The sequence below is a fragment of the Streptomyces sp. NPDC048461 genome (genome assembly GCF_055587105.1).
Genome location: NZ_JBVJGW010000015.1, coordinates 1 through 57671 on the forward strand (window position 1 = coordinate 1; position 57671 = coordinate 57671).

The 57671-nt window shown below is 73.3% G+C and carries 35 protein-coding genes (1 of these 35 running past the window's edge); 23 read left to right on the forward strand and 12 right to left on the reverse strand.

What is annotated here, in order from left to right:
* Positions 1-145 precede the first annotated feature (145 nt).
* On the reverse strand, positions 146-994 hold the full coding sequence (locus tag ACZ6S8_RS24580; RefSeq protein WP_469459088.1) for an AfsR/SARP family transcriptional regulator: 849 nt from the start codon (positions 992-994) through the stop codon (positions 146-148).
* Positions 995-1459: 465 nt separating this feature from the next.
* On the opposite strand from ACZ6S8_RS24580, the gene ACZ6S8_RS24585 reads away from it, so the two are divergent.
* Positions 1460-3013 (forward strand): M28 family peptidase, encoded by a 1554-nt coding sequence (locus ACZ6S8_RS24585; RefSeq protein ID WP_469459090.1) that lies wholly within the window; start codon positions 1460-1462, stop codon positions 3011-3013.
* A gap of 73 nt (positions 3014-3086) precedes the next feature.
* On the opposite strand, the gene ACZ6S8_RS24590 is transcribed toward ACZ6S8_RS24585, so the two are convergent.
* Positions 3087-4037, reverse strand: coding sequence for an AraC family transcriptional regulator (locus tag ACZ6S8_RS24590; protein WP_469459092.1), 951 nt, complete (start codon positions 4035-4037; stop codon positions 3087-3089).
* Between the two features lie 116 nt (positions 4038-4153).
* On the opposite strand from ACZ6S8_RS24590, the gene ACZ6S8_RS24595 reads away from it, so the two are divergent.
* From ACZ6S8_RS24595 to ACZ6S8_RS24610, 4 genes are all read left to right on the forward strand, one after another.
* The gene (locus ACZ6S8_RS24595) at positions 4154-5029 is read left to right on the forward strand and encodes an NAD(P)H-binding protein (protein WP_469459093.1); all 876 of its coding nucleotides are present in this window, start codon (positions 4154-4156) and stop codon (positions 5027-5029) included.
* Positions 5030-5216: 187 nt separating this feature from the next.
* On the forward strand, positions 5217-6431 hold the full coding sequence (locus ACZ6S8_RS24600; RefSeq protein ID WP_469459095.1) for an FAD-dependent monooxygenase: 1215 nt from the start codon (positions 5217-5219) through the stop codon (positions 6429-6431).
* Positions 6432-6574: 143 nt separating this feature from the next.
* Positions 6575-7030 (forward strand): tellurite resistance TerB family protein, encoded by a 456-nt coding sequence (locus tag ACZ6S8_RS24605; protein ID WP_469459097.1) that lies wholly within the window; start codon positions 6575-6577, stop codon positions 7028-7030.
* Between the two features lie 110 nt (positions 7031-7140).
* Positions 7141-7401, forward strand: a complete 261-nt coding sequence (locus tag ACZ6S8_RS24610; RefSeq protein WP_469459098.1) for a GlsB/YeaQ/YmgE family stress response membrane protein — start codon at positions 7141-7143, stop codon at positions 7399-7401.
* Between the two features lie 151 nt (positions 7402-7552).
* Here the strand turns inward: ACZ6S8_RS24610 and ACZ6S8_RS24615 are convergent, their stop codons facing one another.
* The 3 genes from ACZ6S8_RS24615 to ACZ6S8_RS24625 all read right to left on the reverse strand — a co-directional run bounded on the left by ACZ6S8_RS24615 (position 7553) and on the right by ACZ6S8_RS24625 (position 9277).
* Entirely contained in the window at positions 7553-7984 is a 432-nt protein-coding gene (locus ACZ6S8_RS24615) for a nuclear transport factor 2 family protein (protein ID WP_469459100.1), read from the reverse strand.
* Positions 7985-8075: 91 nt separating this feature from the next.
* On the reverse strand, positions 8076-8783 hold the full coding sequence (locus tag ACZ6S8_RS24620) for a helix-turn-helix transcriptional regulator (protein WP_469459102.1): 708 nt from the start codon (positions 8781-8783) through the stop codon (positions 8076-8078).
* 89 nt (positions 8784-8872) lie between these two features.
* The gene (locus ACZ6S8_RS24625) at positions 8873-9277 is read right to left on the reverse strand and encodes an FKBP-type peptidyl-prolyl cis-trans isomerase (protein WP_469459104.1); all 405 of its coding nucleotides are present in this window, start codon (positions 9275-9277) and stop codon (positions 8873-8875) included.
* A 304-nt stretch (positions 9278-9581) separates the two neighbouring features.
* Here ACZ6S8_RS24625 and ACZ6S8_RS24630 point away from each other — a divergent pair, with 304 nt between their 5' ends.
* Genes ACZ6S8_RS24630 through ACZ6S8_RS24640 form a run of 3 tightly spaced genes read left to right on the forward strand, consistent with a single transcriptional unit; the run spans position 9582 to position 12803 of the window.
* Entirely contained in the window at positions 9582-10850 is a 1269-nt protein-coding gene (locus tag ACZ6S8_RS24630) for a glycosyltransferase 87 family protein (RefSeq protein ID WP_469459105.1), read from the forward strand.
* A complete protein-coding gene (locus ACZ6S8_RS24635; RefSeq protein ID WP_469459107.1) occupies positions 10847-11590 on the forward strand; it encodes an FkbM family methyltransferase in 744 nt (247 codons plus the stop codon). Before ACZ6S8_RS24630 ends, ACZ6S8_RS24635 begins: the two co-directional genes overlap by 4 nt.
* A 58-nt stretch (positions 11591-11648) precedes the next feature.
* Positions 11649-12803 (forward strand): glycosyltransferase family 4 protein, encoded by a 1155-nt coding sequence (locus ACZ6S8_RS24640; protein ID WP_469459109.1) that lies wholly within the window; start codon positions 11649-11651, stop codon positions 12801-12803.
* A gap of 10 nt (positions 12804-12813) precedes the next feature.
* Here ACZ6S8_RS24640 and ACZ6S8_RS24645 read toward each other — a convergent pair whose 3' ends face one another.
* Together ACZ6S8_RS24645 and ACZ6S8_RS24650 are read right to left on the reverse strand one after the other, a co-directional pair.
* Positions 12814-13482: a LuxR C-terminal-related transcriptional regulator gene (locus tag ACZ6S8_RS24645; RefSeq protein ID WP_469459111.1), complete on the reverse strand. Its 669-nt coding sequence runs from the start codon at positions 13480-13482 to the stop codon at positions 12814-12816.
* Positions 13470-14747: a sensor histidine kinase gene (locus ACZ6S8_RS24650; RefSeq protein WP_469459112.1), complete on the reverse strand. Its 1278-nt coding sequence runs from the start codon at positions 14745-14747 to the stop codon at positions 13470-13472. Before ACZ6S8_RS24650 ends, ACZ6S8_RS24645 begins: the two co-directional genes overlap by 13 nt.
* Positions 14748-14923: 176 nt before the next feature.
* Between ACZ6S8_RS24650 and ACZ6S8_RS24655 the strand changes: the two genes are divergently transcribed.
* The 13 genes from ACZ6S8_RS24655 (at position 14924) to ACZ6S8_RS24715 (ending at position 49829) form a co-directional block, all read left to right on the forward strand.
* On the forward strand, positions 14924-15670 hold the full coding sequence (locus tag ACZ6S8_RS24655; RefSeq protein ID WP_469459114.1) for an ABC transporter ATP-binding protein: 747 nt from the start codon (positions 14924-14926) through the stop codon (positions 15668-15670).
* Entirely contained in the window at positions 15670-17655 is a 1986-nt protein-coding gene (locus tag ACZ6S8_RS24660; RefSeq protein ID WP_469459116.1) for an FtsX-like permease family protein, read from the forward strand. Before ACZ6S8_RS24655 ends, ACZ6S8_RS24660 begins: the two co-directional genes overlap by 1 nt.
* A 154-nt stretch (positions 17656-17809) precedes the next feature.
* Positions 17810-18481 (forward strand): response regulator transcription factor, encoded by a 672-nt coding sequence (locus tag ACZ6S8_RS24665; protein ID WP_469459118.1) that lies wholly within the window; start codon positions 17810-17812, stop codon positions 18479-18481.
* A gap of 21 nt (positions 18482-18502) precedes the next feature.
* On the forward strand, positions 18503-19921 hold the full coding sequence (locus ACZ6S8_RS24670; RefSeq protein WP_469459119.1) for a sensor histidine kinase: 1419 nt from the start codon (positions 18503-18505) through the stop codon (positions 19919-19921).
* Between the two features lie 159 nt (positions 19922-20080).
* A complete protein-coding gene (locus tag ACZ6S8_RS24675; RefSeq protein WP_469459122.1) occupies positions 20081-21409 on the forward strand; it encodes a serine hydrolase domain-containing protein in 1329 nt (442 codons plus the stop codon).
* The gene (locus tag ACZ6S8_RS24680; protein WP_469459124.1) at positions 21354-31832 is read left to right on the forward strand and encodes an amino acid adenylation domain-containing protein; all 10479 of its coding nucleotides are present in this window, start codon (positions 21354-21356) and stop codon (positions 31830-31832) included. Before ACZ6S8_RS24675 ends, ACZ6S8_RS24680 begins: the two co-directional genes overlap by 56 nt.
* 85 nt (positions 31833-31917) lie before the next feature.
* On the forward strand, positions 31918-32124 hold the full coding sequence (locus tag ACZ6S8_RS24685) for an MbtH family protein (RefSeq protein WP_469459126.1): 207 nt from the start codon (positions 31918-31920) through the stop codon (positions 32122-32124).
* 52 nt (positions 32125-32176) lie between these two features.
* Positions 32177-44632, forward strand: coding sequence for an amino acid adenylation domain-containing protein (locus ACZ6S8_RS24690; protein ID WP_469459128.1), 12456 nt, complete (start codon positions 32177-32179; stop codon positions 44630-44632).
* 20 nt (positions 44633-44652) lie between these two features.
* On the forward strand, positions 44653-45633 hold the full coding sequence (locus ACZ6S8_RS24695) for a TauD/TfdA family dioxygenase (protein WP_469459130.1): 981 nt from the start codon (positions 44653-44655) through the stop codon (positions 45631-45633).
* Positions 45634-45722: 89 nt separating this feature from the next.
* Positions 45723-47018, forward strand: coding sequence for an MFS transporter (locus tag ACZ6S8_RS24700; protein ID WP_469459384.1), 1296 nt, complete (start codon positions 45723-45725; stop codon positions 47016-47018).
* A complete protein-coding gene (locus ACZ6S8_RS24705) occupies positions 47015-48193 on the forward strand; it encodes a cytochrome P450 (protein WP_469459132.1) in 1179 nt (392 codons plus the stop codon). The genes ACZ6S8_RS24700 and ACZ6S8_RS24705 overlap by 4 nt, the downstream gene beginning before the upstream one ends.
* A 51-nt stretch (positions 48194-48244) precedes the next feature.
* Positions 48245-49060, forward strand: a complete 816-nt coding sequence (locus ACZ6S8_RS24710) for an ArsR/SmtB family transcription factor (RefSeq protein ID WP_469459134.1) — start codon at positions 48245-48247, stop codon at positions 49058-49060.
* Between the two features lie 16 nt (positions 49061-49076).
* Positions 49077-49829, forward strand: a complete 753-nt coding sequence (locus ACZ6S8_RS24715; protein ID WP_469459136.1) for a thioesterase II family protein — start codon at positions 49077-49079, stop codon at positions 49827-49829.
* Positions 49830-49939: 110 nt separating this feature from the next.
* Here the strand turns inward: ACZ6S8_RS24715 and ACZ6S8_RS24720 are convergent, their stop codons facing one another.
* Both ACZ6S8_RS24720 and ACZ6S8_RS24725 read right to left on the reverse strand, forming a co-directional pair.
* Entirely contained in the window at positions 49940-51265 is a 1326-nt protein-coding gene (locus ACZ6S8_RS24720; RefSeq protein WP_469459138.1) for an SWIM zinc finger family protein, read from the reverse strand.
* Positions 51262-54339 (reverse strand): DEAD/DEAH box helicase, encoded by a 3078-nt coding sequence (locus ACZ6S8_RS24725; protein ID WP_469459140.1) that lies wholly within the window; start codon positions 54337-54339, stop codon positions 51262-51264. The genes ACZ6S8_RS24720 and ACZ6S8_RS24725 overlap by 4 nt, the downstream gene beginning before the upstream one ends.
* A 182-nt stretch (positions 54340-54521) precedes the next feature.
* Here ACZ6S8_RS24725 and ACZ6S8_RS24730 point away from each other — a divergent pair, with 182 nt between their 5' ends.
* On the forward strand, positions 54522-54704 hold the full coding sequence (locus ACZ6S8_RS24730; protein ID WP_469459142.1) for a hypothetical protein: 183 nt from the start codon (positions 54522-54524) through the stop codon (positions 54702-54704).
* A gap of 109 nt (positions 54705-54813) precedes the next feature.
* Here the strand turns inward: ACZ6S8_RS24730 and ACZ6S8_RS24735 are convergent, their stop codons facing one another.
* Together ACZ6S8_RS24735 and ACZ6S8_RS24740 are read right to left on the reverse strand one after the other, a co-directional pair.
* Complete coding sequence (locus ACZ6S8_RS24735) at positions 54814-55212, reverse strand: hypothetical protein (RefSeq protein WP_469459144.1); 399 nt, start codon at positions 55210-55212, stop codon at positions 54814-54816.
* 207 nt (positions 55213-55419) lie between these two features.
* Positions 55420-56208: a hypothetical protein gene (locus ACZ6S8_RS24740; RefSeq protein WP_469459146.1), complete on the reverse strand. Its 789-nt coding sequence runs from the start codon at positions 56206-56208 to the stop codon at positions 55420-55422.
* 135 nt (positions 56209-56343) lie between these two features.
* Between ACZ6S8_RS24740 and ACZ6S8_RS24745 the strand changes: the two genes are divergently transcribed.
* Complete coding sequence (locus ACZ6S8_RS24745; protein ID WP_469459148.1) at positions 56344-57258, forward strand: oxygenase MpaB family protein; 915 nt, start codon at positions 56344-56346, stop codon at positions 57256-57258.
* A gap of 91 nt (positions 57259-57349) precedes the next feature.
* On the opposite strand, the gene ACZ6S8_RS24750 is transcribed toward ACZ6S8_RS24745, so the two are convergent.
* Positions 57350-57671, reverse strand: partial view of a class I SAM-dependent methyltransferase gene (locus ACZ6S8_RS24750; RefSeq protein ID WP_469459150.1) — the 3' portion only. 278 nt of this gene lie beyond the right edge of the window; 322 of the gene's 600 nt are visible here — the last part of the coding sequence; its start codon lies beyond the right edge, outside the window; it ends in the stop codon at positions 57350-57352.

Below are 57671 nucleotides of genomic sequence, written 5' to 3' on the forward strand. Positions count from 1 at the left end.
CCACCCCCCCCCCCCCCCCCCCCCCGGGACCCCCCCCCCCCCCCGCGGCCCCCCCCCCCCGCCCGCCCCCCCGGGGGGGGGGGGGGCCCCGCCCGGCCCCCCCCCCCCGCCCCCGGGCCCGTGCGCAGGTGGCCGCCGCGGGGTGTCAGCCGGCGGGCGCGGCCGGCCGGAGCACCACCGCGGGGCGGCAGCGGTCGTGCCGGGCGTTGTCCGGCCGGGCCCCGCTCAGCAGGGTCTGCTGCGCCGTGCGCAGGCCCGGTCCCGGTTCGATGCCGGTCTCCTCCACGACGGTGCGCCGGGCGCGGGCGTAGGCGTTCAGTGCTTCGGCGCGGCGCCCCGCCGTGGCCAGGGCGAGCATCAGCTGTTCGTGGAAGTCCTCGCGGAGGGGGTGGCGTGCGCAGAGTTCCTCGAGCTCGCCGACGACCTCGCGCGCCCGGCCCGTGCAGATGTCCGCGCCGATCCGGTCGTGCACCAGGGCCAGTCGTTCCTCCTCCAGGCGCACCGTGTAGTGCGCGGGAAGGGACGTCTGACCGAGGTCTCCGGGAGAGGTGCCCCGCCAGAGGGTCAGGGCTTGGTGAAACGATTTTGCCGAGGAGGTGCAGTCTCCCGCGGCGCGCTGGTCCCGCCCGAGGACGGCCAGCGCACGGAACCGGTCGAGGTCCAGATCGCCCGGTCGCACGCGCAGCAGATAGCCGTTCCCGGCGGTGAGCAGCAGCGGATGCCGCCGCGCGTCGCCGCCGCCGCGGCTGTGCGCGGGGTCCAGGACGCGCCGGAGGCCCGACACGTACATCTGGACGGCGGCCACGGCCGACGGCGGCGGCCGGTCGTCCCACAGCTCGCCGATCAGCGTGCAGATCGGGAAGCGCCGGTTCGCGTGGAGGAGCAGCAGGGTGAGCAGGGCGCGCCGCTTGAGGGACGTGGGCGTGCAGAGCACCCCCGCCCGGTGGACCTCCAGGGGGCCCAGGATCCGGTACGTCGGCCCGTCCGCCGGCACCGGTTCGTGCTCCGCGTCCCCGGGCGCGGCCGGCAGGCCGGGGGCGGTCCCCGTACAGCCGGGTAAGGAAGGGTCTGCCGAGGATCTTTCGGTTCTGGCCAGCATGATCTGACACCCCCGCGTAACCGGCGCGCCCTCGGGCGCGCTGTCCTGTCGGTCGGCACGCGGTAGGGCCTACCGGCGCTCACGACATGGATACGGGATCGATGGAGAGAGTGTCATGGGCTCGAACAAGCCAAGTTCGCCATCGGTGAGCCGGGACCGGCGCGTCGTCCCCTCTTACCGCTCCCGCTCAAACTCAGCCAAACATCCGGTCACCCGGACCGACTCGGGACTTCACCTTGGCAGGGGGCCGCCACGGGGTTAGCGTGCCTCGATCTCCTCCCGCCGAGCGCGTTCTTCCCGACCGTCGACACGTCGACCGATCCGCCGACAGATCCGCCGAACTGCTGTGAGAGGACCTCCATGCCCGCACGTCGCATCGCGGCGGCGACGGCCACCCTGGCCGCCGCGGTACTCGTTTCCCCCCTCCTGCTCGCCGGGACCGCCACCGCGGGAGCCGACGGCCCGGGCCGGGCCGGCAAGGGCGACGCGCTGGCGGCGAAGCTCGTCAGGGAGTCGACGGCCAAGGACGCCCTCCGCCACCTGAAGACCTTCCAGGCGCTGGCCGACTACAACGGCGGTACCCGTGTGGCGAGTTCCCGGGGGCACGAACAGTCGGCCGCCTACGTGGAAGCCGTGCTCAGGGGCGCCGGCTACCGGGTCTCCCGGCAGGCGTTCGACTTCGTCTACACCGACGACATCGCCGAGACCCTCACCGTGCTCTCGCCCGCGCCGCGCGACGTCACGGTCCAGCTGATGGCCTTCACCGCCAAGAGCCCCGAGGGCGGGGTGACCGCGGACGTGGCCGTCGTCCCGGTCGACACCGACGCCACCCACGGCTGCGAGCCCGCCGACTTCACCGCGGGCGCCTTCACCGGCCGGATCGCCCTGATCAAGCGCGGCGGCTGCTCCTTCGCCGTCAAGCAGGCCAACGCCCACGCCGCCGGCGCACTCGGCGCCGTCGTCTACAACAACACCACGGGAAAGATCAACGGCACCATCGGCGACGCGGCCCTCGCGAAGATCCCCACCGGCGGGATCAGCCAGGAGGACGGCGAGGCACTGGCCGCCGAGGCCGCCGCCGGCCCGGTCACGGTCACCCTCGACATCCACGAACTGCGCGAGAACCGCCGGACGTTCAACGTGCTCGCGGAGACCCGCGGCGGCGACGCGGCCGACACCGTCCTGCTCGGCTCCCACCTGGACTCGCTCCACGACAGCCCGGGCATCAACGACAACGGCTCGGGCTCGGCCGGCATCCTCCAGGTCGCGGTCAGGCTGGCCACGTCCCAGGACACGATCAAGAACAAGGTCAGGTTCGCCTGGTGGTCGGCCGAGGAGTTCGGCGTGCTGGGCTCGCAGGCGTACCTCGCCTCCCTGCCGGAGGAGCAGAAGGGGCAGCTCAGGCTCTACCTGAACTTCGACACGATCGCCTCCCCGAACGGCGCCTACTTCGTCAACGACGGCGACGACTCGGACGGCGTCGGAGCCGGCCCCGGCCCCGAGGGCTCCGCCCGGCTGGAGAAGGGCATCACGGACTTCCTGGACTCCAAGGGGATCCCGCACGAGGGCACCGACTTCACCGGACTCTCGGACTACGCCCCGTTCATCGCGGCCGGCATCCCGTCCGGCGGCACCTTCACCGGAGCCGACGGCATCAAGACCGAGCCCCAGGCCGCCCGGTTCGGCGGCCGGGCCGGTGTCGCGTACGACGTGAACCACCACACGGCCGGCGACGACATCACCAACATCGACCTGCGGGCGCTCGACGTCAACATCGACGTCATCGCCGATGCGGTCGGCCACTACGCGCACGACCTCGGCCCGCTCGCCCGGCCCGCGGGCGCGGCGCGAACGGACGGTGCCCGGAGCGGCGCTCCCGGCCCGCATGCCGGCCGGGGGCCCGTGACGGGGTAGCGGTCCTCCGCTCCCGTCCTCCCTGCGCGCGGAGACGTGCGCGGAGACGTGCGCGGAGACGTGGGCGGGGTCCTCAGGCGGGCGTCCGGGCCAGGGCGCGGTGCTCCGTGGGGCGGATCCCGAGGGTGCGTTTGAAGGCGACGCTGAGGGCGTAGGCGTTGGAGTAGCCGACCTGGCGGGAGACCGCGTCGACGGTGGCATCGGTGGAGGCCAGCAGATCGGCGGCGCGGCAGACCCGCCATTCGGCGAGGTAGGCCATCGGGGACCGGCCGACGGCGTCACTGAACCGGCGGGCGAACCGGGCCCGGGACACCCCCGTCTCCGCCGCCAGGGACGCGACCGTCCACGCGCGCGCCGGGTCTCCGTGGATCAGCTTCAGGGCCAGGCCGGCCACGGGGTCGCGGTGGGCCCGGTACCAGGCGGGGGCCTCGGCCTGGGGCAGCTCGAACCACTCGCGCAGGCTCGTGAGGAGCAGCAGGTCCAGCAGCCGGTCCAGGATGACCTGCCGGCCCGGGGCGTCCTTGCGCTGCTCCTGCTCGATCATGGTGAGCGGAAGACAGCCGTCCGGCACGGCGGGCACCAGGGCCAGCCGCGGCAGGGCGGTGAGGATCCGCTCGGAGACGGTGCCGCGCACCGGGTAGGCGGCCCTGAGCAGGACCGTGCCGGGCCCGTCCCCGTCGGAGGGCCCGGGCCCGCACATCGGCAGATCGTCCCCGGCGACGGGTGACCCGTCGGGCGTGGTGCACCACGCGTCGCCGCCCACGAGTGCGAACGGCTCCGTGTCCGGGGCGTCCGCGACGGTGTACGGCGCGGGGCCCGTCACGATCGCCACGTCGCCCGTGCGCAGCGCAACCGCTTCCCCGCCGTCCGGGGTCAGCCAGGCCTCGCCCCCGAGCATCGTGATCAGGGAGAGCGGGGGCCCGTCGAGGAACCGCAGGGACCACGGCGGGTTCACGACCGACTGGTCGAAGAGCGCCCCCTGGGCGCGGACGTCCTGGAGCAGCCCCGAGAGCGCGTCATCCATACCGCCGGAGCGTACCGGAAGCACCGCCGCGGGCCGGGGGAGGACGAGACGCACAGACATCGAAGGGAGATGATCAGCCATCGCCCGTCCACTCTCCGTCCGATGTACTGGGAGGCATGAACACCACCACCGACCCCAACGACACCATCGAATCCACCGAGACCACCGGCACCTCCCGCGTCCTCGTCCTGGGCGGCACCGGCAAGACCGGCCGCCGCGTCGCCGCGGAGCTCCGCCGGCGCGGCCAGGTGCCCGCCGTTGCCTCCCGCCGGGGTGCGGTCCGCTTCGACTGGGCGGACCGCTCGACCTGGCAGCCCGCCCTGACCGGCATCCACGCCGTGTACGTGGTCGACTCCCAGGGCCCCGACGCGCCCGCCGAGGTCGCCGGCTTCGCCGCTCTCGCCGCCGGCGAAGGGGTCCGCCGGCTGGTCCTGCTGTCGGCACGCGTCTGGGGCGAACTGACCGGCGCCGACCGCCTCGCCACGGAAGACGCCGTACGGGCATCGGGCCTGGAGTGGACGATCCTGCGCCCCGCCTGGTTCGCGCAGAACTTCACCGAGTTCGAATTCTTCGGATCCCTGCTGGGCGCCGGAGGCGAACTGCGCCTGCCCGCCGGCGAGGGCCGGGAGGCGTTCGTCGACCTGGACGACCTCGCCGAGGTGGCCGCCGCGGCCCTGACCGAGGACGGGCACGCGGGCCGGACGTACGTCCTCTCGGGCGCCCGCTCGCTGACCTTCGGGGACGCGGTCGCCGAGATCGCACGTGCAGCGGACCGGCCGCTGCGCTTCGTCCCGGTCACCGAGGACGCCTACCGTGCGGAGCTCGCCGAGGCCGGCCACCCCGGCGCCGTCGTGGACGAGATGATCACGGTGCTCCGCCACGTCCGCGAGCAGCGGGGCGCCGAGCCGACGGACGGCGTGCGCGAAGCGCTGGGCCGCGCACCGCGCGACTTCACGGACTACGTCCGCCGCACCGACTTCTCCACCCGTTAGCCGGGCGCTTCGGCGGGCCCGGCCGGGGTATCCGTACAGGGTCGTCCCGTGCTTCCCACGCTTCCCGTGCTCCACCTGATCCACGTGCCTCCCACGCTTCACGGCAGCGGGGGCAGGGGCGGGGGCGGCGCCGGGGCGAGCCGGGGCGACCCCGCGCCTGATCGCACCGCTTCGTCGAAGGGCCGCCATGCGGACACCCACCGTTCTGATCTCCGGCGCGAGCATCGCCGGACCCGCGCTGGCCTACTGGCTCGCCGCGTACGGGTGGCGGCCCACCGTCGTCGAACGCTTCGACGCGCTCCGCGAGGACGGCCAGAACATCGACGTGCGCGGCGCGGGCCGCGAGGTCGCCCGCCGCATGGGCATCGAGGACGCCGTCCGCGCCGCCTCGACCGGGGAGACCGGTACCGAGTTCGTCGACGCCGCGGGCACCCCGCTCGCCCGCTTCGCAGCCGGAACGTCCGACTCCGGCGGCGCGACGGCCGAGCTGGAGATCCTGCGGGGCCAGTTGTCCCGCATCCTCGTCGACCGCACCCGCGACGCGACCGAGTACGTCTTCGGCAACCGGATCACGGCCCTCGACGAGGAGGAGGACGGGGTCACGGTCACCTTCGCCGACGGAACGCGGCGCGTCTTCGACCTGGTGGTCGTCGCCGAAGGCCTCCGCTCCCGCACCCGATCGCTGATCTTCCCCGACACCGGCTCCGACGCCGTGCGCGAACTCGGCTTCTACACCGCCTACCTCACCATCCCCCGTACGGCCGAGGACACCGACCTCTGGCGCTGGCACAGCGCCGGCCGGGGCCGCAGCGTCACCCTGCGCCCGGACAACCTCGGCACCATCCGGGCCACGCTCGCCTTCCTGTCCGACGTCCGCGGCCTCGACGAGATCGGCCGGGACGGCATCGTCACGGTCCTGCGCCGCACCTTCGCCGACGTCGGATGGGCGGCGCCCCGCGTGCTCGCCGCCCTCGACGACGCCCCGCTCTACTTCGACGCCGTGGGCCAGGCCCGGATGCCGTCCTGGAGCAGCGGACGGGCGGTCCTCCTCGGTGACGCGGCCTACTGCGCGTCCCCGATCAGCGGCATGGGTACGAGCCTCGCGCTGACCGGCGCCTACGTCCTCGCGGGCGAGCTCGCCGCCCACCCGTACCGCACCGCGTTCGCCCGGTACGAGGCGCTCATGCGCCCCTACGTCGACCAGGCCCAGAAACTCCCGCCCGGCACCCCCCGCATCGCCAACCCCCGCGGCCGCGCCGGGCTCGCCGCGATGAACACCGTGCTGAAGGTGGCCGGCAGCCCGGCCGCCGCACGCCTGGGCGGCCTGGCCTCCAGGCTGTTCACCCCGCCCGCCGACGCCATCGACCTGCCGTCCTACCCGCCCCACCACCCCGCCGGCTGACCGCGGAGGGGGTGCGCCGTCCAGCGCCCCGGCATCCCCGGCGGACCGCGCGGACGCGCCTGCTGGTAACTTCTACAGCATTGTAGAAATTGGTGGTTCCGGGCTCCGGCCCGGAGCCACCACCCGACGCATACGGAGTGGGCATGGCCCTGTGGGACCGGTTCAAGGAATCCGCATCGACGATGCAGACCCAGCTGATGGCGAAGAAGAACGACCTCAAGAGCGGTGCGTTCCGCGACGCGAGCATGGCGATGTGCGCACTGGTCGCCGCGGCCGACGGCACGGTCGACGCGTCCGAACGGGCCCGCGTGGCCCAGCTGATCGCCACCAACGAGGTGCTGCAGAACTTCGACGCCCTCGACCTCCAGCGGCGCTTCGACGCGAACCTCGACACCCTCGCGGCCGACTTCGACTTCGGCCGGGTCGCGGTCCTCCAGGAGGTCGCCAAGGCGAAGAAGAAGCCCGCCGAGGCCCGTGCGGTCGTCCAGATCGGGATCGTCATCGGCGGCGCGGACGGCGACTTCGACAAGACCGAGCAGGCCGTCGTCCGGGAGGCCTGCTACACGCTGGGTCTGCCGCCCCACGAGTTCGACCTCTGACCGCTGGACACCCTCTAGGCGGGACACCCCCGAGCCCGAACAGCGCGCCGGGCGTAAGGGCAGCGGCCGGCGGGCATCAAGCCCGGTAACCGACCCTGGAGGGAACGGGCGTGGAAATCTCCGGAATCATCAGCGCGATCTTCATCGGCATCGTCATCGGTGTGCTCGGCCGCCTGGCCCTGCCGGGTCGCCAGCACACCGGCATCCTGTGGACCATCGCCATCGGCATCGCCGCCGCACTCGTCGGCACCGTCATCGCCTCGGCGTTCGGTGTCGCGGACACCGGGGGCGTCGACTGGATCGAGTGGGTCATCCAGATCGCCCTCGCCGCCGCGGGAGTCGCGGCCTTCGAACGCGTCAAGGGCCGCTGAGCCCGACCCCGCTCCCCGATCTCGACCCGCTCCCCGATCTCGACCCCGACCCCGACCCCGGCCCCGGCCCCGGCCCCGGCCCCGGCCCCGGATCCGGGGCCGGGGTCCCGGTACGGCGGCACGGGCCGGGAAACGGTCCTGCCCGCAGCGGTCAGGCGGCGAAGCGGCGGTTGCCGGTGAGCGACCACACCGCGGAGATCCGGCCGTCCGTGACCGCGAACATGTCGATGCCGCTCTTGACGATGATGTCGCCGTCGCCGGCGGCGTGGCTCTCGATCCACCGGCAGGCCATCTCGCCGCGCTCGGAGTCGATCAGCGGCGCGGCGTCGGCGGCGAACGTCAGGCCGGTGAGGGCCTGGCTGTTGTTCGAGATGAACGCCGTCAGCTCGTCCTGCCCGAACGTCTTGGCGGAGCCGGTGCCGTCGAAGTCGTCCGCGAAGTGCAGCCGGAAGTCGGGGGAGAGGATCTGCGCCGCGGGGGCGATGTCTCCGTTCCAGAGCGCCGTCCAGCCCTCCACGAGCCGGGTTCCGGCCTCCCGGGTCAGCGGCGCGGAGTCGGTGGCGGGGATCGTCGTCACAGACATGGTTGCCTTCCGTGGTTCGGGTTCGTGGTCACCCAGACTCCGGGCCGAGGGCGACAACCCCCTGTCGGTGTTTAACCCTCCCGACGGCGGCTCAAGCGAAACCATAGAGTTCGTCGAGTGCGACGAAAGCGCTTCCCAAGGACTCCAGTTCGGACAGGTCCCCCGGACGCGGCTCCACCGTTTCCTCCAGGGCCCGTGCCGCGCGGATGCGGTCGAGGCGGAACCCCCGCACCACGGAGTGCTGCCGGCACCAGCCGATCAGGTACCAGTGCTCGCCTCCGAGGAAACCCAGGGGTTCGACGGTGCGCTCGGTGAGTTCGTCCTTCGCGTCGGCGTACCGCAGGTGCAGCAGACGCCGGTTCGAGAGCGCCTCGCGCAGGGTGTGCGGGACCGCTGACGGCCGGGCGGGCTTCACGGCGAGCCGCACGCGGGCGGCGAGCTCGCGCGCGGCCTGGAGTTCGCGCTGCGGCATGACGGCGAGCACCTTGTGCAGCGCCGAGCGGGCGTCCGCGTCGAACGGCGTCCCCGACAGCCCGTGCAGGGCGACGGCCAGCGCCGCCGCCTCGGCCGGCGTGACGGCCAGGGGCGGCAGCGTGTGCTCCTTGTCCACCACGTACCCACCGCTGCGCCCCGGTTCGGCGTACAGCGGGACACCGGACTGCTGCAGGGCGCTGAGGTCGCGCTCGATCGTGCGGGCGCTGACACCGAAGCGCTCGGCGAGCCACCGGGCGCTGCGCGGCCGGGGCGAGACCGCACGCAGCTCCTCCACGAGGGCGTACAGACGCTCGGTACGGTTCACAGCCAGGACCGTAGCCGATCCCCGGGACCGCACGACGGTGGTTCCGCCCCGAGAGCCGGGACATCCGGACCTGTGGGCGGCCGGGGCCATCAGGCTTTGCTCCACCCGGCCGTGCTGGAGAACGAGTCGAGCAGGTCCACCACGAAGATCAGGGTCGAGCCCGCCGGGATCAACGGCGAGGGCGACTGCTTCCCGTAGCCGAGACGCGGGGGAACGATGATCTCGCGGCGGCCGCCGACCCTCATCCCCCTCACCCCCCGGTCCCACCCCTTGATGACCTTGCCGCTGCCCAGGGCGAACTTGTACGGCAGGCCCCGGTCCCAGGAGGCGTCGAACTCCTTCCCGGACTCGAAGGTCACCCCGACGTAGTGGACCCTGACCACCATGCCCGACGTCACCTCGACCCCGTCCCCGACGACCAGGTCCCGGACGGTCAGTTCGGTGGGAGCGTCACCCTCGGGAACACGGACCTCGGGCTTCGTCGGTTCACTCATCGCCGCCTCATCACTCTTCGCTCTTCGTCGGAAGCCCGCGCACGGACCTGCCGGACCCGCGGACCCTCCGTCCGGCACGGGATCACGCTACCGAGTCGGCGGGGGTGGCCGGTCCTGCGGCGGCGGGGACTGACCGTCACGCCGCCGCGCGGAGTGCGCACGTGCTGCGTCGCCCGATGCCCTCCGGCCGCTCTCCGCCGGCCCTCCGTCCCTCCTCCGGCGCGCAGTTGGTAGGGAAAACCCGACCACGAGGTCTCGACCTGGCCGTCATGACGGTGCCCCGGCGCGCCGCTGGAATGGACGGGTGCTCACTCATCTGGTTCGTCAGCCACGGAACACCAGGGCCCTGTGGAGCGGGGGATGGCTCCTCGCCGCCGTATGGGCCGCCGGATTCCCGCTCGTCTCCACGCTGGAGACCCACCGCTTCTGGGGCGTCAGCGCCGGCGTCGGCTACCTGAGCGCGGCCGCGGTCACCCTGTGGGGACCGCGGGGCGCCCGGAAGGCCTCGGTCGTCCTGGCTCTCGCCGGCGCCGTCGCCGTACCGTTCCTGTACCTCCTGGCGACGGGCGGCGCGCAGAGCGAGGTCGCGGTGATCGAGCGCTCGGGCGCGCTCCTGATGCACCGGGCCACCCCGTACCTGGCCGATCCCCGCACGGTCTTCGAGGTCACCCCGTACCTGCCCGGGATGGCGGTCTTCGGCCTGCCCCGTGCGCTGTTCGGGACCGAGGGCCTGCTGCCCCGGCTGCTGGGTGACGCCCGACTGTGGTGTGCGGCCGCCTTCTTCGCCTGTCTGTGGGGCGGGCGCCGGGTGCTGCGGCTGCCCGCCGGCCGCGGTCCCGCCTCCGACGGCACGCCCCTGCCGTACGGGACGGCGCTGGGCGCGCTCACCGCTTCGCCGGTCGTGGCGCTGCCCCTGTGCGTCAGCGGGGTCGATCTGCCGCTGGTGGGCCTGCTCGTACTGGCCCTGGCATGCGCCGTGCGCCGGCGTCCGGCCGCCGCGGGTCTCGTGCTCGCCGCCGCGTGCTCCCTGAAGTGGACGGCGTGGCCCGCCGTCGCCGTCGCCGTGTCCGTGCTCGCCTGCACCGCAGGGCGCCGGGCCGCCCTGCGCTGCGCCGGGATCTCCGTGGCCGGCACGGTCCTGCTGCTGCTCCCGAGCGCGCTGCTCTCGCCGGGCCCCATGGTCGAGCAGGTGCTGGCCTTCCCCACCGGGCGCGGCGAGCTGCGCACGCCGGCGAGCAGTCCGCTGCCGGGCCGGCTGCTCGCCGACCTGGGGCCCGCCGGGTGGTACGCGGCCGTCGGTCTGCTGCTCGTCGGCGGGCTCGCCGTGGGCCTGTCCCTCGTGCTGCGGCCCCCCGCGGACCTGGTGGCGGCCGCCGACCGGCTGGCCGCGGGCTTCTGCGTGGCCTTCCTGCTGGCCCCCGCGGGGCGGTTCGGGTACCTCGCCCTCCCGGTGGTGCTGGTGGTCTGGGCGCGGCTCGTCCGCGGCGGGCGGCGGCGGGCCCCGGCGGCCAGTCTCCTCGTACGGGGCGCCCGGCCGGTTCGCCCCGAGCTGTCGACGGGGGGTGTGCGGTGATCGGCCCGGTCCGCTCGCGGCGTACGGGCGCGGTCGCCGCCGCGCTGCGCTGGAGCGCGCCCAGGCTGACGTGCGTGGAGGACGAGGTCGCCGGGCTGGGAGAGCTGGTGCGGCCCGGCGCCGTCTGCGTGGACGTCGGCGCCGAGTACGGGCTGTACACCTGGGTGCTGTCGGCGCTGGCGGGCCCGACCGGCCAGGTGCACAGCGTCGAGCCGCTGCCCGGGCCGGCGCGCTGGCTGCGCACGGCCTCCCGGGTGCTCGGATCGGACAACGTGACCGTCCACCGGACGGCCCTGGCCGCCCGGGCGGGGCACGGGACGCTCAGCCTGCCCCGGCGCCGCGGACTGCCGGTGCACGGCCGGGCCTACCTCACGCGGGACGCCGACGGACCGGGCCCGAACGCCGAGTTCCGCACCTCCCGCCCGGTGTCCACACCGGTCCGCACCCTCGACCAACTGGCCCGGGAACAGGGCCTGGAGCGGGTCGAGTTCGTCAAGGCCGATGTTGAGGGCGCCGAGCTCGCCGTCCTGCGCGGCGGCGCGCGGACCCTGCGGCGCGACCGGCCCGCACTCCTGCTGGAGATCGAGGACCGGCACCTGGAGAAGTACGGATCGCGGCCCGCCGACCTCGTCCGGCACCTGGGGGAGTACGGCTACGCGGCCCACCGCTGGAGGCAGGGCCGCTGGGCAGCCGCGCCGCGGATCACCACCGACTGCCGGAACTACCTCTTCACCGCCTGAACCTCCCGCTCCCCCTCCTTTCCGTTCCTTCCCCTCACGTGAGGCATCGACGACCCCCATGGGCACCACACTGATCGTCACCAACGACTTCCCGCCCCGCCAAGGCGGCATCGAGACCTTCGTCCACGCGATGGCGACCCGCGTCCCGGACGACGACGTCGTCGTCTACACATCGAGCGAACAGGGCGCGGAGGCGTACGACGCCACCCTGCCCTTCCCGGTGATACGAGACCGCGCCCACATGCTGCTTCCCACGCCCCGCGTCACCCGCCGCACCCTGCAGATCGCGCGGGCGTACGGCTGCGACCGGGTCTGGTTCGGAGCGGCGGCGCCGCTCGCCGCGATGGCGCCCGCCCTGCGCAAGGGCGGGATCAGGCGGATGGTCGCGGCGACGCACGGACACGAGATCTGGTGGGCGCGCACCCCGGTGGCCCGGCGGCTCATGCGCAGGATCGGCGACCACGTCGACGTCGTCACCTACCTCGGCGAGTACACGCGCCGCCGCATCGCACCGGCGCTCGGGCCCGGGGCCCGGCTGGAGCGACTGGTACCGGGCGTGGACGCGGCCGAGTTCCGGCCCGAGGAGAGTGCCGCGCGCGCCGTGCGCGAGCGGCACGGCCTCGGTGACCGGCCGGTCGTGCTGTGCGTCTCGCGGCTGGTACCCCGCAAGGGCCAGGACGTGCTGATCCGGGCGATGCCGCTGATCCGGCGGTCCGTCCCGGACGCGGCGCTGGTGATAGTGGGACAGGGACCGCACGAGGACCGGCTGCGCGACCTCGCCCGGCGGCACGCCGGCGGCGACGTGGTGTTCGCCGGGGGCCGGGACCACGCGTCGACCGCCGGCTACTACGCGGCCGCCGACGTGTTCGCGATGCCCTGCCGGACCCGCAAGGCCGGCATGGAGGCCGAGGGGCTCGGCATCGTCTTCCTGGAGGCCGCGGCCAGCGGGCTTCCCGTCGTCGTGGGCGACTCGGGCGGTGCGCCCGACACGGTGCTCGCCGGAGTGACGGGCGCCGTCGTCGACGGACGGGACGTACGGGCCGTCGCCGGCTCGGTGGTCCGCACCCTGCTCTCCCCCGAACGGGCCGAGATGGGCGAGGCCGGCCGGCGGTGGGTGGAGAAGCAGTGGTCCTGGGAGGCGTCGGCCCGCAGGCTCACCCGCCTCCTCACCCCTGAGGGGGACCGGGTCGGCACACCGGGACGGTCCGACTGACGCGTCCGTCTCAGGGCCCGGGGTCCTCGCCCCGCAGATGGGCGAGGACGGCCAGCACCCGCCGGTTGCCCTCGGTCGGATCGAGGTCCAGCTTCATGAAGATGTTGCTGGAGTGCTTGACCACCGAAGCCTCGGTGATGGAGAGCCGCTGGGCGATGGACTGGTTGTTGAGTCCTTCCGCCATCCGGCCCAGCACCTCCCGCTCCCGCGGCGTGAGCCGCTCCAGCGGTTTCCCGGCGCTCTGCTGCAGGAGCAGCACCCGGACCACCTCCGGGTCGATGACCGTCCGGCCGTCCGCGACCCGGTCCAGGGCGTCGAGGAACTCCGACACCTCGCCGACCCGGTCCTTGAGCAGGTAGCCCAGCCCTCCCGCGACCGAGGAGCCGCCGCTGAACAGCTGGGTGGCGTACGCCGTGGCGACGTACTGGGAGAGGACCAGCACCGGCAGGCCCTCGTACCGGGACCGCAGGTCGAGGGCGGCCCTGAGGCCCTCGTCGTGGAAGTCCGGAGGCATCCGCACATCGGTGATGACCACGTCGGGACGGTGCTCGTCCACCGCGCGGGACAGCTCCCCGGCATCGCCCACGGCGGCGACCACCTCGTGGCCGACCCGGGACAGCAGCTCGACCAGTCCGGCGCGCAACAGCACCGAGTCCTCGGCCAGTACTAGGCGGAGCACGGAACCTCCACACGGAGCTGGGTGGGTCCGCCGACCGGACTGGTCACGATGAGCCTGCCTTTCAGAATGGCCACGCGGTCGGCCAGACCCTGAAGTCCGGCCCCGGCCGTGGGATCGGCGCCGCCGTGCCCGTCGTCGGTGATCAGCAGGACGAGACGGTCGCCCTTGAGCCGCCCGACGACGGCGACCTGGTCGGCGCCGCTGTGCTTGGAGGCGTTGGTCAGGGCCTCGGTGATGGTGAAGTACGCCATCGTCTCCACGGACGTGGGCATCCGGTGCGGCAGATCGATGTCGACGGTCACCGGGATGGGATTGCGCAGGGCGAGCTCGGCGACGGCGGCGGGCAGCCCGTGGTCGGTGAGCACCTGGGGGTGGATGCCGCGCACGAGTCCACGCAGCTCCGCCAGGGCCTGGCGGGCCTCCCCGCGCGCCCGCGCGATGAAGGGCGAGGCCGGCGAGTCCTGCCCGCGCAGCTCCAGTTCGGCGAGGCCCAGGGTCATGCTCAGCGCGACGAGCTGCTGTTGGGCGCCGTCGTGCAGATCGCGCTCGATGCGCCGCCGCTCGGCCTCGAACGCGTCGATCAACCGGGCCCTGGAGCGGGTGAGTTCGATGACCCGGCTGCTGAGGTCCTCCTCGCGCGCCGAGAGCAGGAACTGCGCGACCCGCACCTGCGCCCCGGCGAGCAGGCCGCCCGCGTACGTGCACACCAGCAATCCGACCAGCCCGGCGCCGGTGCCCGGAAGCGCGGCCACCGGGTCGGAGATCGCCTGACCCGGAACCAGCATCACCGTGTCGGGGGAGATGGCCCACACGATGACCGGCGCCACCGTCAGCATCAGCGAGAGTCCGAGGAGCGCCGTGAAACCGATCCCGGTGGCGGTGAACACCACCCCGTACACGAGGGCGTACGCGAGCTCCCGCCACGTCGCCCGCTCCCGCAGCCGGGTCCGCAGCCAGGGCAGGGCGCCGGTGCCGGGCAGCGAGCCGTGCGGGTCGAGCAGGGCCTCCGGTTCCACGATGCGCAGGCGCCGCCGTTCCAGGGCGGCGACCGGGATGCCGTAGACGGCGGCGCCCATGAGCACGACGAGGCCGACGCCCACCACCGACAGCCCCACGCCGACGAAGAGCAGCGCGGCGAGACCGAGCAGGACCAGGAAGCCCAGCACCGTCCCGCTGAGGAGGAACGCCCAGGCGCGCAGCGGCCAGACGGAGAGGGGGAAGCGCAGGGGCCGCCGTCGCAGGGCTTCCCAGACGGCGACGGTCATGGTGCGGATTCTCCTGGTGGTCGGGTCGGATGCCGCTGCGCGGTCGCGCCGGATCATCCCGGTCCTGATCCGACCCTACCCTCCGCGGCGAAGGCCCGATGGTAGGGAAAACCCTCCCCCCGGGACTCCGTGCAGGGCCACTGCGTCCCGTGGGGGTCCTCTGCTGAACTGGGGTCATGTCACTGCTCACCGACATCCAGCTGCCAGCCGTCCACCTCGCCTCCGTTTCCAAGAGCTACCCCAGCGCCGCGGGACCCGTCCCCGTGCTCCACGAGGTCAGCGTCGGCTTCCCGGCCCGCGCCCTCACCGCGGTCATGGGTCCCTCCGGCTCGGGCAAGACCACCCTGCTGCACTGCGCGGCCGGGCTGGACCGGCCCGACAGCGGCAGGGTCTTCCTCGGCGACACGGATCTCGCGGCGTGCAGCGAACGGCAGTTGACGGAGGTGCGGCGCAGCCGCATCGGCTTCGTCTTCCAGCAGTTCAACCTGCTGCCGATGCTCACGGCGTACGAGAACGTGGCGCTGCCGCTCCGGCTCCAGGGCGGGCGCGTCAAGCGCGCCCAGGTCATGGAGGCGCTGCGCCAGGTGGGCCTGGAGGACAAGGCCGGACGGCGCCCGGCGCAGCTCTCCGGCGGACAGCAGCAGCGGGTGGCCATCGCCCGCACCCTGGTCGCCGAACCGGAGATCGTCTTCGCGGACGAGCCCACCGGCTCGCTCGACCGCCAGAGCGGACGGCAGATCATGGCCCTGTTGCGGGACACGGTCGACCGGGCGGGCCGTACGGTTGCCATGGTCACGCACGATCCGGCGGCCGCCGCCTGTGCGGACCGGGTGATCTTCCTCTCGGACGGCAGGGTCGTGGGGCGGCTCGACCACCCGACGGCCGAAGCGGTCGCCCGGCAGCTGAGCCTGTGGGAGCGCTGATGTGGCGCATCTCGCTCCAGTCGGTACGGCACTACCGCGCACTGTTCGCCGGTTCCTTCGTCGCGCTCGCCCTCGGTGTGGCGCTGATCGGAGTGTGTGCGTCCGCGCTGGCCGCCACCTGGGCGGTGGAGCAGCCGGAGCGCACCGCCGCGGCGTCCGTGACGCTCACCGACGGCACGGGCGCGGCCCGCACCCTCTCCAGCGGTGAGCTGGACATGGGCGGTGTGCAGAGCGTGCTGGCGATCGCCGGAGTGGTCTCCGCGTTCGTGACGGTCTTCGTCATCGCCGGTACGTGCGCGTTCAGCATCGCCCTGCGCCGCCGCGACATGGGGCTGCTCCGGCTCGTCGGAGCCGGCGGCCCGCAGGTGCGCCGCATGGTGATGGGCGAGTCCCTCGCGGTCGCCGTACCCGCCGCACTGGTGGGCTGCGTGGTCGCGGCCGTGGCCGCCCCCCACGCCGTGGACGCCCTGAACGGCACGGGCTTGTCGCCGGTCGATTTGCGACCGGGACCGGTCTTCTGGCCCCTCGTCCTCGCGGCGGGAAGCGGCCTGTTCATCGCCGTGGCAGGGGTGCTCGCCGCGTCGAAGCGCGCGGCCCGGGTGCGGCCCACGGAAGCGCTGCGCGAAGCCGACCTGGACTCGCACACGATGACCGCCGGCCGTGCGGTGACGGGCGTACTGACGCTCGCGGGCGGAGCGGTGATGGTCTGGCTCGCGCCCGGCGCGGGCGCCGAGGCGGCGACCCCGCTGGCGCTGTTCGGGACCATGGCACTGGCCGTCGCGGCCACCCTGCTGGGCCCCTTGTACCTTCCGGCGCTGCTGCGGATCGTCTCGCTGCCCCTGCGCTGGGCCGACCCGGTCGCCGGGCGGCTCGCGGCGGAGGCGGCCGGCACCTCGCGGCGGCGTACGGCATCGCTGGTGGGGCCGGTACTGGCGATCGTGGCGATCGTCGGGGTGTTCACCACCGTCATGTCCACGACCGGCGCCGCCACCGAGGCCGACGACCGGGCCCGCACGACCGCGCAACTCGTCGTGGAGGCCTCCGGGGAGGACGGTCTGACCGCGGACGAACTGGCCGCGCTGCGTGCCGACGAGCGGGTGGCGGCGGTGTCCGCCCTCGCGCCGGTGGAGATCGCGGTGGCCGGACCGCACTCCGTGTGGAAGGACCAGGCGGCCGTCGCCGACCCGGTCGCGCTCGCGCGCGCCCACCGGATCAGCGCCGCCGAGGGGGCCGTCGGGCCGCTGCGGCCCGGTGAGGTGGCGGTGTCCAAGGAGTTCGCCGACTGGTACGGCCACCACGCGGGCGGTGAGGTCACCTACGGGACGTTCGGCGGGAAGCCGGTCCGCGCCCGGGTGTCCGCGGTGCTGGACGGCGGGTCCGCGGTACCCCACGTGCTGCTGTCCGCCGAATCCGCCGGCGCGGCGGCCGCACCGGAGCGGGCGTACGTCGTACTGGACCCGGCGGCGGCCGGTTCCGCGGAGGCCGTCGCCGGGGAGCTGGCCCAACGGCTGGGCCCGGACCGGGTGAAGGTCACGCCGACCGGCCTGTGGTTCGACGGAGCCGCCACCGACCAGGACCGGCTCAACCGGCTGGTGCTGCTGGTCCTGACCGGACCCGCGTCGCTGTACGCGCTGATCGCCGTGGCGAGCACGCTGGTGATGGCGTACAGCCGACGCGGCCGGGAGATCGCGAGCATGCGCATGATCGGAGTGAGCTCGGGGCAGCTGCGCAGGATGGCGCTGTGGGAGACCCTCGGTACCACCCTGGTCGGGATCGGCGTCGCGGCCGTGGTGGTCGCACTCGGCGCCCGGGCCTACCGCGGGGCGCTGACGGTCTTCGGCGGCGAGGTTCCGCTGAGTGTTCCGTGGGCCCTGCTGGGGTCCCTGGCGGGCGCCTGTCTGCTGGTGGGGGTGACCGTGAGCCTGTCGGCCGTCGGGAGGCAGGTGCGGCACGGCGGAGTGGCCGCTGTCACTTCGCGTGAGTGAACAGGGAGGGCGGGTGGCGGCAGGGCGGCTCGCGTAGCGTTGCCCGCCCGGCCGCCCCTATGCTGGGCGCCCCCAGACGTACAGGTCTGGTTCAAGGGCACCGTTCGCCGGCCGGGACCGTCGAACGGCACGATCCTCACGAGCAGGAGTCTTCATGCGCGTCGCGATCGCCGAGGATTCCGCGCTCCTGCGAGCAGGAATAGTGCGGCTGCTGGCGGACGAGGGAATAGAAGTCGTCGCCTCCATGGGCGACACCACCAATGTGCTCAGCGTCGTCGAGAGTTTGCGTCCCCACGTGGTGATTCTCGATGTCCGCATGCCGCCCACCTACACCGACGAGGGCATCCGCGCGGCCATCGAGATCCAGCGCCGCTGCGCGGACACGGCGGTCCTGCTCCTGTCCCAGTACGTCGAGCCCACGTACGCGGAAGAACTCGTCCGCAACGCCACCGGCGGTACCGGATATCTGCTCAAGCAGCGCGTCGGGGACTTCGACGAGTTCCTCTCGGCGCTCCAGCGAGTCCGGCGCGGCGAAACGGTTCTGGACTCCGACATCTTCAAGCAGTTCATCGGCAGTCCGCGGGAGAAGCGCGCCACCGACCTGTTGACGCCGCGTGAACGCCAGGTACTGGAACTCATGGCGACCGGCCTCACGAACAGCGGAATCGTCAACCGGCTCGGAATCTCCGAACGGGCCGTCGAAAAGCACGTCACTTCCATCCTGGGCAAGCTGAAGATCCCGAACACGGGGGAGAACCACCGGCGCGTGCTGGCGGTACTCGACTATCTGCGCGGAATCGAACGGCTGCAAGACAGCGCTGAATGAAATGTAGCTGAATGAAATGTAGTGGTTCGTAGCACCGTGAAACTGCCGAATCCATATCGCGTCGCGGCCGGCCTCATCTACCTCTCCGTCGGCAGCCTCGTCGGCCTGCTCGTCGCCCCGCTCGTCCTGATCTCCCTGGCGCTGCGCGCCGTTTCCTGGCTGCTGCTGGTCGGGCTGCCGACGTCGTTCGCCCTGTGCCTCCGGGGCGCCGCCCGGCTGTCCCGCCTGTCCGGCCTGGTCCGGCCGGCCGGGGCGGACGCGGAGCCGGAGCGGCCGCCGGGGCAGGGCCAGGTGCTGCGCGAAGCCCTGCGGGAGGTCCCCGCTCGGATGGCCGCCCTGCGCGACGGCCTCTCCTTCAGCCTGCCCCTGCTGCGTGCGGTCGCCGATCTGGAGCGGCTGCTGGCCCACTCCGTGGCGGGGGACTCCGGCGCGGGGGAGCCGCTGCACCCGGCGCCGCCGCTGCGCGAGGAGGGCCGCCGCGCCACCGAGTCGGCCAGCTGGGACGACATCGGCTATCTGGGCCTGCTGCTGCTCGGCACGGTCTGGCTGCTCCCGTTCGCGGCCCTGACGATTCCCGTCGTCGCCTTCGTCGTGGCGCTGCCCTTCGGCGCGCCCGAGCAACTGGCCTTCGGCCCGGGCAACACCATCCTGGTCGCGGAGCCCGGCACGCGCGTGCTGGTCGGGCTCGCCGCCCTGCTCGCCTTCACCGCGCTGCTCGCGCTGCTGTTCTGGATGGGCAAGCTCCGGGCACGCATGGTGCGCGGAATACTCAGCCGCATCGACGAGGCGGAGGCGCAGCGCCGGGAACAGGCGGCGGAGCGCCAGCGCATCGCGGCCCTGCGCGTCAACGACGCCGACTACCGCCGGCTGGAGCGGGATCTGCACGACGGGGCCCAGGCCCGGCTGGCCGTTCTGCTGATGAACCTTTCGCACGCGAAGAGCCGCAGGGCCGACGACGCCGCCTATCTCGCGAAGCTGGTCGACGAAACCCATCAGGAGATACGGACGGCGCTCGACGAGATACGCGACCTCGTCCGGGGAATCCAGCCGCCCATACTCAGCGACCGGGGCCTCGACGCGGCCGTCACGGCCTTGACCGAGCGGTTCCACGTACCCGTCAGCGTGTCCAGCAACCTGGACCGGAGGCCGGACGTGGGCGTGGAATCGACGGCCTATTACATCGTTGCCGAATGCCTCGCCAATACGGTCAAGCACGCGTCGGCGACCCGCATTCAGGTGAGCCTGGAGCAGTACGACAGCCACCTCGTCGTCTCCGTGTCGGACGACGGCACCGGAGGGGCCTCCCTGAGCTCCGGAACCGGCCTGCGGGGCCTCGAGGACCGGGCCGCCGCGTTGAGCGGATGGCTGGAGGTCGCGAGTCCGCCGGGTGGCCCCACCCGGGTCAAGGCCACCTTGCCCTGGCCCAAGAACACCGTCTGACCTGCGTGTTTTCCTCACATCGAAAGCCCTTGCCCTTCCTCGATCGAGTGACCGAGGATGTGGGGGTACGGGTAGCCGCACCCCATGGGGTGCGGCTACCCGTACCGAAGGCGCTCAATGACGGGGGAGACAATGGAAGGGCACTTTCCGGCCGATCGATTGCGTGAACTCGCACACGGCCACGTGGTACCGGGCGCGCAGCTCGCCGTCCACCAAGCGGGCCGTAGCTGGTCAGAGGCCGTCGGAGTGGTGCACTCCGGCACGGCGGAGCCGGTGACGGCCGCCACGGCCTTCGCCTACGGCTCCGTGACCAAGGCGTTCACCGCGACGGTCGTGGGCCAGCTCGTATCCGAAGGCGAACTGGACCTGGACGATCCGGTGGGCGAATACCTGGCGGAGTTCGACGGCGCGGCCGACGAATCGATGTCCGCCATCACCTTGCGGCATCTGCTGAGCCACACCGCCGGACTCGTCGCGGACCACGAGCTCGACAATGTCGAGGAGTCCTCGCTCGCGCGCTATTCGTCGAGCGTCGCGGCCACGGCTCCGCTGCACGAACCCGGTGTCTGCTTCTCGTACTCGAATTCCGGATACAACATCCTGGGCCGGGTCGTGGAGTCGGTCACCGACATGAAGTGGCAGGAAGCGGTGGACCATCTGCTGCTCCGCCCGCTCGGCATCGAGCCGTCGTTCCTGGCCGGCGGGAAATCCGCCGCCCGGGAGTCCGCCACCTGCCACGTCGTCCGGCCCGGGCAGGGGACGGCGCAGCCCGTCGGGCTGTTCCTCCCGCACAGTTGGGCTCCGGCCGGCGGGCTCGCCGGCAGCGCGGGCGACCTCCTCGCCTTTGCCCGGCTGCACTTGGGAACCCACCCCGCCGCCGGGGAGCTGCTGGACGCGGACCTGCGTGCCGCGATGCACACCCGCGTACCCGCCGCCGAAGCCTTCGGCATGGCCGACGGCTGGGGACTGGGGCTGGCCCACTACTCCTCCCCGGAGGGCGACTGGCTGGGGCACGACGGCACCGTCGACGGCGGAACGGCCCACGTCCGCTTCCACCGGCCGACCGGGACCGCCGTGGCCCTGACCACCAACTCCACGGCCGGCACCCTGATGTGGGCCGACGTCGTGGACGAGCTGCGCGCGCTGGGCGTGCCCGTCGGCGACTACCGGCCGCACGTCCCCGCCGCCGCGGCGGCGGGCACCCCGTCCGCCGGCACGCCCGGCAACCTGCTGGGGGAGTACCGCAACGGGGACACCCGCTTCTCCGTCCGCCGGGACGACACCGAGGGCGGGACGGGTCTGCGCCTGTCCGACGGCACCGGCCTGGTGGCCGCCATGACCCTGCACGACCAGCTCGTGTTCACCGCCCGGCGCCTGGACGCCGACGAAGCCCCGTACACGGGCCGGTTCGTCATCGATCCCGCCACCGGCGGTGCGGCCCTCATGCAGCTCGGCGGACGCTCCGCCCGGCGCGCGGCCGCTGCCTGACGCCCCTCACGACCCGCAGGCTTCCGCGCGCTCCCTCGCGCGTCCCCACCCCCACCGCGCGGCCGGTACCACCGCCGCGACGGCATCACCACGAGCCGCGGCGGCGGCGCCCCGACCCCGGGCCCGCCCGCCGCCCCTCGTTCCCGCTCCGCATCCCCTTGCCGGCTTCCGGGCTGCCCCCACGGCATCTCCACGTCCCGAAGCCACCCCTTTCTGGAGGTACAACGTGGCTCGCGCCGACGTGTCGGAAAACCAGGGTCTCCACCACCGGGTGGAGCGCTGGCGGAACCGGCTGGAGGGTGTCGCCCCCCTCGAACTGCCGGCCGACCGACCGCGCCCGGTCATCCGCTCGACCGCCACCGCGGCCTGCGAGAGGGAACTTCCCGAAGCCGCCGCGGCCGCTCTGACCGGGCTCGCGGCGGACGCCGGGGCCACGCCGTCGGCGGTACTGGCCGCCGCCGTCACCGCGGTGCTCACCCGCTACTCGGGGCAGGAGGACATCGCGTTCGGTGTCGTATCGCCGCGCACCGGGCACACCGTGGTCCTGCGGACCGCGGTCGACGCGACGGCCGCCTTCGAGGAGTTGCTGCGCAACGTGGTCCGCGGCGAACGCGAAGCACTCGCCGACGACGGCCTGTCGCTGGCGGACCTCGTGGAAGCGCTCGCTCCCCAGCGGGACACCAGTACCACGCCCTTCATCCAGGCCATGGTCGCCGCGACGGACGAACTCGACGAACAGCACGGACAGTTCGACCCGCTCGACCTGTCGGTCGAGGTCTCCCTGGCCGAGCGCCGCATCCGCGTGCGCCACAGCACCGCCCTCTTCGACGGGAGCACCGCGAACCGTCTCGCCGGTCATCTCGCCGTCCTTCTGGCCGGGGCCGGCGCCGACCCCTCCCGACCGGTGTCCGCCCTGCCGATGATCACCGGTGCCGAGTTCGAGCAGGTGGTGCGGGACTGGAACGACACGTCACGGCAGGTTCCGACCGCCTCCTTCCCGGAACTCTTCGCCGCCCGGGCCGAGGCCCGCCCCGATGCCATCGCCGTCATCGACGAGGACGGCCCGGTCAGCTACCGCGAGCTGGACCGCAGGGCCAACCGGATCGCCCACCGGCTCATCGGACTCGGCGCCGGACGGGACCAGCTGATCGGCCTGTGCGTGGAGCGCGGCGCCGCCATGGCCGCGGGGCTGCTCGGCATCATGAAGGCGGGTGCGGCCTACCTGCCGCTGGACCCCGCCTACCCGGCCGACCGGCTCGCCTACATGCTGGAGGACTCCGGCACCCGGATCGTCGTCACCCAGAGCCAACTGCGCGACCGGCTGCCCGCCACCGCGGCCGCCCTCCTCGACCTCACCGCGGACCGGGCCGTCCTGGAGGCGGCCTCCGCCACCGCCCCGGACGTGACCCCGGCCCCCGAGGACCTCGCCTACGCCATCTACACCTCGGGCTCCACCGGCCGCCCCAAGGGCGTACTGGTCTCCCACGCAGGCATCGGGAACCTCGCCGCCGTCCAGGCCGAGGCCTTCGACGTCACGCCCGACAGCCGCGTCCTGCAGTTCGCGTCCGCCAGTTTCGACGCGGCGTTCTGGGAAGTCTGCATGGGCCTGCTGACGGGCGCAGCACTGGTGATGGGCACCAAGGAGACCCTCGCCCCGGGCGAGCCGCTCGCGGCCTACGCCGCCGAACACGGTGTCACCCACGCCACCTTGACCCCGGCGACCGTCGCCGTCCTGCCCGACGGCCGGGGCCTGCCCGCCGACGCGACGCTGATCGTCGCCGGCGAGGCGAGCACGGGAGACCTGGTGGACCGCTGGTCCCGCGGCCGCCGGATGGTGAACGCCTACGGTCCGACCGAGAGCACCGTCTGCGCGACCATGAGCGCCCCGCTCAGCGGCGCCACCGTACCGCCGATCGGCACCCCGATCGCCAACTTCCGGATCTACGTCCTCGACGAGGCCCTGGAGCCGGTCCCCGCGGGAGTCCGGGGCGAGCTGTACATCGCGGGCATCGGCCTCGCCCGCGGCTACCACGGCCGCCCCGGCCTCACGGCCGAGCGGTTCACCGCCAACCCGTACGGCGCCCCGGGCGAGCGCATGTACCGCTCCGGCGACATCGCCCGCTGGAAGGCCGACGGGACCCTGGAGTACCTGGGCCGGGCCGACGACCAGGTCAAGGTCCGCGGCTTCCGCATCGAGCTGGGCGAGATCGAGAGCGCGCTGGCGCTCCACCCGGACACCGCCCAGGTCGTGGTCCTCACCCGCAACACCAACCTGCTGGCCTACGTCTCGCCCGCCGCCGGACGCCGCCCGGCCCCCGGTGACCTGCGCGCCCACCTGGCCGCCACCCTGCCCGACCACATGGTCCCCTCGGCCATCGTCGTCCTCGACACCCTCCCGCTGACCCCGAACGGCAAGGTGGACCGCAAGGCCCTGCCCGACCCCGGCGCGGCCACCGCCGACACCGACCGGGCCCTGCCGCGCAACCCGGTCGAGGAGACCATCGCGGGCGTCTGGTCCGAGGTCCTGGGCCTCGGCGACATCGGGGTGCACGACGACTTCTTCGCCCTGGGCGGCAACTCGATCCTCTCCGTCCGCGCCGTCTCACGGATGCGCCAGGCCCTCGGCATCAAGCTGTCCCCCCGCGTCCTGTTCGACACCCCCACCATCGCCCTGCTCGCCGCCTCCGTCGCCCCCGAGGAGTCCTTCGAGGATGCGCCGATCCCCACGGCCCCCCGCGACGGCGCACTGCCGATGTCCTTCGGCCAGCAGCGCCTCTGGTTCCTGGAGGACTTCGACCCCGGCAGCGCCGAGTACCACACCGCCGTGGGCCTCCGCCTGACCGGCGTGATCGACCCCGGGGCCCTGCGCGCCGCGGCCCTCGACCTGACGGCCCGCCACGAGTCGCTGCGCACCACCTTCGGCGCCGTGGGCGGCCGCGGAGTCCAGGTCGTCCGGCCCGAGTCGGCGCCGCAGTGGACGACCGCCGACCTCACGCGGACCGCCGGGGAACAGCGCGAGGCCCGGCTGCGGGAGCTGGTGCGCGCCGAGACCGCCCGCCCCTACGACCTCCAGGCGGGCCCCCTGGTCCGCATCCTCCTCGTACGGCTCGCCGACGACGAGCACGTGTGCGTGATCGGCATGCACCACATCGCCACCGACGGCTGGTCCACCGGCATCGTGACCCGCGAACTCGGCGAGCTCTACACGTCCCGCGTCCAGGGACGCCCGGCGGACCTCCCCGAACCCGCCGTCCAGTACCCCGACTTCGCCGCCTGGCAGCGCGGCCGGCTGGAGGACGGCGGCCTGCTGGACAAGCAGCTCGGCTGGTGGCGGGAGCGCCTCGACGGCATCACCCCGCTGGAGCTGCCCACCGACCGTCCCCGGCCGGCCGTGCGCTCCTCCGCCGGAGCGGTCCACGGGTTCCGGATACCCGCCGCCACCGCCACCGCCCTGAAGGAGCTCGCCCGGGAACACGGCGCGACCCTCTTCATGGCCCTGACCGCGGCCGTCAAGACCGTCTTCGCCCGCTACAGCGGCCAGCAGGACATCGCCGTCGGCACCGCCTCCGCAGGCCGCGGCCACCGGGACCTGGAACACCTCGTCGGCTTCCTCGTCAACACGGTCGTGCTCCGCTCCCGCATCGAACCCGACGCCTCCTTCGAGCAGCTCCTGGGCCAGGTCAAGGAGACCGTCCTCGACGCCTTCGCCCACGAGGACGTCCCCTTCGAACGCCTCGCCACCGCACTGCGCACCGAGCGCGACACCAGCCGCACACCGATCGTCCAGGCCATGGTCGTCCTGCAGAACGCCCCGGACGGCGCGCTGCGCCTGCCGGGCGTCCGCGTCGCCGACTACCCGGTGCACCGCGAGGCCGCGCCCTTCGACCTGACCGTCGAGTTCTTCGAGACCGGCGACGGCATCGACGCCCGGGTCGGCTACAGCACCGCCCTGTTCGACGAGGCCACCCTCGCCCGGTTCGGCGGCCACCTCAACACCCTGCTGCTCGCCGTCGTGGCCGCGCCCGACCGGGCCCTGTCCGCGCTGCCCCTGCTGACCGAGGACGAGTTCAGGCAGGCGGTACGGGACGGGCAGGGCCCCCGGTCGGCCGCCCTGGAGGGCACCTTCCCCCAGCTCGTCGAGGCCCAGGCGCGCCGCCGACCCGACGCACCGGCCGTGGAGGACGCGCACACCGTGCTCGGCTACCGCGAGCTCGACGAGCGTGCCAACCGCCTCGCCCACCACCTGATCGCCCACGGCGCCGGGCCGGGGGAGTTCGTCGGCCTGTGCGTCGAGCGCGGGGCCGAGATGATCGTCGGTCTCCTGGGCATCATGAAGTCGGGCGCCGCCTATCTGCCGCTCGACCCCAACTACCCGGCCGACCGGCTCGACTTCATGCTCCGCGACTCCGGTGCCCGGATCGTCGTCACCCGCACCGAGCTGCTGCCCGGGCTGCCGCGGACCGACGCCGTCGTCGTGGACCTCGCGGCGGACCGCGACCTGCTCGCCGGCCGGCCCCCGACCGTCCCGCAGGTGGCGCTGCACCCCGGGGACCTGGCGTACGTCATCTACACCTCGGGCTCGACCGGAACCCCCAAGGGGGTCCTGGTGCCCCACAGCGGCATCGGCAACCTGGCCGCCGCGGAGATCGACCGGCTGGAGGTGACCGAGGACAGCCGCGTGCTGCAGTTCGCCTCCGCCTCCTTCGACGGCGCCGTCATGGAAGTCCTGATGGCCCTGCCCGCGGGCGCCACCCTGGTCCTGCCGCCGCACGGCCCCGTCGTCGGCGAGGCACTGCAGACCTTCCTGCGGGAGCGCCGGATCACCCACACCCTGCTCGCCCCCTCCGCCGTGGCCACCCTCGTGCCCGAAGGCCTGGACGACCTGCGCACCCTGGTCGTCGGCGGCGAGGCCAGTACGGGAGACCTGGTGGCCCGCTGGTCCGCGGACCGCCGGATGATCAACGCCTACGGCCCGACCGAGAGCACCGTCGTCGCCGCGATGAGCGCCCCGCTCTCCGGCGGTGCGGTGCCGCCCATCGGCACCCCGCTGCCCCACACCCGCATCCACGTCCTGGACGCCGCCCTCCAGCCGGTGCCCGTCGGCGTGCCCGGCGAGCTGTACATCGCCGGCCCGCACCTGGCCCGCGGCTACCACGGCCGGGCCGGACTGACCGCCGAGCGCTTCACCGCCGACCCGTACGGCGCCCCCGGCGAGCGCATGTACCGCTCCGGCGACGTCGGACGGCGCCGTGCCGACGGCAGCCTGGAATACCTCGGGCGCGCCGACGACCAGGTCAAGCTGCGCGGCTTCCGCATCGAACTCGGCGAGATCGAGACCGCGCTGGCCCGCCACCCGCAGGTACGGGACGCCGTCGTCGTGGTCCACCAGGACGACAGCGGCCGCAAGCGGCTGGTCGCCCACCTCGTGGCCGACGGCGAGCCGACCACCGGCGAGCTCCGGAGCCATCTGGCCGGATCCCTGCCGGAGTACATGGTCCCCGCGGTCTTCATGCCGCTGGAGCGCCTCCCGCTGACCCCCAGCGGCAAGGTGGACCGGCGCGCGCTCCCGGCGCCCGTCCTCCAGGACGGCGCCCTCGGCACCGAGTACACGGCGCCGCGCGACGCGACCGAGGAGACGCTGTCCGCCATCTGGGCCGAGGTCCTCGGCGTCGCCAGGGTCGGCGTCCACGACAACTTCTTCGATCTGGGCGGCGACTCCATCCTGTCGATCCAGGTGGTATCCAGGGCCCGCCAGGCCGGCCTCCTGATGACCTCCAAGCTGCTGTTCGTCCACCAGAGCGTCGCCGCCCTCGCCGGGGTCGTCACCACGGCCGACCGGGCCGCCGGCCGGGAACCCGCCGACGTCTCCGGCCAGGTCGGGACCACCCCCATCCAGCGGTGGTTCTTCGACGAGCACACCGTGAACCCCGACCACTACGGCATGTCCGTGCAGGTCGAGCTCGCACCCGACGCCGACACCGCCCTGCTGGACCGCGCCCTGACCGCACTGGTCGACCACCACGACGCGCTGCGCATGCGGTTCACGCACGACGGCTCCCGCCGGGTCCAGGAGTACGGCGACCGCCCGGCCGGCCTGTTCTCCGTACACGACCTGTCCGCCGTCGCGGACGAGGAGCGGGAGCGTGCGCTCGGCGAGGCCGCGCTGGCGGCCCAGCGCTCCCTGGACCTGGAGACGGGCGCCCTCGTCAAGGGCCTGTTCTTCCGGCTCGGCGGAACCCGGGCTCCCAGGCTGTTCCTGGCCGTGCATCACCTGGTGATGGACGGGGTGTCGTGGCGGGTGGTGCTGGAGGATCTGGCGACGGCGTACGGTCAGCTGGCGCGGGGGCTCGCGGTGGATCTGGGGTCCAAGTCGAGCAGCTACCAGGAGTGGTCGCGGCGGCTCGCCGAGCACGTGCGCTCCGGCGCCCTCGACCACGAGACCGCCCACTGGCGGACCGTGTCCGAGGCCGTCCGGGACGTCCCCCGCGACACCGACGGCGCCCCCAACACCTTCGGCACCACGGCCACCGCCTCCGTACGGCTGGGCCGGGCGGAGACGGAGGCGCTGCTGCAGCGGGTACCGGCCGCGTACCGCACGCAGATCAACGACGTGCTGCTGGCGGCGCTGGGCCGGGTGCTCGGCGACTGGGCCGGGGCACCGGTCACGATCGCCCTCGAAGGCCACGGCCGCGAGGAGCTCTTCGACGACCTGGACCTCTCCCGCACCGTCGGCTGGTTCACCACCATCCACCCCGTCACCCTGGCCGTACCCGAAGGCGACTGGGGCCCCGCCCTCAAGGCCCTGAAGGAGCACCTGCGGTCGATCCCGGCCCGAGGCCTCGGATACGGCGCCCTGCGCCACCTGTCCGAGCCCGGCAGCCCCGCCCGCACCGCACTCGCCGGCGCCCCGCAGCCCGCGGTCAGCTTCAACTACCTCGGCCAGTGGGACGGCACCACCAGCCACAGCGGCCTGGTCCGCGCCCGGCTGGACGCACTCGGCGCCGACCAGGCCCCCGAACAGCCCCGCCCGCACCTCATCGACATCGTGGCCGCCGTCAGCGACGGCGAACTGCGCATCGACTGGATCCACTCGCCCGCCACCCACGCCACCGCGACGGTGGAGCGCCTCGCCGACGGGTTCGTGGCCGCGCTGCGTTCCCTGATCGCGCACTGCCTGCTCCCGGAGAGCGGTGGGGCCACCCCGTCGGACTTCCCGCTCGCCGGGCTGGACCAGGCGGCCGTCGACCGCATCGCCGGTGACGGGCGGGCGGTGGAGGACGTGTACCCGCTCACGCCCATGCAGAGCGGCATGCTCTTCCACACCCTCGCCGAACCCGGCGCGTACGTCGAGCAGATGACGTTCGTCCTCGACGGGGTCCGCGACCCCGAACTCCTCGCCGCCGCCTGGCAGCACGTCGCCGACCACACCGAGGTGCTCCGCGCCTCGCTGGTGTGGCAGGACACCGAACGCCCCCTGATGGTCGTCGACCGCCGGGCCGAGATCCCCGTCACCCACCTCGACTGGCGCACCCGGCCCGCCGCCGAACAGGAGCAGGCCGTACGCCGCTTCCTGGCCGAGGACCGTCAGCGGGCCCTGGACCTGACCACCGCGCCGCTCATGCGGCTGACCCTGATCCGGCTCTCCGACAGCACCGTCCGCCTCGTCTGCGCCTTCCACCACGTCCTGCTGGACGGCTGGTCCACCTTCGACGTGCTGGCGCGGACCTACGCGGCCCACGCCGCGCTCGCAGCCGGCGAGCACCCCGTCCTCCCGGCCCGCCGTCCCTTCTCCGCCTACGTCGAGTGGCTGGAGCGCCAGGACCTCGCCGAAGCCGAGTCGTACTGGCGGGAACTGCTCTCCGGCTTCGCCGGCGCGACCCCGCTGCCCGCCGTCCGCACCGCGAGCGCCGACCACCGGACCCGCTCCACCGGCCGGCTCGCCCGCAGCCTGACCCCGGACGCCTCGCGGGAGCTGTTCGCCTTCGCCCGCAAGCACCGGGTCACCGTCAACACCGTGCTCCAGGGGGCCTGGGCCCTGCTCCTGGCCCGGCACGCCGGGGAGCGGGACGTCGTGTTCGGCGCGACGGTCTCGGGCCGCCCGACCGAACTGGCCGGAGTCGACACGATGACCGGCATGCTGATCAACACCCTGCCGGTGCGGGTGCGCATCGACGGGGCGGCCACCGTCGCCGACTGGCTGGCCGACGTACAGCGAGCCCAGGTCGAGGCGCGGCAGTACGAGTACGTTCCCCTGCCGCAGATCCAGGGATGGAGCGCCGCCGAGCGGGGCGGCGGACTCTTCCGCAGCCTCGTCGTCTTCGAGAACTACCCCGCGGACGAGGAGGCCGCCGCCGCCCACGGGCTGCGCCTGAGCGGCCTGGAGGGCACCGCGGCCACCAACTACGCGCTCAACCTGATCGCCTACGCCGGCGACGACCTGACGTACACGCTGGCCTACGACGCCGACCTGTACGACGAGGAGACCGTCACCCGGCTCTGCGGACACCTGGAGGCCCTGCTCGCGGGCATCGCGGCGAGCGGCGCGGACCAGCAGGTGGCAGGCCTGTCCATGCTCACCGACGCCGAGGCCGCACTGACCGTACGGACGTGGAACGACACGTCCGCCCCGCTGCCGCACGCCTCCCTGCCGGAGCTGTTCGCGGCACGGGCCGCCGAGCACCCCGACGCCCCGGCCCTCGTCCACACCGACGGGCTGCTCACCTACCGGGAGCTGGACGAGCGGGCGAACCGGCTCGCCCACCACCTGCTGGCCCTCGGCGCCGGCCGGGAGCAGCGGGTGGGCCTGTGCCTGGAACGCGGCCCCCACGCCGTCACGGCGCTGCTGGCCGTCCTCAAGGCCGGCGCTGCCTACGTCCCCCTCGACCCGGACCACCCGGCCGACCGGCTGGCGTACCTGATCGGCGACGCGGGCGTGGACCTGCTGATCACGGAGGACGGACTGCGGGGGCGGCTGCCGTCCGCACCCGTACGGATCGTCGACCTGACCCTGGACGCCGACCGGATCGCCGCGCGCCCCACCCACGACCCGGCGCCCGGCGTACTGCCCGACCACCTGGCGTACGTCATGTACACCTCCGGGTCCACCGGGAACCCGAAGGGCGTCCTGACCACGCACCGGGCCGTCGTCCGACTGGTCCACGAGACGGCCTACACCGACATCGCCCCCGGCGACACCGTGGCGCAGTTCGCCTCCCTCTCCTTCGACGCCTCGACCTTCGAGGTGTGGGCGGCGCTCCTGAGGGGCGCACGGCTCGCCGTCCACCCCGCCGGACTGCCCACGGCCGAAGCCCTCGGCACCTTCCTCAAGGAGCGCGAGGTCAGCCACCTGTGGCTGACGGCGGGCCTCTTCCACCAGGTCGCCGACGACGACATCAGCGCCTTCAGCGGGCTGCGGCAGCTCGTCGCGGGCGGCGACCGGCTCTCCCCGGAGCACTGCCGGCGCGTCCTGGACGCCCACCCCGGGCTGCGTCTGACGAACGGATACGGTCCGACCGAGGCGACCACCTTCACCACCACCCACGACCTGCGCGCCGCGGCCTGCGACGGTCCGGTTCCGCTCGGCGCGCCGCTGGCCAACACCCGCGCCTACGTCCTGACGGAGGGGCTGGCACCCGCCCCGGTGGGCGTCCCCGGTGAGCTGTACATCGCCGGGGCGGGCCTGGCCCGCGGCTACCTCGGACGGCCGGGACTGACGGCCGAGCGGTTCACGGCGGACCCCTACGGCGAGCCGGGCGAGCGGATGTACCGCTCGGGCGACCTGGTGGCCTGGCGGGCCGACGGCACCCTGGAGTTCCTCGGCCGCGGCGACGGCCAGGTCAAGATCCGCGGCTTCCGCGTCGAGACGGGTGAGGTCGAGGCGGCCCTGACCGCCCACCCGGCGGTCGGCGACGCGGCGGTCGTCCCGCACACCGAGGGCGGACGTACGGTCCTGATCGCCCATGTGGTCGTGGCCAGCGGTGCGACGCTCCCGGACACCGCGGCGCTGCGCAGGCACCTGTCCGCGTCACTGCCCGACCACATGCTGCCCGCCGCCTTCACCGTCCTGGAGGCACTGCCCCTGACCGCGAACGGCAAGGTCGACCGGCGGGCGCTGCCGGCCGGAGCGGAGCGGGTGGCGACGGGCACGGCGTACGAGCCCCCGGCCACCGCCACCGAGGAACTGATCGCGGAGGTCTGGCAGGAACTCCTCGGCGCCGAACGGATCGGCGTCCACGACGACTTCTTCGCCCTGGGCGGCGACTCGCTGCTCGCACTGCGCGCGGCCTCGCGGATCAACGCCCTCTTCGGCACGGCCCTCTCCCCGCGCGACCTCTTCGACCGGCCCACGGTCGCCGACACCGCCCACGGTGTCGAGGAGCTCGTCCTGGCCGAGCTGGAGGCGGCCGCGGCCGCCACCTCCTGACGGCGCCGCCGACCCCTCCCACCGCCTTCCTCCCCCTCGCCCTCCCCGGCGCAGGGCACACACCCCCACCCCGAAAGGCACCGCCATGTCCAACCCCTTCGAGCGGTCCGACCGTTCGTACAGCGTCCTCGTGAACGACGAGGGCCAGCACTCGCTGTGGCCCGCGGCCACCGCCGTGCCGGCCGGCTGGCACACCGCCCTCGCCGACCGTCCCCGCGAGGAGTGCCTCGCGTACGTCGAAGCCCACTGGACCGACATGCGACCGCAGAGCCTCATCGCCGCCAACGGCTGACTCCGGCCCGCCGCTTCGACCCGCTCACCTGCACTCTCTGGGGGATCTCCACATGAACACGCCGTCTTCCCGCGCGGACCGGATAGCCGCCCTTCCCGACCGGCTGCGGGAGGCGCTCGCCGAGCGCCTCTCCGGCCGGGCCGAGGCCGCCCCCGCGGCCGCCGCCCGGCCGCTGGTCCCCGCCGTCCCGCGCGGGGACGGACTGCCGCTGTCCTTCGGACAGCAGCGCCTGTGGTTCCTGGAGGACTTCGAGCCGGAGAGCGCCGACTACCACTCGGCGCTGCCCCTGCGGATCACCGGCGAGTTGCACGCCGGTGCCCTCCGCGCGGCGGTCGCAGACCTGGTGGCACGCCACGAGTCCCTGCGCACGACCTTCGAGACGCGGGACGGGCGGGGCGTCCAGGTCGTCCACGCGGAGCGGGCCCCCGGCTGGTCGGCGGCCGACGCCGACGGCGAGGAGGCGGCGCGGGAGCTCGTACGGGCGGAGATGGCCCGACCGTACGACCTCGCGCGCGGCCCCCTGGTGCGGGTCCTGCTCGTACGGCTCGCCGCGGACGAGCACGTGTTCGTCCTGGGCATGCACCACATCGTGACGGACGGCTGGTCCATGGGGGTCGTCGCCCGCGAACTGGGCGAGCTCTACGCGGCGCGGGTCCAGGGACGCCCGGCGGACCTTCCCGGACCCGCCGTGCAGTACCCGGACTTCGCCGTGTGGCAGCGCGGTCGCCTGGAGGACGGCGGCCTGCTGGAGGAGCAGCTCGGCTGGTGGCGGAAGCATCTTGACGGCATCACCCCGCTGGAGCTTCCCACCGACCGGCCCCGGCCCGCCGTGCGCTCGTCCGCCGGCGCCGTCCACGCCTTCGAACTGCCGCGGGAGACCGTCGAGGGCCTGACCGGGCTGGCCCGCGAACGCGGCGCCACCCCCTTCATGGTCCTCACGGCAGCCGTCAAGGCCGTCCTCGCCGGATGGTCGGGACGGCAGGACATCGCGGTCGGCACCTCGTCCGCGGCGCGGAGCCACCGCGAGCTGGAACAGCTCGTCGGTTTCGTGGTCAACACCGTCGTCCTGCGGACACAGGTCGAGCCCGACCTGTCCTTCGCCCAGCTGCTCCAGCGCGTCAAGGACACCGTCCTCGACGCGTTCGCTCACGAGGACATCCCCTTCGACAAGATCGTCGAAGCCGTCCAGCCCGAACGCGACCCCAGCCGCACCGCACTCGTCCAGGCCATGGTCGTCCTGCAGAACACCCCTTCCGACGCCCTGCAGTTGACCGGCGCGCGAACCTCCGCCTACCCGCTCGAGCGCGACGCCTCCCTCTTCGACGTCACCTTCGAGTTCGAGGAACACGACGGCGTCCTCGCCGGCCTGATCGAATACAGCACCGACCTGTTCGACGAGGACACCGTCGCCCGCATGGCCGACGCCCTGCGCGTCCTGCTCGACGCGGCGCTCGCCGACCCCGACAGTCCCGTGTCCGCACTGCCTCTCCTGCCTTCGGAGGAGCGCCGGCGGATCGTGACCGACTGGAACGCGACCGCGCTCCCCGCGGGCGACGGCGCGCTCGTCCACGAGCGCCTCGCCGCGCAGGCGGCCCTCACGCCCGACGCGGTCGCCGTCATCGCCGACGACGCCACCTTGACCCACCGTGAGCTGGACGAGCGCGCCAACCGCCTCGCCCGTCACCTGATCTCCCTGGGGGCGGGCCCGGGCTCCCTCGTCGGCCTCGGCGTCGAACGGGGCACCGCCATGGCCGTCGGCCTGCTCGGCATCCTCAAGTCGGGCGCCGCGTACGTACCGCTCGACCCGGCCTTCCCCGCCGACCGCATCGCCTTCATGCTCGAACAGTCCGGCGCACGGCTGGTCGTCACCCGGTCCGCCGTCCGCGACCGGATGCCCTCCGGCGACGTCCGCCTCGTGGACCTGGACGCGGAAGCGGACCTCATCGCGGGCCTGCCGGCCGAGGCCCCGAGGACCGCAGTCACCGCGCAGGACCTCGCCTACGTCATCTACACCTCGGGCTCCACCGGCAACCCCAAGGGCGTCGCGGTCGAGCACCGCAACGTACGGCACATCTGCGCCGCGTGGGACGAGCGCTACGGGCTCGCCGAGCTGAAACTGCGCTTCCTGTCCGTCTCCAGCCTCTCCGTCGACCTGTTCTTCGCCGACCTCATCCGGTCCCTGCCCTTCGGCGGCGCCCTGGTCATCGCCTCGAAGGACGTGACCACCGAACCGGCCGCCCTGCTCGACCTCGTCGCGGAGACCGGCGCGACCGGCCTGGAGATCGTTCCGTCGCTGCTCAACGCCGTCCTCCGGGAGGTCGAGCGACGCGGTGAGGGCTTCCCGCCGCTGCGGCTGATCTCCGTCGGCTCCGAGGGCTGGCGGGTCGAGGACTGCCGCGACCTGCTGCGCCAGATCCGGCACGACGCCGTGGTCGTCAACGCGTACGGCGGAACGGAGGCCACCGTCGACTCGACCGTCTTCGTACCCACCGAAGCCGCCCTGCACGGCCGCACCTACGTGCCGATCGGCCGCCCCCTGCCCGACACCCGGGTGTACGTCCTGGACGCCCGGATGAACGCCGTCCCGGTCGGCGTCCCCGGCGAGATCTGGATCGGCGGCGAGGGCGTCGGGCGCGGCTACCACGGCCGCGACGACCTCACCGCCGAGCGGTTCCGCCCCAGCCCCTTCGTCGCCGGTGACCGCCTCTACCGGACCGGCGACCGGGCCCGCCTGCTCGCCTCCGGAGACCTGGAGTTCCTCGGGCGCGCCGACGACCAGGTGAAGATCCGCGGCTTCCGCATCGAACTGGCCGAGGTCGAATCCGCCCTCCTCACCCACCCGGACGTGCGGGACGCCGTGGTGCTGGCCCGGCAGGAGGACTCCGGCCGGCGGCGGCTGGTGGCGTACGTGGTCACCGAGACGACCCCCGCGGCAGCCGGCGAAGGCACCGGCGAAGGCACCGGCGCGGCCGGCGATGCCGTGCCCGACACCGCCGGACTGCGCGGTCACCTGAGCGGGATGCTGCCGGACTACATGGTCCCGGCGGTGTTCGTCGCCCTCGACCGGCTGCCCCTGACGCCGAACGGCAAGCTCGACCGGCGCGCCCTGCCGGAACCGGACGCCCGGGCCGGACGGCTCGGCACCGAGTACACGGCGCCGCGCGACGCCACCGAGGAGATCCTGGCCGCCGTCTGGGCGGAGGTCCTGGGCGTCGAACGGGTCGGCGTGCACGACAACATCTTCGACCTGGGCGGGGACTCCATCCTGTCCATCCAGGTCGTCTCGCGCGCCCGCCAGGCGGGCCTGCAGCTCACCTCGAAGCAGCTCTTCCTGCACCAGACCATCGCCGCCCTCTCCACCGTGGTCACCGCCGTCGGCCGGCCCGTCCGCACCGAACCCGCGACGGTCGCCGGCCGCGCCGAACTGACGCCCATCCAGGCCTGGTTCCTCGCCGAGCACACCGTCGACCCGGACCACTACGCGATGTCCGTCCAGGTCGAGCTGGCACCGGACACGGACAGCGGCCTGCTGGAGCGGGCCTTCGAGGCGGTCACCGACCACCACGACGCCCTGCGCATGCGGTACACCCGCAGCGGCGCCGACTGGGTTCAGGAGTACGGAGACCGGCCCGCGGGAGCCTTCTCCGTACAGGACCTGACGGACACCGCGGACACCGACGCCGCCCTCCACGCGGCAGCCCTCGATGCCCAGCGGTCCCTGGACCTCGCGAGCGGCACCCTGGTCAAGGGCGTCTTCCTCCGGCCGGCCGCCGGAGCCGCCCCCCGCCTCTTCCTCGCCGTCCACCACATCGTCATGGACGGGGTGTCGTGGCGGGTGGTGCTGGAGGACCTGGCGACCGCCTACGGCCAGCTCCGGGCCGGGCGCCCCGTCGACCTGGGGCCCAAGTCGAGCAGCTACCAGGAATGGTCGCAGCGGCTCGCCGAGCACGTCCGCTCCGGCGGCTTCGACCACGAGATCGACCACTGGCGGGCCGTCGACCCGAACAACGCCCCGGCCCTGCCCGTCGACCACCCGGCCGGCGAGAACACCACCGCGCACGAGCGGACCGTCGAGGTCCGGCTCGGCCGCGCCGACACCAGGGCCCTCCTCCAGCAGGTCCCGTCCGTCTACCGCACCCAGATCAACGACGTCCTGGTCAGCGCCCTGGGCCGTACCCTCGCCGAGTGGAGCGGCTCCCACCGCCTCGTCGTCGGCCTGGAGGGCCACGGCCGCGAGGAGCTCTTCGACGACGTCGACCTCTCCCGTACCGTCGGCTGGTTCACCACCCACTTCCCCGTCGCCCTCGACCTGCCGGACGGCGGCGCCTGGGACGAGACCGTCAAGTCCGTCAAGGAGCAGCTCCGGGCCGTCCCGACCCGCGGCCTGGCGTACGACGCCCTGCGCTTCCTCTCACCCCCGGGAACGCCGGGGCACGCACTGCGCACCGACCGGCTGCCGCAGATCAGCTTCAACTACCTCGGTCAGTGGGACGGCACCACCAGCGACAGCGGCCTGATCCGCGACCGCCTCGGTGCGCTGGGCCTCGACCACGCCGAGGACGAGCCCCGCCCGTACCTCCTCGACGTCGTCGGCATGGTCGAAGACGGGAGCCTCGGCTTCACCTGGATCTTCTCCGGCGAGCTCTTCGCCACCGCGACGGTGGAGCGCCTCGCCGACGGGTTCGTGGCCGCGCTGCGTTCCCTGATCGCGCACTGCCTGCTCCCGGAGAGCGGTGGGGCCACCCCGTCGGACTTCCCGCTCGCGGGGCTGGACCAGGCGGCCGTCGACCGCATCGCCGGTGACGGGCGGGCGGTGGAGGACGTGTACCCGCTCACGCCCATGCAGAGCGGCATGCTCTTCCACACCCTCGCCGAACCGGACTCCGGAGCCTACTTCGAGCAGATGAGCTTCGTCCTCGACGGAGTGCGCGACCCGGACCTGCTGGAACGCGCCTGGCAGCACGTGAGCGACCACCTGGAGATCCTGCGCGCCGCCGTCCTGTGGGAGCAGGTCGACCGGCCCCTGCTCGTCGTCCACCGCCGCACCGCCCTGCCCGTCGTCCACCTGGACTGGCGCGGGCTGTCCGCGGAGGCCCGGGCGGCGGAGCTGGAGCGGTACCTGGCCGAGGACCGGGCCCGCGGCATCGACCTGTCGGCGGCGCCGCTGGTCCGGCTCGCCCTGGTACGGCTGTCGGACACGTCGGTACGGGTCGTGCGGACCTCCCACCACGTCCTGCTCGACGGCTGGAGCACCTTCCAGATGCTCGACGAGCTCGCCACCGCCTACCGGGCCCTCGCGGCCGGCGGGACGCCCGTACTGCCCGCCCGGCGCCCGTTCAGCGCGTACGTGGAGTGGCTCGGGCGCCAGGACCTCACCCAGGCCGAGCAGTACTGGCGCGGCCTGCTGGGCGGGGTGACGGAGCCGACGTCGCTGCCCTTCGACCGCCGTCCGGCCGAGACCCACCGCGCGCAGTCCTCCGAACGGCTGGTGACCTGGCTGAGCGCCGAAGCCTCCGATCGGCTGTACGCCTTCGCCCGGGCCCACCGGCTGACGGTGAACGCCGTCGTCCAGGGCGCGTGGGCCCTCCTGCTGTCGCGCTACTCCGGCGAGCGGGACGTCGTGTTCGGCGCCACGGTCTCCGGCCGTCCCGCCGATCTGCCCGGAGCCGACGCGATGGTCGGCATGCTCATCAACACCCTGCCGGTGCACATCGGGATCGACGGGGAGCTGCCCGTGGCCGCCTGGCTGGCCGGGGTGCAGCAGGCGCAGGTGGAGGCACGGCAGTACGAGTACGTACCGCTGCCGCAGATCCAGGGCTGGAGCGGGATCGAGCGCGGCACCAACCTGTTCGAAAGCCTCGTGGCCTTCGAGAACTTCCCCGCGGACGGAGCCCGCGACACCGACGGGGACGCCGACGCGGTGCGGCTGCACGGCCTGGAGGGCGCCGACGTCACCAACTTCCCGCTGAACCTGGTGGCCTACGCCGGGGACGCGCTGGCGTACGCACTCGCCTACGACCCCGAGCTGTTCGACGCCACCACCATCGAGCGCATGGCCGGCCACCTCGGCGCACTGCTCGACGGCATGGCGAGCGATCCGGACCGGTCCGTCTCCTCGGTCCCGATGCTGGGGGCGGGGGAGTTCGAGCGGGTGGTGCACGAGTGGAACGCGACGGGTGGTGTGGGTGTCGCGGAGGGGACGGTGCACGGGTTGGTTGCGAAGCGTGCGGTGGTGTCGCCGGGTGCGGTGGCGGTGTCGTTCGAGGGTGTGTCGTTGACGTACGGGGAGTTGGAGGAGCGGGCGAACGTGCTGGCTCGTCGGTTGGTGTCTTCGGGTGCCGGTCGGGGTGGGTTGGTGGCGTTGTCGGTGGAGCGTGGTCTGGACATGGTGGTGGGGCTGCTGGGGATCATGAAGTCGGGTGCGGCGTATGTGCCGTTGGATCCGGCGTATCCGGTGGACCGGTTGGCGTACATGCTGGAGGACAGTGGTGCGGGCCTGCTCGTCACGCACCGCGGGCTGCACAAGATGTTCCCCGCCTTGGACGGGGTCGTCGTGGTGGACCTCGACGACGAGGCGCAGACCGGTGCCGACACCCCTTCGGCATCGGCGCCCGAGACGGGTGTGACGGCTTCCGATCTCGCGTATGTGATCTATACGTCGGGTTCGACGGGGCGTCCGAAGGGTGTGGCGGTCGAGCACCGGACGGTGTTGCATCTGCTGGCGAACTGCCGGCCGTTGTTCGGGTTCGGTGCGGACGACGTGTGGACGGTGTTCCATTCGTATGCGTTCGACTTCTCGGTGTGGGAGCTGTGGGGTGCGCTGATCACCGGTGGCCGTGCCGTCGTCGTGCCCCATGACACCGCCCGCAGTCCGGAAGCGATGTGGCGCCTGCTCCGCGACGAGCGGGTGACGGTGTTCAACCAGACGCCTTCGATGTTCCGCGAGTTGGTGGGTACCGCGGCGGAGACCGCGGCGGATCCGTTGCCCGCCCTGCGCTGGGTGATCTTCGGTGGTGAGGCGTTGGAGCCGAAGCACGTGTTGACGTGGTTCGAGCGGTTCGGTGCCGGTGGGGTGCGGTTGGTGAACATGTACGGGATCACGGAGACGACCGTGCATGTGACGTATCAGGAGATCGGTGCGGAGCACGTGGCGCGGGGTGGCCGGCTTCCGGCGGGTCGTCCGCTGCCGGGGTATCGGGTGTTGTTGCTGGACGAGCACGGGGTTCCGGTGCCGGTGGGTGTGGCGGGTGAGATTCATGTGGCCGGTGGTGGTGTGGCGCGTGGCTATCTGCATCGTCCGGAGCTGACGTTGGAGCGGTTCCCGGTGGATCCGTTCGGGGCTGCGGGGGAGCGGATGTACCGCTCGGGTGATGTGGCGCGGTGGCTTGCGGACGGGACGCTGGAGTATCTGGGGCGTGCGGATGATCAGGTGAAGATCCGGGGGTTCCGGATCGAGCTGGGTGAGATCGAGACGGTGCTGGTGGGGCACGGGGCGGTCCGGGAGACGGTGGTCGTGGCCCATCAGGGTGTCGAGGGGCATCGGCGTCTGGTGGCGTATGTGGTCTTCGACGGTGAGGTGTCGACGGGTGAGCTGCGGGCGCATCTGGGGCGGAGTCTGCCGGATTACATGGTTCCGGCGGTGTTCGTGTCGTTGGAGCGGCTGCCGTTGACGCCGAGCGGGAAGGTCGACCGGCGGTCCCTGCCGGCTCCCGAGGTGCAGGCCGAGCAGCTCGGGAGTGTGTACGTCGCTCCGCGGGACGCCACGGAGGAGGCCCTCGCCGCGGTGTGGGCGGAGGTCCTGGGAGTCGAAAGGGTCGGCGTCCACGACAACTTCTTCGACCTCGGCGGCGACTCCATCCTCTCCATCCAGGTCATCTCACGCGCCCGTCGGGCCCTGGGCGTCGGCCTGTCCCCGCGCCTCCTCTTCGAAGCCCCGACCGTCGCCGAGCTGGCGGCCGCCGCCCTCCCGCAGGAGCCGGCGGCGAGCCGCACGATCCCGCCGGCCCCGCGCGACGGCCTGCTGCCGATGTCGTTCGGCCAGCAGCGCCTCTGGTTCCTGGAGGACTTCAACGAGGGCAGTACCGAGTACCACTCCGCAGCGGGCCTGCGCCTGACGGGCCGGCTCGACCCGGGCGCACTGCGCGCCGCGCTCGGTGTTCTGGTCGCACGGCACGAGTCCCTGCGGACGACGTTCGACGTGGTCGGCGACCGCGGCGTCCAGATCGTCCACCCGGTTCTCGAACCGCAGTGGCGGACGGCCGAGGCGGCGGACGAGGACCAGTTGCGCCGACTGGCGCAGGAGGAACTGGCCCGCCCGTACGACCTGCGCAACGGCCCGCTCATGCGTGCACTGCTGATACGCCTGACGGACGACGAGCACGTGTGCGTCCTCGGAATGCACCACATCGTGACGGACGGATGGTCCATGGGCATCGCGGCCCGGGAGCTCAGCGAGCTGTACGCGGCCCGCACGGCGGGCCGCGCCCCCGAACTGCCGGACGTCCCCGTGCAGTACGCGGACTTCGCCGTCTGGCAGCGCGAGCGGCTGGAGGACGGCGGCCTGCTGGAGGAGCAGCTCGGCTGGTGGCGCGAGCGCCTGGCGGGCATCGCCCCGCTCGAACTCCCCACGGACCGGCCCCGTCCGGCAGTGCGCTCCTCCAGGGGAGCCGTCCACGGCTTCGACCTGCCGCCGGCCGTGCTGGACGGGCTCAAGGGACTGGCGCACGAGCGGGGCGCGTCCCTCTTCATGGCGCTCACCGCAGCCGTCAAGACGGTCTTCGCGCGCTACACCGGGCAGCAGGACATCGCCGTCGGCACCGCCTCGGCGGGCCGTGCGCACGGTGACCTGGCGCAGCTCGTCGGCTTCCTCGTCAACACGGTCGTCCTGCGTTCGCACGTCGAGCCGGGGATGACCTTCGGCGCCCTGCTGGCCCAGGTGAAGGAGACGGTCCTCGAAGCACTCGCCCACGAGGAGGTGCCGTACGAACGCCTGGTGGAGGCACTGCAACCCGAGCGCGACACCAGCCGTACGCCGCTGATCCAGGCGATGGTCGTGCTCCAGAACGCGCCGGGCATGCAGCCGGACCTGGGCGGGGTGCGGGTCGAGGACTATCCGATGGAGCGGGACACCGCGCTGTTCGACCTCACCATCGAGTTCGAGGAGCACGCGGGCGGCCTCCGCGCGCTGGTCGAGTACAGCAGTGATCTCTTCGACGCGTCGACGATCGCACGCTTCGGCGAGCACCTGGAAGTGCTCCTGCGCGGGGTGGTGGCCGATCCGGACCAGGCCGTATCGGCCCTTCCCCTGCTGGGGGCGGGGGAGTTCGAGCGGGTGGTGCACGAGTGGAACGCGACGGGTGGTGTGGGTGTCGCGGAGGGGACGGTGCACGGGTTGGTTGCGGAGCGTGCGGTGGTGTCGCCGGGTGCGGTGGCGGTGTCGTTCGAGGGTGTGTCGTTGACGTACGGGGAGCTGGAGGAGCGGGCGAACGTGCTGGCTCGTCGGTTGGTGTCTTCGGGTGCCGGTCGGGGTGGGTTGGTGGCGTTGTCGGTGGAGCGTGGCCTGGACATGGTGGTGGGGCTGCTGGGGATCATGAAGTCGGGTGCGGCGTATGTGCCGTTGGATCCGGCGTATCCGGTGGACCGGTTGGCGTACATGCTGGAGGACAGTGGTGCGGGCCTGCTCGTCACGCACCGCGGGCTGGACGCGCTGCTGCCTGCCCTGCACGGGGTCACCGTGGTGGACCTCGACGAGGTCGCGCTCGACGGCGGCGAGGGTCGCACGTCGCCGCCCGAGACGGGTGTGACGGGCTCTGATCTCGCGTATGTGATCTATACGTCGGGTTCGACGGGGCGTCCGAAGGGTGTGGCGGTCGAGCACCGGACGGTGTTGCATCTGCTGGCGAACTGCCGGCCGTTGTTCGGGTTCGGTGCGGACGACGTGTGGACGGTGTTCCATTCGTATGCGTTCGACTTCTCGGTGTGGGAGCTGTGGGGTGCGCTGATCACCGGTGGCCGTGCCGTCGTCGTGCCCCATGACACCGCCCGCAGTCCGGAAGCGATGTGGCAGTTGCTGGCCGAGGAACGGGTGACGGTGTTCAACCAGACCCCGTCGATGTTCCGCGAACTCATCGGTCAGGCAGCACAGTCGGACGCCCCGGGGCTCCCCGAACTCCGCTGGGTGATCTTCGGTGGTGAGGCGTTGGAGCCGAAGCACGTGTTGACGTGGTTCGAGCGGTTCGGTGCCGGTGGGGTGCGGTTGGTGAACATGTACGGGATCACGGAGACGACCGTGCATGTGACGTATCAGGAGATCGGTGCGGAGCACGTGGCGCGGGGTGGCCGGCTTCCGGCGGGTCGTCCGCTGCCGGGGTATCGGGTGTTGTTGCTGGACGAGCACGGGGTTCCGGTGCCGGTGGGTGTGGCGGGTGAGATTCATGTGGCCGGTGGTGGTGTGGCGCGTGGCTATCTGCATCGTCCGGAGCTGACGTTGGAGCGGTTCCCGGTGGATCCGTTCGGGGCTGCGGGGGAGCGGATGTACCGCTCGGGTGATGTGGCGAGGTGGCTTGCGGACGGGACGCTGGAGTATCTGGGGCGTGCGGATGATCAGGTGAAGATCCGGGGGTTCCGGATCGAGCTGGGTGAGATCGAGACGGTGCTGGTGGGGCACGGGGCGGTCCGGGAGACGGTGGTCGTGGCCCATCAGGGTGCCGAGGGGCACCGGCGTCTGGTGGCGTATGTGGTCTTCGACGGTGAGGTGTCGACGGGTGAGCTGCGGGCGCATCTGGGGCGGAGTCTGCCGGATTACATGGTTCCGGCGGTGTTCGTGTCGTTGGAGCGGCTGCCGTTGACGCCGAGCGGGAAGGTCGACCGGCGGTCCCTGCCGGCTCCCGAGGTGCAGGCCGAGCAGCTCGGGAGTGTGTACGTCGCTCCGCGGGACGCCACGGAGGAGGCCCTCGCCGCGGTGTGGGCGGAGGTCCTGGGAGTCGAAAGGGTCGGCGTCCACGACAACTTCTTCGACCTCGGCGGCGACTCCATCCTCTCCATCCAGGTCATCTCACGCGCCCGCCAGGCAGGTCTGCAACTCACCTCCAAGCTGCTGTTCGTCCACCAGAGCGTCGCGGAACTGGCGGTCTTCGTCGCGCATTCCGACCCCGCCGCGACCGCGGCCGCGAGCCGGCCGGCCGAAGTGTCCGGAGACGTGGAACTGACGCCCGTCCAGCACTGGTTCTTCGAGACGCACACGGCGAACCCGCGCCAGTACGCGATGTCCGTGCACGTGTCGTTGGACCCCGGGACCGAGCCCGCCCTGCTGGAGCAGGCGCTCGGCGCGGTCACCGGTCATCACGACGCCCTGCGCATGCGGTACTCCCGCGACGGGTCCGGCACCTGGAACCAGGCCTACGGAGACGGCTCCGGCGACCTGCTCGCCGTGCGCGACCTGACCGGCGCCGACGACCTCGAAGCAGCGCTGCACGACGCGGCGCTGGAGGCGCAGCACGCGTTGGACCCGGAGACCGGGGTCCTGCTGAGGGGTGCCTTCCTCCACATGCCCGACGGCGCCGCCCCCAGGCTGTTCCTGGCCGTGCATCACCTGGTGATGGACGGGGTGTCGTGGCGGGTGGTGCTGGAGGATCTGGCGACGGCGTACGGTCAGCTGGCGCGGGGGCTCGCGGTGGATCTGGGGTCCAAGTCGAGCAGCTACCAGGAGTGGTCGCGGCGGCTCGCCGAGCACGTGCGCTCCGGCGCCCTCGACCACGAGACCGCCTACTGGCGCAAGGCTTCCGCGGCCGCAGACATCCCGTGCGACGGCACCGGCCCGGCATCCGGCACGTACGGCGACCTCGCGGTCGAGTCGGCCGGCCTGGGCCGGGCGGAGACGGAGGCGCTGCTGCAGCGGGTGCCGGCCGCGTACCGCACGCAGATCAACGACGTGCTGCTGGCGGCGCTGGGCCGGGTCCTCGGCGACTGGGCCGGGGCACCGGTCACGATCGCCCTCGAAGGCCACGGCCGCGAGGAGCTCTTCGACGACCTGGACCTCTCCCGCACCGTCGGCTGGTTCACCACCATCCACCCCGTCACCCTGGCCGTACCCGAAGGCGACTGGGGCCCCGCCCTCAAGGCCGTCAAGAGGGCCCTGCGCAAGGTCCCCGGCCGTGGCCTGGGGTACGGCGCACTGCGGCACCTGTCCGTACCGGGCAGCCCGGCCCACACCGCCCTGGCGGGTGCGCCGGCACCGCGCATCAGCTTCAACTACCTGGGCCAGTGGGGCGCGGCCGCGAACGAGACCGGACTGATCCGGGACCGCTTCGACGGCCTCGGCGCCGACCAGGCCCCCGAACAGCCCCGCCCGCACCTCATCGACATCGTGGCCGCCGTCAGCGACGGCGAACTGCACGTCGACTGGCTGTACTCACCCACCACCCACACGTCCGCCACCGTCCGCCGGCTCGCGGAGGAGTACCTGACCGCACTGCGGCAGATCGCCGCCTCCGCCGACAACGGCAGCTGACCGACAAGAGAGATGTTCCCGTGGCCCGTTACGTACTGAACGACGAAGAGAAGAACGACACAGCGGCGATCGCCGACGCCTTCCTGGCCGCACATCCGGTCTGGGAACCGATGGAGTACGCGGATCTGATCCGTGTCGAGGCCGAGCGGCTCCCGGTCGGCGTCCGGCAGTTCCTCGTCACCTCCCGCGCCGCGGAGGAAGCGGTGATCGCGCTCGCGAACCTGCCCGTGGACGAGAACCTGGTCCCCACACCGTCCGACTGGCAGGTCGCGGAGAAGGAGGGCGCCGCGATCCGCGAGGAGCTGGTCCTGCTCCTGGTCGCCTCGGTGCTCGGCGACCCGTTCGCCTGGTCCAACCAGCAGAACGGCCGCCTGGTGCACGACGTCTGCCCCGCCAAGGGACAGGAGAACTCGCTCACCAGCGCCAGCAGCCGCCAGCAGCTGACCCTGCACACCGAGGACGTCTTCCACGCCTGCCGGGGCGACTACGTGGCCCTGATGTGCCTGCGCAATCCGGACGGGGTGGGCACCACGGTCACCACGGTGGACTCGGTGGAGTTCGCCGAGCCGCTGCGCGAGGTGCTCCACCAGGAACGCTTCCGCTTCTTCCCGGACGACTCGCACGCCGTGGTACCGCTGCACACCGCGGAGCACCCGTCCGCCCTCGAGGAGCGCCCGCACGAAGTGGCGTCGGTGCTCTTCGGACCGCAGGACGCCCCGTACCTGCGGATCGACGCGGACTTCACCAGCCCGGTGCCCGGGGACGTGGAAGCGGAGCAGGCCATGCTGGAGGCGGCCGCACGCCTGGCCGAGGCCGCCGAGCGCGTCGTCCTCAGCCCCGGCGAGGCCGCGTTCATCGACAACTACCGGGTCATCCACGGAAGGGACACCTTCACCCCGCGCTACGACGGCACGGACCGCTGGCTCAAGCGCACGAGCATGGTGCGTGACCTGCGCCGCACGTTCGTGCACACGAAGTCCCGCTCTCGGCTGATCGCCTGATGCCGGGCGGCACACCCGGGGGACCGGGCGTCGTGGCCGCAGGACCGGGGCCGGGCCCCGCGGCAGCGGAGCCGGGTGTCGTGGCCGGGATGCCGGACGGTCCGGCCGGGAAGCGGGGCGGCGGCCGCGGGTTCACCCTCCTGTGGGCGAGCCAGACGTTCGGCGAGTTCGCGTACAGCACCTCGCTGATCGTGCTGCCGCTGCTCGTCCTGGCCATCACCGGCTCACCCTCACAGGCGGGGATCATCGGGTTCGTCGACGCGGCGGCCATGCTCCTGGCGGGGCTGCCCGCCGGGGCGGTCGCCGACCGGTACGACCGGCGGACCGTGATGCTGTGGTGCGAGGCGGCGCTGGTGGCGGTGTTCGGCGGGCTGGCGCTGCTGCTGTGGGCGGGGGCGGTCACGCTCCCCCTCCTCGTGGGGCTCGCCCTGGTCAACGGCGCGGCCACGGCGATGGCGATGGCCGCCGGCGAGGCGATGATCCCGAGCCTCGTACCGCCGGACCGGCTCTCGTCCGCGGTGGCGCTGAACTCGGCCCGTACGTACGCCGGCCAGCTGGCCGGCACCTCGGCCGGCGGGTTCCTGCTGGCCCTCAAGAACGCCTTCCCGTTCGTCGTGGGCTGCGCGGCCCACCTGGTGGGGCTGGTCCTGCTGCTGTTCATCGAGCGGCAGCCGCCGGTACGCCCGGCCGCGGAACCCGGCGCCCCCCGGGGGGCCGGGCCCGGGGGGCGCGGAGAGCTGCTGGAGGGGGTGCGCTGGATCGTCCGCCATCCGTTCCTGCGCCTGGGGCTCGGCTACGCGACCGCGACGAACTTCTTCTTCGGGGCGATCTACTTCATCGTGATCGCCTCGGCGCAGGGCAGCGGCATGAGTTCCGGACTCATCGGCATCATGGCCGCCCTGCTGGGCGTCGGGGGGCTGCTGGGCGCCCTGGCCTCGCCGCTGCTCCAGCGGGTGCTGACCGGATCGCGGCCCATCTTCGTGGTGCTGTGGCTCTTCGCCCTGCTCACGGCCGGGATCGCGGTGCTGCCGGGCAGTTACACCCCCGGAGTGCTGCTGGGCGCCATCGCGTTCGCCGCCCCCACGGCGAACGCGTACTTCACCACGTACCAACTGCTGCTCACGCCCGACAGCCACCGGGGCCGCGTGGTGAGCGTCGCCGCGATCTGCAGCGGCTCCGGCGGCGCGATCGCTCCGCTGGCGGGTGGCCTGCTGCTGGACTTCGCGGGCCGGTTCGCCGGTCTGATGGGCTGCGCCGCCGTCATGGCGGCCGTCGCCCTCTCGGCGGTGCTGAGCCCCGTGATGCGCAACGTCCCGCCACCGGTGGAGGCCGAGGCCCCCGTCGAAGACCGTTTCTCACAGACAGGCAAAGACAGGTCCCGATGACCATCGATCTGGCACAACCCGACCTCTACACCACCGACGACCGCTTCCGCATGTGGCAGGAGTACGCCGCCCGCGACGCGAAGGTCTGGAGCGGGCCGGGGGTCTCCCCGAGCGGCTTCTGGTCGGTCTTCTCGCACCGGGACGTCGCCGCGGTCCTCTCGCCGAAGGCCCCCTTCACCTCCGAGCACGGCATGATGATCGGCTTCGACGCCGACCACTCCGACAGCTCCGGCGGCCGGATGCTCGTCGTCAGCGAGGGCAGCTGGCACTCCGCACTCAAGCGGCTCATCGGCCCCTTCCTCTCCCGGCTGCGCGCACCCGAGCTCCAGTCGGTGCTGTCGCGGGAAGTCACCGACATCATCGAGCGGATGAGGTCCCAGGAGTCGACCGACATCGCCGTGGAGGTGGGCCCGAGGCTGCCCGCCGCCATCGTCTGCGAGGTGATCGGCGTACCGCTGAGCGAACGCGAGCAGCTGATCGAGCTGACGAACCACGCCTTCGGCGGTGCGGAGAGCAGTTTCGACAAGATGAGTCCCGCCGGGGCGCATGCGGAGATCCTCTTCTACTTCTACGAACTGATCGAGCGGCGGAAACGGGAGCCGGGCCCCGACCTGGTGACGGCACTGCTCGCCGACGGCCGGCTCAGCACCGACGACGTACTGATCAACTGTGACAACGTGCTGATCGGGGGGAACGAGACGACGCGGCACTCCGTCACCGGCGCGTTCCACGTGTTCCAGCAGTTCCCCGGAACGCTCGACGCCCTGCACGCGGACCCCGACCTGGTCGACCGTGCCGTGGAGGAGCTCGTCCGCTGGACCTCGCCGGCCGCGCACGTCCTGCGGGTGGCCACGGAGGACTGCGTGATCGGCGAGCAGAAGATCCGCAAGGGCGAGGCCGTCGTCGCCTGGCTGGCCGCGGCCAACCGTGACGAGCGGGTCTTCTCCGACCCGCACACCTTCCTGCCGGGACGCACGCCCAACCGCCACCTGGGGTTCGGGACGGGTCCGCACCACTGCCTGGGGGCCGCGTTGGCCAGGGTCGAACTGAAGGAGCTCATCAGCCGTTTGTCGGCCGAGGCGCACGCGGTTCACCTGCGCGGCGAGGTCGGCTGGATGCGGTCGAACCTGGTGCAGGGCTACGGCAGTCTGCCCGTGGCGGTGGACTGGCGGTGATCATCCGCTTTGCATATGATCACGGGGAAACCGCGACGGGGGAGTCGTAGCGTGTTGGAAGTGCGCCTCGATGTCGAGGACCTGTCGCGTATCCGCATCCTGAGCACGCTGGGCGTTCCGTTCGAAACGCACTTCGCCTGGGGGCGGTTGGGCGATCAGCAGCGTGACGGCTTCGCCGAATGGCGTCGGATCACCCGTCTCAGGATGCGCCGGCTCTCGGTCACGCGCCCGCTGCTGGAACCCTCGCATTCCCTCTTGGAAACCCTGACGTCACCCCTGCCCCGCGAGGGCGAGCTCTTCCACACGGTGGCGGTCGAGCCCTTCTGGGACAGGATCCTGCGCTCGCTGAAGGCGGAACGGGACGCCTGCGGGCGGGCGATGCTGGAAGGCGGGATGGAGCACGTGCTCAACAACCTCCATCCCGCGATCAGCTGGGAGTCCCCGGTGCTGCGCGTCGACCACATCCAGCCGGGCCGCCGGATCGACCTCGGCGGCCGGGGGATGGCGCTGGTGCCCTCACTGTTCGCCCCGCACCCCTTCCTGATCGACTCCCACATGGGGTGGCCGGGTGCGCCGATCCTCGTCTACAGCGTCACGCCCGACCCGGAGACCGCGGCCGTCATGTGGCAGGGCAGGGAAGGCGAATCGGTCCTGCGGGCGCTGCTGGGCCGCACCAGGGCGGACGTCCTGGACAGCCTGCGGGAAACCCGCTCGACGGGAGAGGTCGCCGACCGGCTCCAGATCTCCAACCCCTCCGCCAGCAAACACATCACGGTCCTGCGGCGCGCAGGGTTCGTGACCACCGAACGCAGACAGAACTCCGCGGACCACAGCCTCACCCCGCTGGGCGAGGCCATCCTCGGCTGAAGAAATCGAGCCCCTCATGTCCTACCTGGTCCGCTACCCCTCACCGGCCCCATCGGCCTCACCCGCGTCCCCGGCCGCCGGTCCCTCCCTGCGCCTGGTGTGCTTCCCGCACGCGGGCGGAAGCGCGAGCTTCTTCCGCACCTGGCCCCGCCACCTCGACCCTTCGGTGGAACTCCTGGCGGTCCGCTATCCGGGCCGCGAGGGCCGCTTCGGCGAACCGCTGGTTCCGGCGATGGACGAGCTGGCGTCGCAGATCACCGCGGAACTCCTGGACGCACCCGCGGTGGAGACCGTCCTGTTCGGCCACAGCATGGGAGCCGCCGTCGCCCACGAGACCCTCCTGCGCCTGGAGGCCGCGGGCGCCGACCACTTCACGCGGCTGTGCGTCTCGGGCCGCAACCCCGACGCCGCCCCCGTCGACAGGGTCCGCACGGACGCGGACCTGATCGCGGCGGTCGCCGCCCTGGGCGGTACGAACGCGGAGGTCTGGAACGACCCCGACCTGCGCGAGATGTTCCTGCCGATCATCCGGAACGACTACCACCTGATCGACACCTACCGCCGAGCCGCGGACGCCCTGCCGCTGCGCGCCGAGGTCCTGAGCTTCACGGGAGACGCCGACCCCAGGGTCACGCCACGGGAAGCGGAGCGCTGGGCGGCGGTCACCACGGGGCCCTTCGCAGCGCACGGCTTCGAGGGCGACCACTTCTACCTCGTCCCGCACGCGGCCCGGGTGGCCGGGCTGGCGGTGGCCCCCCGCGGAGCCTGAGAGCGGGCCCGGATTCCCCCGGCCGGCAGGCGCGGCACGGCGTGTACCCCCTGGGACGCTTCCCGCAGCCTCGCCAAGGGGCGCCCGGACCGGCGCTCCTCCGGCAGGCGCTACGGAGCCGCCGGGGCCTCCGGCGACTCCGCGCCGGCGGCGGGGCCGGCGGGACCGGGGTCCGGGTCCAGGGCCGTCCAGGCGGAGGCCGGGTCCGGGGCCGACGGGCCCGCCGGGATCCACTGCCCGGCCTCGCGGCGGTACGGCCACCAGCGGCCCTCCCGCCCCAGCCGGAGCTGGCGCCCGGTGTCCGCCGCGGTCCAGCGGGCGCGGACCCGGCGGAGCGCCGGCGCCTCCTCGTCCGCCCAGGCCGCGGTGAGCGCCGCCCGGGCGCGGGCCAGCCCGGCCCGGTCCGGCGCCCAGTCGTCCTCCAGCGCCGCCAGGGCCGGTGCCCGGCCGAAGCCCCAGGCCCGTACGGCCGGCTCCATCGCGGCCCGGTCCCTTCCGAGAGCCGCCGCCAGACGGGACCGCACCCGGACGTCGCCGCCCTCGGCCGTGAGCCGTACGGCGTCTTCGGCGGCCGTCAACGGGGCCGACGGGGCGCGCTCGGCGTGGCCGGGGGCCAGCGCGCGCGCCAGCAGCCGGTACGCCTCGGCCGCGGCGGCCTGAGCCAGGAACTCCACCGCGTCCACGTCCAGCCCGTCCGGCTCGGCCTCCGTGTCCAGCGTCGGCGGCTGGCCCGGCGCCTCCGGCAGGGCGGGCGGCGCGGGCAGCGCGGCCGGGGCCGCCCGGGCCGCGTACGCCTCTGCCGCCGGGACGCCCGCAGGGTCGGCCGGGGCGGGCTGCGGACCGGAGTCCGCCCCGGCCTCCGCGCTGCTGCGTTCCTCCAGCTCGTCCACCAGCTCCCGTTCGCCGCGGCCGCGCAGGAGCAGCAGGACGAACGGGTCCTGGTCCAGCAGCCGGGCGACCTGGTAGCACAGCGCCGCCGTGTGCGGGCAGTGGTCCCAGTCCCCGCAGTCACACCGCGGGTCGAGGTCCCCGATGCCCGGCAGCAGCTCCACCCCCGCCTCCGCCGCGTCCTCGGCCAGCTCCGGCGGCACCTCCCGGTCCAGGAGCGCCGCGATGTGCCCCGACTCGGCCGCCGCGAGCCCGAGCAGCCGGTCCCACTGCGCCTCCGTGAACTCCTGCACCAGCACGTCGGTGCGGTGCGCCGTCCCGTCCCGGTCGCGCACCACCGCGGTCAGCCCGCCCGGGCGTACCGAGACCGCACCCACCGCTCCGGTGCGCGCGTACCGGCGGCCCTTCTTGACCTGCTCCCCGTCGAGGGCGCTGTCCTCCAGGGCGCGCAGCCAGGCATGGCCCCACCAGGTGTGCGCGAACCCGCGGCCGGGCGCGGTCGGCGGGAGCGCCGCGAAGGTCTTCTCGTACGGGTCCGTGCTGCTCATCCGTCACTCCCCGCGGCCGGGCGCAGCGCCACGAGTTCGGCCAGTTCGGCATCGGTCAGTTCGGTCAGTGCGCCCTCGCCCCCCGTGAGGACCGAGTCGGCCAGGGCCCGCTTGCGCGCCAGCATGTCGGCGATGCGGTCCTCGACGGTGCCTTCGGCGATGATCCGGTGGACCTGGACGGGCTGGGTCTGGCCGATCCGGTAGGCGCGGTCGGTGGCCTGTTCCTCGACGGCCGGGTTCCACCAGCGGTCGTAGTGGACGACGTGTCCGGCCCGGGTGAGGTTCAGCCCGGTCCCCGCCGCCTTGAGGGAGAGCAGGAACACGGGGACCTCCCCGGCCTGGAAGCGGTCGACCAGCTCCTCGCGGCGCGGCACCGGCGTTCCGCCGTGCAGCAGCTGGGCGCTGATCCCGCGCCCGGCGAGGTGCTTCTCCAGGATCCTGGCCATGGCCACGTACTGGGTGAAGACCAGGACCGAACCGCCCTCGGCGAGGATCGTGTCCAGCAGCTCGTCGAGCAGCTCCAGCTTCCCGGAACGTCCGCCCGCGGCGCCCCCGGGACCCGCGCCGTGCCCGTGCAGGTACTGCGCGGGGTGGTTGCAGATCTGCTTGAGGGAGGTGAGCAGCTTGACGACCAGGCCGCGCCGCTCCATCGCGTCCGCCTCCGCGATCGAGGCGAGCGTCTCGCGCACGACGGCCTCGTACAGCGCGGTCTGCGCCGGACTGAGGGCCACGGCGTGGTCGGTCTCGGTCTTGGGCGGCAGCTCGGGGGCGATTCCGGGGTCGGACTTCTTGCGGCGGAGCAGGAAGGGCCGTACGAGCGCGCCCAGCCGGGCGGCCGCCCCGGGGTCGCGCCCGCTCTCGACGGGGTCGGCGTAGCGGCTGCGGAAGGTGCCGAGGCGGCCGAGGAGCCCGGGCGTGGTCCAGTCGAGGACGGCCCACAGCTCGGAGAGGTTGTTCTCGACGGGCGTCCCGGTCAGGGCCACGCGGGCGGCCGACGGGATGGTGCGCAGGGCCTTGGCGGTCGAGGAGTGCGGGTTCTTGACGTGCTGGGCCTCGTCGGCGACGACCATGCCCCAGGGGGCGGCCGCGAGCACGGCCGCGTCCAGGCGCATCGTGCCGTACGTGGTCAGGACGAACCCGCCCGCGACACCGTCCAGGCTGCGGCCGGCGCCGTGGAAGCGGCGCACCGGGGTGCCCGGCGCGAACTTCTCGATCTCCCGCTGCCAGTTGCCCAGCAGCGAGGCCGGGCACACCACGAGCGTCGGCCCGGCGCCGGCGGTCCGGTCCGGGGCGTTGCGGTGGAGGTGGAGCGCGATGAGGGTGACGGTCTTGCCGAGGCCCATGTCGTCGGCCAGGCAGGCGCCGAGGCCGAGCGAGGTCATCCGGGCCAGCCAGCGCAGGCCGCGCAGCTGGTAGTCGCGCAGCACGGCCCTCAGTTCCGGCGGCACGTCGGGACCCTCGTCCCCCGACGGGTCGGCGGTGAGCCGCGCCCGCAGCTGGGCGAGGGCGCCCGTGGCCTCGACCGGCACCGGCCTGCCGTCCAGGTCCGCCGAGCCGGTGAGTACGGCGGCCAGCGCGTCCGCGCCGGAGACCGCGCCGTCGCGCCGGGCGCGGGCCCGGCGGGCCTCGGCCGGGTCGATGAGGACCCACTGGTCGCGCAGCCGGACGAGGGGGCGGTTGGCCTCGGCGAGCCGGTCGAGTTCGGCGGCGGTCAGGTCGCCCTGGCCGCCGAGCGCGAAGCGCCAGCCGAAGGAGAGCAGGACGTCGGGGGAGAGCAGGCCGGAAGGCGCGGAGAGGGGAGGGGCGGTGCCGGTCCGACGGGCGGTGCCCGTGCGGCGGATGGGATCGACGGTGCCCTCGGGGTCGGAGGGTTCCGGCGCGCCGACGACGGCGCGGGCGGTGAAGATACGGGCGAACCCGCGCGGCCAGTGGACCTGCACCCCCTCGGCGGCCAGGGCGCGCGAAGCCGACCCGAGTAGTTCGGTGACCTCCTCGTCGGCGAGCCCGACGGCGTCCGGCACCGCAGCGCCCAGCAACGGGTCGAGCGGAGGCCACAGCCGCGCGGCGCGCCGCAGCGCGCGCAGGGCGTCCATCCGGGCGCGGGGCGGGAAGGCGGCCGCGGCGGCGCCGTACCCGGCCCACACGTCGGCGGCGTCGGCCACCAGGGCGCCGTCTGCCAGGCCGTGCATCTGGAGGACGGCGCGGAAGGAGGCGGCGGCGGCCCAGCCGTCGGCGTCGGTGTCGGCGCCGGCACGGCCGGCAGCGCCGGCGCCGGGGGGTGCGGCGAGCTCGATCCGCAGCGAGATGCGTACGCCCGCGTCGTGCCCGGCGGCCACCTCGGCGGCCCAGTCGCGCAGGTCCGGCCGGAGCCGGGACTCGCGGGCGGCGTAGGCGGGCCCTCCCGCGGCGGTGGGCGCGGCGGGGGAACGGGGCAGGGTGTCGGCGACGGCGTCGAGGAAGGCCCGGAGCAGGGGTTCCGGGGCGGGCAGCCGCGGCGGTCCGTCCGCGGTCAGGGGCACGCAGTGGGCTCCGGCGGGCATGGCGGCGGCGAGTTCCCGGACCGCGTCGAGATCGGCGGCGGCCAGGGGCCCGATCCGCCAGGCGTCGTGGCCCCGGGGGCTGAGACCGGGCAGCAGCTGCCCGCGGGCCACGAAGCCCAGGGCCAGCAGGGCGGCGGCGCCCCAGAAGGCCGTGGCGGAACCGGGGGCGGAGGGGCCGCCACGAGCGGGCGGAGAGTCCGCACCGGAGACGGCGGCCCGGGCCCGGGTCAGCAGCGGCAGGGCCTCGCCGACGGGCAGGACCAGCGCGGTCACGGTGGTGCGGCGCAGGTCGGGGGTGACGACGGTCAGCTCCTCGATCCGACCGGCACCGGCACCGGCACGGGAAGCGGCACCGGCACCGGCACCGGCACGGGAACCGGCATCGGCACGGGTGGCGTCGGCACCTGACCGCAGGCGCGGAGCCTCGCCATCCCGGTGCCAGAGCGCCATCCTGCCGCCCCGCGCGGGGTCGTCGGGAAGGAACACGGCCGAGCAGCGGAGCAGGTGATCGAGGCCGGAGATCTCAGGAAGCACGCATTCCTCAAACTTGACTACCGAGTTCAGGGTGGCCGAGAGTATCCCACCCGGGACCCTGGACTGCCCGGTCCGGGCCGTGAGGCGGGTCACTTTCCGGCCGGTTCGTGTCTCGGGGAACGAGGGGTCGGGGCGGCGCGTTGAGGGGATGAGTGGTCGACGACAGAAGGAGGTGTCCGCAGATGTCCACGAGCGGAAAGGTCGCGGTTGCCGGAGTCGTGGCAGCCATCGTGTTGTTCTGGGCGGTCGGGTTCTGGGCGGGACTGCTGGTCCTGATCGGCGTACCCGCTGCCGCCTACCTCCTGCTGGACTCCTCCCAGCGCCGTCGCCTCCGGGGCGTGTCCCGTAAGCAGATCGGCCGCTGACACCGTCCCCCGCGCGACTTCCGGCGACGCCCACGACGCCGCCGGGAGCCGCGCCGGGCAGCCGCACGGGTCGGGCCCGGAGAACCACCCGCGGTGCGCACCGAGCGGTCTACCCGGCATCGGGGCAGTCGGCCTTGGTCCAGGTCGCGACGAGGTCGCGGCAGACGACGGTGAGCGAGCCGTTCCAGAACGCGATCTCATGGCTGCAGCCGCTCTCGTGAGGCAGGACCTCGTCGAGGATCACGGTCCCCAGGCTTGCCCCGCCGTCGCTCTCGGCGCTCTCGGCGTGGAAGTCGTGGACGTCCGTGTAGCGGATGACCAGGTCTTCGTCGTGCTTCCAGCAGTTGTGCCGGAACCGGATCTCCACCTGCCGGTCGTCGGATCCGACCCCTCGGATCTGCTGGAGCTCAAGGTCCTTCACGCACCGCTTGCCGTGGAAGTCGTAGTGCTCCGGGGCCGTGGCGAAGGCCCGGGCTCCCGCAGGAAGCCCGTCGGCCAGGGAGGGCAATCGCTCCAGGTATCGCGCGGGGGAAAGGACGCCTGACAGGTCCCCGACCCGTGCGTTCAGATCGATGTACTGCATCACCCTCGCCCCGCTCGTGGTTCGGTCGGCCGGGAACGGCCTGACGTCGAGCGCCGGGGAGCCCGTCACCGTGTCCGAGCCTCCACGGTCGCGGGATCCGGCGCGCGGTCGGTCACGGGGTCCGTCACGCGGTCATGCCGGGCGGACCGCCACGCGGTCCAGGGCCGTCAGCAGGTCCGGCAGGTGCGGCAGTTCCGGCCGGCCCTCCCGGGGGACCGCGAGGACCTCGCCCGGCTCCTCGTCCAGCAGGACGAACGCCGCCTCCCCGGTCCGGGCCACCAGCGACCAGCCCTTGCCGTCCACCCGCAGCGTCCGGGCCCCCTCGCCCGCGAAGGAGGACCGCACCCGGCCGGGCGGCGGCGGAGTCCGGGTGTACCCGGCGGCCTCCTCCAGCGCCCGGGCCAGCCCCGGGTGCGCCGCGGCGGCCACTCCGCCGTCCGTCGCCACGCGCTCGCGCCAGTCCGCCCACTCCCGGGCGATCTGGTCCGCGCCCATCCGGCGCTGGACCGGCCCCCAGGTCTCGGCCGAGGGCGGCGCCAGCGGCACCCGCCCGGTGCCGTCCGCGCCCTGCTCCGGGTCGTGCGGCTCCGGGATCCCCGAGGCCGCCACCGACAGCTCCAGCGGCCAGCCCGCCAGCGAGACGACGATCGTCCGCTCGTCGGGCGACAGGTCGTACTCCATTCCGCAGTCCCAGGAGGCGATGGCCGCGGCCACCAGCGAGACGTCGTCCACGACGACCGTCCAGCGGGCGCCCTCCTCGTCCTGGCCGAGCACCAGCCCGTACCCGGCCCGGGCCGGCGCCACGCCCAGCAGCGCGCACGCCTCGGGGAAGTCGTCGCCGAGGATGCTCGGGAACTGTGCGGGGGTCATCAGTACGGCGGTCAGCACGTACAGCGAGCCGCCACCCTCGTCGTCGGACACCTGGCCTCCCGGTAGCTCTCTCGTCGGCGCACCCTAACCAGCGGGTAACCCGCGCGTCGAGAGCCTGCGGGTGACGATTTCCAAGGCCGCTACCTGCACGTAGAGTTGGGGGCCCGCCACAGAAAGGGACATCCGGTGCAGCGATACGACCGGCTGAGGGAGATCCTCCGGCTCGACCCCGACCAGGACTTCCTCGCCATCTACCGGCTCACCACCACCTACGAGTTCCCCTGGGACTTCGCCCGGGCCCTCGAACTCGCCCTCTTCCGCACCTACGCGGTCCCCTCGATCGGCCGGCTCCTGGCCGAGACCGCCGAGTTCACCGACCGGGCCCAGCGGCGCTACGACGACACCGCGCTGCTCCTCGACGCCGTCGTGGAACACGGCTTCGAGAGCGACACCGCACGCACCGCGATCCGCCGCGTCAACCAGATGCACCGCAGCTACGACATCTCCGGCGACGACATGCGCTACGTCCTGTGCGCGTTCGTGGTGGTCCCGGCGCGCTGGCTGGACGCGTACGGCTGGCGCCCGCTGACCCACCACGAGCGCAGGGCGTCGGCCCGCTACTACGCCACCCTCGGCCGACACCTGGGCATCACGGACATCCCGGACTCCTTCGAGGAGTTCGAAGCCACGATGGACGCGTACGAGAGGGCCCACTTCGGCTGGCACGAAGGCGGCCGCAAGGTCGCCGACTCCACCATGGACCTGATGGCCTCCTGGTATCCGGCGCCCCTGGCCCCCGCCGTGCGCGGCGCCGGGCTCGCCCTCCTCGACCAGCCGCTGCTGGACGCCTTCCGCTACGGCCGGCCGAACGCGGGCGTCCGGCGGCTGGTCCGCGGCGCCCTGCGGCTGCGCGGCCGCGCCGTACGCCTCCTGCCGCCGCGCCGGGCCCCGCACCACGCCCGACAGAACCCGGAGATCAAGAGCTACCCCGGTGGCTACGACGTGGGCGAGCTCGGCACGTTTCCGGTGCCCGGCGCGGGCGGCTGCCCCGTACCGCATCCCCGCCGGCCCGCCGGAGCCGAGGCCCAGCCTCCGGCGTGATCCCGGGTACGTCCGCGCGTCCCGGGCGCGGGGCCGACGTACGGGACCGTGCGCGGGCCCGCCTCCACCCGGCCCGGCGCGCCGGGCCCGCTCACGCGCGGCGTACGGCCAGCACCAGATAGCGGTCGTCCTCGTCGGCGTACGAGGCTATGTCCCAGCCCGAACCGGCCAGGAGCGGGCGGAGGTTGGGCTCGGCCCGCATGTCCTGCGGGGTGAGCTCGCGGCCGTGGCGCGCGGCGAGGGCGGCCCGCCCGATCGGGTGGAACAGCGCGAGGCCGCCGCCCGGCCGGACCACCCGGGCCAGCTCGCGCAGGTTCGCCCCCGGGTCGGGCAGGTGGGCGATGAGACCGGCCGCGAACACCGCGTCCAGGCACCCGTCGCGCAGCGGCAGCCGGGCGACGTCCGCGAGCAGC

Bases quoted from the DNA above. Each gene is read 5' to 3' on its own strand.
- ACZ6S8_RS24690 (WP_469459128.1), top strand. From the start codon at position 32,177: ATGAACACGCCGTCTTCCCGCGCGGACCGGATAGCCGCCCTTCCCGAC.
- ACZ6S8_RS24685 (WP_469459126.1), top strand. From the start codon at position 31,918: ATGTCCAACCCCTTCGAGCGGTCCGACCGTTCGTACAGCGTCCTCGTG.
- ACZ6S8_RS24700 (WP_469459384.1), top strand. From the start codon at position 45,723: ATGCCGGACGGTCCGGCCGGGAAGCGGGGCGGCGGCCGCGGGTTCACC.
- ACZ6S8_RS24715 (WP_469459136.1), top strand. From the start codon at position 49,077: ATGTCCTACCTGGTCCGCTACCCCTCACCGGCCCCATCGGCCTCACCC.
- ACZ6S8_RS24615 (WP_469459100.1), bottom strand. From the start codon at position 7,984: ATGTCTGTGACGACGATCCCCGCCACCGACTCCGCGCCGCTGACCCGG.
- ACZ6S8_RS24600 (WP_469459095.1), top strand. From the start codon at position 5,217: ATGCGGACACCCACCGTTCTGATCTCCGGCGCGAGCATCGCCGGACCC.
- ACZ6S8_RS24655 (WP_469459114.1), top strand. From the start codon at position 14,924: ATGTCACTGCTCACCGACATCCAGCTGCCAGCCGTCCACCTCGCCTCC.
- ACZ6S8_RS24730 (WP_469459142.1), top strand. From the start codon at position 54,522: ATGTCCACGAGCGGAAAGGTCGCGGTTGCCGGAGTCGTGGCAGCCATC.
- ACZ6S8_RS24660 (WP_469459116.1), top strand. From the start codon at position 15,670: ATGTGGCGCATCTCGCTCCAGTCGGTACGGCACTACCGCGCACTGTTC.
- ACZ6S8_RS24590 (WP_469459092.1), bottom strand. From the start codon at position 4,037: ATGGATGACGCGCTCTCGGGGCTGCTCCAGGACGTCCGCGCCCAGGGG.
- ACZ6S8_RS24625 (WP_469459104.1), bottom strand. From the start codon at position 9,277: ATGAGTGAACCGACGAAGCCCGAGGTCCGTGTTCCCGAGGGTGACGCT.
- ACZ6S8_RS24650 (WP_469459112.1), bottom strand. From the start codon at position 14,747: ATGACCGTCGCCGTCTGGGAAGCCCTGCGACGGCGGCCCCTGCGCTTC.
- ACZ6S8_RS24705 (WP_469459132.1), top strand. From the start codon at position 47,015: ATGACCATCGATCTGGCACAACCCGACCTCTACACCACCGACGACCGC.
- ACZ6S8_RS24595 (WP_469459093.1), top strand. From the start codon at position 4,154: ATGAACACCACCACCGACCCCAACGACACCATCGAATCCACCGAGACC.
- ACZ6S8_RS24720 (WP_469459138.1), bottom strand. From the start codon at position 51,265: ATGAGCAGCACGGACCCGTACGAGAAGACCTTCGCGGCGCTCCCGCCG.
- ACZ6S8_RS24640 (WP_469459109.1), top strand. From the start codon at position 11,649: ATGGGCACCACACTGATCGTCACCAACGACTTCCCGCCCCGCCAAGGC.
- ACZ6S8_RS24585 (WP_469459090.1), top strand. From the start codon at position 1,460: ATGCCCGCACGTCGCATCGCGGCGGCGACGGCCACCCTGGCCGCCGCG.
- ACZ6S8_RS24665 (WP_469459118.1), top strand. From the start codon at position 17,810: ATGCGCGTCGCGATCGCCGAGGATTCCGCGCTCCTGCGAGCAGGAATA.
- ACZ6S8_RS24605 (WP_469459097.1), top strand. From the start codon at position 6,575: ATGGCCCTGTGGGACCGGTTCAAGGAATCCGCATCGACGATGCAGACC.